Genomic DNA, 50,542 nt, shown 5'->3' with positions numbered 1-50,542 from the left:
CCCCGCGGAGCGGGTATCCATGCGCTGCGCGCATGGCAGCGAAAGAATTCGCTCCGCGAATTCATAAAGGCGCTGCGCGCCTTTATGGAAAGCGCTTTGCGCTTTCTTGAATTCACGCTTCGCGTGAATTCGAATTACCGCAAGCGGTAATCCTTTGGTCTCTGCGCTTCGCTCCGAGACCGGGCGTCCGCTTCGCTCCCGCCTACCGGCTCCGCCGGGCAGCAACGGGGAAGGGTGACGGTGCATCATGCCGTCTGCCGGGTAGGATCACGGATGGGGTGTCACCACTGGATTGAGGCCGGCCCCAGTTGACGCACCGCCAGGAGATGACCTCGGGGCCAGTCGAGGAAACCACCGATCCCCGCCCAGAAGCGGTACTGATCAGCGCGCAATCGATGCACTACCTGCCCTAGTTGGGCAGAGTGTAGCACGACAATCGGCCGTCGTGGGCTGCAATGAGACAACCTTCATTCGATGTGATGCATCTTGCTGTATCAGCATCGTGCATCAAGTGATGCACGGGTAGCATCACGAACGAACGAGCACTCCTCCCCTGGAACTGGAGACGATCAGTCATGGCCGATGGAATTACGCTTCGTCCGCATCAGGCGGAGGCAGTGGACGCGATCGTCGCCGGTCTGGAAATCCGGCCTGGCCAGCGTATCCCGGCAAGGGGATTGCGCGGTCAGGTGCACGCGGCATGCGGAACGGGAAAAACGTTCATTGCTGCTGGTGCGGCGCAGCAGATTTCACCGCATGGCCGGGTTCTCGTTCTCCTTCCGACGCTGGAATTGCTGGCGCAGACGGTGCGTGAGTGGCGGGCTTTCGGGCGGTCGGGGCCGATGGTGGCGGTGTGCTCGATGGAGGATGATCCGCGCTTGTACGAGCTGCGGGTGCCTTCGACGACGAGCGCCCCGCAGCTGGCTCTGCACTACGGCAGCGGACCGGTGACGGTGTTCGCGACGTACGCGTCGCTGCCGGTGCTGATCGAGGCTCACAAGGGCTCCTACGGCCTCCCGATGGACGTGTTCGACCTGGTGTGTGTGGACGAGGCGCACCGTACGTCGGGGTCGCTGGGGAAGGCGTGGGCGGCGGTGCACGACCAGGAGCTGATTCCGGCGATGCGGCGGTTGTATCTGACCGCGACGCCGCGGATCTGGATGGAGCGGCCGCCCAGGCGGTGGGAGCGTGGGGCGGGGCCGGCGGCTGTCGATCCGCTGCCGGAGGAAATGGCCTGTTCCATGGCAGATGAGGCGATTTTTGGGCCGGTTCTGTGGTCGATGTCCTTGTCGGATGCGATCACCCGTGGACTGCTCGCGCGGTATCAGATCGTGGTGGTGGAGCTGCGGGACGAGCGGCTGACTCTGGAGCGGTTGTACGGGGAGGAGCGGAACGAGGAGCACGTGCGCGGTGAGCGTCTGGCGGTGCTCCAGGCGGCGCTGCTGGAGACGATGGCCGAGCACGGGCTTCAGCGGTGCATCACGTTCCATCACCGCACGATTGAGGCCCGGGCGTTCTCCGATGGGCTGGGGCGGATCGCGGGCCGGCTGCACGCGACCGACCCGGAGCGGCATCCGAAACGGGTGTGGTCGGGGTGGCTGTCGGGTGAGCACGAGCCGGAGATGCGGGGGGATGGGCTGCGGCGGTTCGGCGGTTGGGCCGGGCGTGCGGTGATGTCGAACTGCCGGGTTCTGGGTGAGGGTGTCGATTGTCCCAGCGTGGACAGTGTTGCCCTGATCGATCCCAAGGGATCGGCGGTGGATATCGTCCAGGCTATCGGGCGGGCATTGCGTCAGAAGCCGGGTCAGGACAAATTGGCGACACTGATTGTGCCTGTTTTTCTCGGGCCGGATGAAACTCCGGAAGACATGCCGTATTCCGGTTCGTATCGGCCTTTGATGAAGGTGCTTTCCGGGCTTCGGGCGCATGATGAGCGTGCCGTGGAAATGCTGGCTATTCCACAGGAGGACTCGAAACGTACTCAGCTGACGTCGTCGTGGCTCGGTAACGCCCCGGAGGGTGACGACGAGGAGGAGCAGCGGTTGCTGCTCCGGTTCGGGGCGCATCGTGATCCGGTTCTGGTGGCGCGGATGGTGCAGTACAACCTGATCGAGCCGGAGCATGCGAACTGGAAGGCGGGGCACCGGGCGGCTGTCGCGTACTGGAAGCGGGAGGGGGATCTCGCAGTGCCGTACAACCACGTCGAAGGGGCGGACAGCCGGGGTGAGGGTGGGTTTCCGCTGGGGCGGTGGCTGTCGGATCAGCGGCGGGCGATGCGGGCGGGGACGATGCTGCCGGAGCGGGCGGAGGACCTGGAGGCGCTGGACATCGTGTGGGACCCGGCGGACGCGGCGTGGGAGGAGAATCTGGGTGCCGCTCGTGCGTATTTCGAGGCGTACGGGACGCTGGCCGCTCCGGTGACAGCCGCGATGATGGACCGGCCGATCGGGCAGTGGCTGGCGAACGCCCGCAAGACGGGCGGGCTTGGGAAGGACCCGGAGCGGGCGCAGCGGCGTGCGGCACAGTTGGCCGCGATCGATCCGGATTGGAACCCCGACTGGCCGGTGGACTGGCAGCGTCACTACGCCGCCCTGAGCGGCCTTGTGGCGCCTGGCAGCGTGCTTGGGTACGTGGAGCCCGGGTCGATGGTGCACGGGATGGACGTGGGCCGGTGGGTGGCCGCGCAGCGGGAAGGCTGGGACCGGCTCGTTGAAGGGCAGCGCGAGCGCCTGGCCCAGCTCGGCATCAAGCCGGCGGAACGGGCTCCGGGCCCGGCCCGCAAGGCGCGGTCGGGGCGGGGAGCGTCGGGCGGGGCGTTCCAGCGTGGCATCGCCGCGCTCACCCAGTACGCGGAGCGGGAGGGGAAGGTCGTCGTACCGAGGGCTCACGTCGAAGATCTCCCCGACGGACCGGTCAAACTGGGGGTGTGGGTCAGTAACACCCGTTCCAGGCGCGGGGGGCTGAGCGAGGAGCAGTGCGAGCAGCTGGCCGCGCTCGGGGTGGACTGGGCGGTGGGGTGAGCATCACGGTGCTTGCCGGGTAGCGTCCCGAACGGACGCTACCCCCGGCCGGGGTGCTCGTTGATCGGGAATGAGCCGATCACCACTCCGCGCCCTGGCCGTGGGCATCACCGCCGCCGCACTACTCACCTCGATGCAGGCGCCCGCAGAGGCCGCCGCTTCCGCGTGCACGCACCACGTGTCCGGCCCTCAGGTCTGCATCTCCACCACCGGGGAGTCGGGCAGCGCCAACCCCGGCAAGGTATGGACGTCCTGGACCAACCCGCCCAGGGACCGTACGCGTGCGACGGTGCACATCACCGAGCCCGGCGGCCTGACCTACACGATCATCGCCCACCGCCGCAACGGTCAGCTCGTCGCCTCCGTCGTCCCCGGCCGGCTCATGGACAACGGCAAGCTCTGCGCCCGCTACCAGGGCAGCTCACGCACGGCCTGTGTGCAGATCATCAACCGCAACTGACCCGTTGGTCGCGCCAGTTGGCGAGTTGAGCAGCATGGCCCCCGCCCATGGGTGGGGGCCATGCTGTGCCGCGGATATTGATGACCCTCAGCCCGGCGTGGGGTGGCACGGACAGCGGTCCCGGGATGGCTGCCTCAGCTCCTGGTCGGACCGTTCGGTGGCTCGACGTCCTCAAGGCTCATTCAGCGCCTTGTCACTCCTGCCCACTGCCTCGTCCAGCCCGGGCGCGGCACCTCATGCCTCCTGGGGGCTGAGCAGGTATGCCTGGGCGTGTGCTGCGGACGGCCTGGTGGACCACGGCGCGCACCGCTGCCGGATTGAGGTCCTCCAGGCCGCTGTGGGCGCGTCCGGCGAGGCGGTGGGTGATCATCTCCGCGACGTCGTCCCCCTCGCCGTGCGGATCGGTCCGGGCTGCGTGAGGATCGGAGTGCGGGTGGTGGCACAGCCGCGCTCGCTTCTCGCGCGCTGCCGGTCCGTCTTCCGGCTCGCACCGCCAGGAGGTAAAAAAAAATGCCGAGGCCCCTGTGGAGCGGTGCGATCAGCTTCGGGCTGGTCACGATCCCGATCAAGGTCGTCTCCGCGACCGAGGACCACACGATCCACTTCCACCAGGTGCACCTGGAGGACATGGGCCGCGTCCGTACGCGCAAGGTCTGCCAGGTGGACGACGAGGTCGTGCCGCAGGAGGAGATCGGCAAGGGCTACGAGATCTCCAAGGACCAGACGGTCCCGGTGAGCGATGACGAGCTCGACCAGATGCCGCTGCCGACCGCGAAGGCGATTGAGATCGTCGCGTTCGTCGACGCCGGCACGATCGACCCGATCCGGATCAGCGACTCCTACTACCTCGCGATCGACGGCCAGGTCGCCGCCAAGCCCTACACGCTGCTGCGGAAGGCGCTGGAGCGCTCGGACAAGGTCGCGGTCGCGAAATTCGCCTGGCACAACCGTGAGCGTCTCGGTCTCCTGCGCGTGCGGGAAGGGGCGATCGTCCTGCACAGCATGAAGTGGCCGGACGAGATCCGCAGTCCCGAGTCGCTCGCCCCGAAGCAGGTGGACCTGGACGAGGAGGAGATCGAGCGGGCCGTCCAGCTGACCGACACCATGGCGCTGGACGACATCAGCGGCTTCCGCGACGCGTACCGCGATGCCCTGGAGGAGCTGATCGAGGCCAAGTCGCAGGGCAAGCCCCTCCCCGAGCCTGCCGAGGGTGAGGAAGCGACGTCCGGGAAGGTCGTAGACCTGATGGCCGCGCTGAACGCGTCGGTGGCCGCGGCGAAGGAGTCCCGCGGCGAGGACGAGAAAGATGGCGGGCACGCGACGGTCCACGCGATGCGGCCCAGCAAGAAGAAGGCGCCCGCGAAGAAGACCACCGCCGCCAAGCCGGCGGCGAAGAAGACGTCCGGGACGGCGAAGAAGGCCTCGGGCAGGAAGACGGCGGCGAAGAAGCGCAGTGCCTCCTGACCCCGTGACGGTCCTCCCCCGGATTGCCCCGATGCTCGCCACCCCGGGCCCCCTCCCGCCCCCGGCGCTCCAGGAACGGTTCGGGTTCGAGGTCAAGCAGGACGGCCAGCGGGCCATGATCTACCTGCCCGGCGACGGGAGCGTGATCCTGCGCTCGCGGTCCGGAGCGGACATCACCGCGGCGTACCCCGAACTCGAAGCCCTCGGCTCCGCCCTTGGCCGGCCCGCTGTCCTGGACGGTGAGATCGTCGCCTTCGACGACCAGGGGCGCAGTGACTTCGAGCGATTGCAGTCCCGGATGGGGCTCGCCGGCTCACCCGCGAAAGCGGCCCGGATGGCACAGCAGGTACCCGCCCACCTGATCCTCTTCGACGTGGTCGTCCTCGACGCGAGCCCCGTCACGATGCTGCCGTACGCCGAGCGGCGCGGTGTCCTCGAAGGGCTCGGGCTCACGGGGGCGCACTGGTCGACTCCCGCCTCGGTCGTCGGCCACGGGACCCAGGCTCTGGAGATGACGAAAACCGCAGGCCTCGAAGGGCTCGTGGCAAAGCGGCTCGGGTCGGTGTACGAGCCGGGTGTCCGCTCCCGATCAAGATCCGTCACGTCCGGACCCTGGACGTCATCGTCGGTGGATGGGTGCCCGGCCGCGGCCGCCTCGCCGGCCTGCCCGGCGCCCTGCTCCTCGGAGAGCACGGCCAGGACGGACTGCGGTACGCGGGAAGCGTCGGCACCGGCTGGAGCGACACCGAACGCGTCACCCTGGCCGGGCTGCTCCAGGCCGCCGCGACCGGCCACTGCCCCTTCACCGATGCGCCGGCGGTGGCAGGAGCCCAATGGGTGCTGCCACGCCTCGTCGGCGAGGTCCGCTACGCGACCCGGACCCGGGCCGGGCGCCTGCGCCACCCCTCCTGGCACCGACTACGCCCCGACCTCACCCCCGACGACATCACCTGACCCACTCCCCTGACCGGACACGGGCCGGAGCCGTACCGCCAAGCCCTGCGTGCAGGCCGCAGACGATCAGGTCATGATCGATCGATAATCTGCACACAGGCCGTGCGTGAGCTGCCCTGGTAGCGGGCGCAGAGCTTGCCGTTGTCCATCAGCCGTCCGGGAACGACCGACGCGACAAGCTGACCCTCGCGACGGCGGGCCGTGATCGCGTAGCTGAACCCGCCAGGCTCCGTGATGTGCACCGTCGCGCTCGTGCGGCCCCGGGGCGGGTTGGTCCAGGCAGTCGACACCTTGCCCGGGTTGGCGCTGCCCGACTCCCCGGTGGTGGAAATGCAGATCTGCGGGCCGGAGAAGTGATGCGTACAGGCAGAAGCGGCAGCCTGAGCAGGCACCTCCAAAGAGGTGACCAGCGCCGTAGCGGTAACGGCCACGGCAAGGGCACGAAGTGATCGGCTCATACAGATCAAACGACCCCGAAGAGCAACAGTCGCGGGCTGGCGGCACGAACCGGGATTTACTCGTGCCCTCGCCCTTCCCTCAACTGGCGGCGCACCATATACATCGACATGTGCCTCTTTCCTACTATCGAAGCATGACGAGCTATGCCACAGCCCTGGATTTGAAACCTCAGCGCAAGCCGTCGTTTAGCGACGACAACGTTCCCGGACTCGTCGCCGCCCAAGACGTTCATGCCGTGGAGTGGCCTGATCCCCCGACCCCCGGCGATGAACGTCCGGTCCGGCTTCGGCTTGGGGGTTGTGAGCGTTCACGTTTTTCCCCACCACGGGTGGTTTGAGCGTCACGTAATTCCCCATCCCGAATTCTCCTAATTCCCCAGGGGTACGACGGAGTTCGGGATCGAGGGACCTGGTCATCGCGAAGGCGCATGGTCGGCCCTGGGCCTGTGGTTCGGATGGCCGATGGGCAGCCCGGATGGCGAGGAGAACGTTCGTCGTGGTCGACATCACCGAGATCTATGTCCACTGGTACGCGGGCCGCTCGAAGAGCGAGCTGGCCGCGTCGCTGGGGGTGGACCGCAAGACGATCAGGAAGTATTTGGAGCCGGCGGAGGCGTCCGGGATCATCCCGGGCGGGCCGCCGATGCGGGAGGCCGACTGGGGCAAGCTGATCAAGAGCTGGTTCCCGGAACTGTCCGACCGGCGGCTGCGGCAGATTACGTGGCCCGATATCGATCAGCACCGCGATTACATCAAGAATCTGCTGGGGACGGTGACCGTCTCCACGATCCACCAGCGGCTGCGGGACGAGCACAAGCTGGACGTGTCGATCTCCTCGTTCCGCCGGTGGGTACATGCCACGTTGCCCGATGAGTCGACAAGGTCGCAGGTCACGGTCTTGCGCGATGATGTCGAGCCTGGCTCGGAGGCTCAGATCGACTACGGCCACCTGGGCCAGTGGACCAATCCGAAGACCGGCAAGCGGCACCGGATCTGGGCTTTCGTGATGGTGCTGCCGTGCTCGCGGCACATGTTCGTCCGCCCGGTTCTCTACCTGCACCAGCACGCCTGGACCGAAGCTCATGTCGCTGCCTTCCGCTACTTCGGTGGCGTCCCGCGCCGGCTGGTCCCGGACAACCTGCGGACCGGGGTCGACAAGCCTGATCTCTACGATCCGAAGATCAACAAGGCGTATGCCGAACTCGCCACCCATTACGGGGCACTGGTGGATCCGGCCCGAGCGGCAAGGCCCAAGGACAAGCCGCGGGTCGAGCGGCCGATGCCCTACATCCGGGACTCGTTCTGGCGGGGGCGGGAGTTCACCTCTATCGAGCACATGCAGGCCGAGGCCATCACCTGGAGTCAGAAGGTGGCGGGCCGACGGCAGTGCCGGCCGTTGCAGGGCGCCGCGCCGATGGCGGTATTCGAGGCCGTCGAAGCCGAGACATTGCTGCCCCTGCCGCCCACTCCGTTCGTCCTGGCCCGCTAGTCAACGGCGGTCGTCGGGCCGGACATCCACATCAAGGCCGGCCGCACCCTCTACTCGGTGCCCTGGAAACTGATCGGCCGACGAGTCGACGTCCGCTCGACCGCAACGATGGTGCAGGTCTTCCTCGACGGCGACCTGGTCAAGACCCACGCCGCCCTTGCCCAGGGCAAACGCACCGACAGGAGCGACTACCCGCCGGAGAAGATCGCCTTCCAGATGCGCACGCCGATCTGGTGCCGGACCCAGGCATCCGAGGTCGGGGACGCCTGCCGGACCGTGGTCGACCAACTGCTGGAGGTCAACGCGCTCTACCGGCTCCGCGCCGCCCAAGGGATCGTCGGGCTGAGGAGGAAGTACGGCGAGACCCGACTGGAGGCCGCCTGCGCGAGGGCGATCGCGGTCGGGGATCCGTCCTACCGCACCATCAAGGGCATCCTGATCGCCGGCACCGAGACCGATCCGGAGCCCGAATCGAGCGGGGACGCGGGAGCCGCGGCCTTCCTCCACGGGCCCCAGCGGCTGTTCGCCTCCGTCGCCCCGTTCGAGACGGCGGACGAGATCCACGACGACCAGGTCCACGGCGAAGCTGAGGAAAGCATCTGATGAGCGTGATGGACACCGCCCTGCGCGAGTCGCTGAAATCCCTGCGACTCTCGGGAATGCTCGAAACCCTCGATGCCCGCCTGGCCCAGGCCCACGGCGGCGAACTCGGACACCTGGACTTTCTGCAGGTCCTCTGCCAAGACGAGATCACCCGCCGCGAGACCGTTGCCTTCCAACGGCGCCTGGCACGGGCAAAGTTCGAGCAGCAGGTCACCCTGGAGGAGTTCGACTTCACCGCCTCCTCGAAGCTCCCCGCCGCCCAGATCCGAGATCTCGGAGCCCTGCGCTGGCTCCACTCCGGGGAGTCGGTCATCCTCTTCGGGCCGGTCGGGGTCGGAAAAACACACGTCGCCCAGGCCCTCGGCCACCTCGCCGTCCGCCAGGGCGCCCACGTCCGCTTCGCCAAGACCAGCAGGATCCTCGCGGAGCTCGCCGGCGGCCACGCGGACCGCACCTGGGACAAGCGGATCCGCGAACTGGTACGGCCCGACGTGCTCATCCTGGACGACTTCGCCATGCGCCAGCTCAGCGCGGCCCAGGCTGACGACCTCTACGAACTGGTCAGCGAACGGCAGGGCCGATGCCTGATCATCACCAGCAACCGGGCGCCCAGCGACTGGTATCCGCTCTTCCCCAACCCCGTCGTCGCCGAGTCGCTGCTGGACCGACTGATCAACACCAGCCACCAGGTCATCATGAACGGCCCCAGCTACCGCCCCAACAAGCGGCCGAAGAACCCGACCGCCAAGCCTTAAGCAACCAGAGTCCGTCTTCTAAAGACCGCTTTTGCTGTCCCCACGAGTGAGCCAGGCTTCGAAGAGAGCGTCAGCAAGCCAGTGCCTGCTGACGAAGGCCAGATGATGGGCTGACACTCCGGTCCCGCCATGCGAACGACGTGTGGGATCTGCACCTTGGGACAGCAGGAAGCACGTGGCATCCACGTGGAGGGGCTCCCCGGTCTGGATGTGTCCGTCGATCTCTCCGTCGACAGCCCGGTGCAGGAGTGTGAACCCGTTGTACTCCTCGTGGATGTCAGCGCCTGCCGCCAAGAGGTCGCGAAGATCCTCCAGCCGGTCCTGTTCGACAGCCAGGTGCGTCGGTGGCATCTCCATTACTGCCCCCCCCTTCAGCGGAGATCATCTCAGGCCATGGCCATGGAACGAGATGAGAGTAACCGACCACTTCCGCGGACCTGTTGCGCCCTCATCAGGCAGCGGAGTCTGGGGAATTACGTGAACTTACCCCTGGGGAATTACGCGATCGTCCACAATCAAGACAGTGCGCCGACGGGTTTTCCCCGTCGGCGCACTGCTGTCTACAGCTCTTCGTCACGCCAGCGCTCGTACTCGTCGTCGAGCTGCTGCAGGTCTATCTGGCGGCCACGCAAACATCGACCCACTCAGTGACCAGGGAGTGGAACGTTTCGAGCTGGCCGGGCCGAAGCGTTTCGTGGACGGCGACGAAGGCGAGGAGCCTGTCCGCTGACTAGCAGCCCTGCCGGACTCCGGCTGACAAGCAACTCCGACCGTCCCGACGAACCACAGCAACATCCCGGAGGTGTGGAACCCCCGGCGCCCACCCGACGCGACAGCCGGGCCGCCAACCTGCCCCAGCCCACGCAATTCCGCACCTCGCAAAGACAGAGCCCCCGTCAGCGAACCGACGAAGACTCATGAACTATCGAGGCTAACGGGGTAACCGGTCACCTCTCCGGACAGAATCACCACCGAGGAATCAAGGCTAACGGGCAGTAGAGTCCATTATCATTACGTTCCCTTCATTATCCTCAATCTCGCCCCACAAAACAATGCGGCCCTCATATTTTCCCACCGAAAGCGTAGTGTAACATCGGTCGGAAAAATCAAGGAATACCACACTCGCACCCAGGCTTTCCCTGCTATGCCAGACGCCCTTGCCGGATTTTTCGCCGACCCCTTGAGAATCGACATCGAGACACTCGAAGTATTCCGCAAAAACACCATGTGCCACAAAATTCCCACCTGCATTCAAAGTCAGGCGAGATTCCTGAAAACGCCAATCCCCAGTAAGGGATTTCGCATCAATAATTTGCGCTCGCGGAATCCTGTCGCTGGAGTCCTGGAGGGTCGTACACGCTGCACTAGAAAGCACAAGACCTAGGATCCAAAATTTACGCCACATCACACCACTAGGATACTTCACTCTATTTCACACTCCACAACAATTTCTGTGAGGCCAGTAGGCGCCTGATGTCGGGGGCCGAGTTACTCGACCCCCGACCCCCGCATGCGTCAGTGGAATTCTATGACCGTACGGAATGTGATGGTCATATCATGAACTCGACCCGCACCGCCAGCGGTGATTATTCCATCGTTATCGATCCACCTCTGCACGAAGCGCTCGGATGGCGTTCCGTAGCCGGTTGCTATGTGAGCAAAAGAGGATGCAGTCATCGAATTCCTGATTGTCATCCGTGCCTGAATTCCGTGCTGGTTCGCCCTCAGGATCTCATACTTGGCCGTATAGGACCCCATGGCTGCCGTTGCGACGTTTGCGTCACCCGTGGCCATCGACTTCGCATCACGGGCAAATTGCCCATTCGCGTCACCGTTCGCCGCTATAGAATTAGATGGCAAACGACCACTAGTTTTCCCCTCTTCCTTGTATCTCTTTTCAATTTCATCTCTTTGGGAGGCTGTCACATCCGACATCATCACTTGTCGGGCAACTTTACTGTCTTCCCCGTAGGTCGCGTCCCTATCCAATAGTCCGAGAGCCCACTTGAGACCAATCTGCACGAGTCCGTCGCCACCGCCACCGAGAACTGCGTCTTCAGGATTACAGCTCGTCGAGATCGGATTCATGGAGCATGCGCGCAGATCCTCGTAACCAGGAGCCGCAATCATCGGCGGCACGTACGGGAGGACGACCGGAGCTGGCCCGACAATGGATCCATTACCTAGAAAGGCTGTCCCGCCGGTGAAGCCTGTCCCACTGGCTCCGCTACCGCTGCCACTGCCACTGCCACTGCCACCGCTACCTGTGCCGCTGCTCGGTGGGGAGCTGCTGGGCTCATCCGGCCTCCCGGTGGTGTTGCCCGGCCGGCACTGGCCGCTGCCGTCATCTTGGCAGGTCCCTGTGGGGTCGGAGTTGGTGACAGGACTCTGGCTCGCGTAGCTGTATCCGTTGAGCGTCTGGTGTTTGTCGACTTCGAGGATGGGGTCGACGCTGATGAATTGCCCGATGGTGGGGTCGTATTCGCGGGCGCCGATGTGGGTGAGTCCGGTGGTTTTGTCGTCGGTCTTGCCGAGGAAGGACTTGTCGTCGGGCCAGGTGCCGGTGGTGGTGCCTCGGGCGGAGCCGAAGGGGGTGGTGTAGCGCTTGGTGAGGGTTTGCGCGGTGTCCGCGGTGATGGCGATGGAGCCGGTGCTGTGGCGATCGGCGGTGAGGAAGCTGAGCTTCTCGGTGCCGGTCTCGTTGGAGCGGATGGCGATGGTGGAGCCGGCCGCGCTGTAGTAGCGGTTGGCCCACTTCTTGCCGGACTTGAGGTGTACCTCGGTGTCACCGAGGTACAGGACGGTTTCCCCGGAGGTCGCGTTGTCGCGGCGGATGAGGAGTTCACCGTCGGCGTCGTAGACGTAGTCGGTGGCGGTGGTGCCTTCGGTGAGCTTGACCGGCTTGCCTTCGGCGTTCCACTGCAGGGACTGGGTAGTGCTTGAGCCGGCCTTCTCCACGCGGGTGGTGGTGTTGCCCGTCTTGTCGTAGCTGTACTGGGCGGCGACTCCGGTGCAGGTGGAGCCGGTGGTGGTGGCGGTCAGCCCGTGGGGGTGGGCCGGGTCGTTGTAGCAGTAGGTGCGGGTGACCGGGGTGCCGGTGTTCTGCTTCTCGGTCTGGCGCTGTCCTGCGCGGTTGTAGGTGTAGGAGGTCCAGTAGGGGGCCGGACCGCCAAGGTTGGCGGTGGTGCGGCCTGTGCCGGCGCAGTCTGCGGTCTTGGGGGTCCAGGCTTCGGTGACGCGGCTGTAGCCGTCGTAGGCGAAGCACTGGTTGTCGGTGCCGGTGCCGATATCTGCCCGGTCGGTGATGGCGGTGACGTTGCCCGCCTGGTCATAGCTGTAGTTGAGGTCCTGGACAGAGCCCCGGGTCTGGTCGTCGGTCGCCGCGGTGAGCAGGCGTCCGGTGCCGGCCTCGTAGGTGTTGCGCTGGAAGACCCGCTTGGTTCCGGCGGCGGTGGAGGTGCCGAGCTGGAGCTCGGAGACCTGGCCGAGGGACGTGTAGCTGGCTCCCAGGAGATACCCGGAGGCGCCGGACAGGCCGGTGATCAGGCCGCTGTCGGCGTTGTAGTCGGCGGTGACGGTCTCTGCGGCAAGGCCGCCGCCAGCTGCCGTCTTGAGACTCTTGAGCGTTCCGTCGAGACGGTAGGCGACCTCGGTGGTGCTGGTTGCCGTGACCGCGCCGGAGGTGACCAGGGCATCAGTGGACGGCAAGGCCACCGTGGTAGCGGTGGCGCGGCCCAGGGTGTCGTAGGCGGTGACCTGCTTGGTGTAGGCCTTATTGCCGGGCTGTCCCTTGCCTCCCTCGTAGCGGGTGGAGGCGACAAGGAGCCCCTTGGCTCCTGTGATGCTGTCGAAGGCCCACTCGGCCTGGAGGTTCGCGTCCGTGCGGCTGGTCTGCCACTGCTTCGTCTTGCGGCCGAGCTCGTCGTACTCGTAGAGGAGGACCTTGTTCTCGGAGTCGGAGGTGGAGTCGATCTGGTCGAGCTCGGTGTAGCCGGTGGTCGCCTTACCCTTGTCAGGGTCGGTGGCTGTGCGCTGACGGCCGAAGAGGTCGTAGGTGTAGGACCACTTGGTGTCGTCGATGCCGGTGATCGTTTCCTGCTTGCCGTCCCGGGTGTAGGTGTGGGCGACACGGCTGTACGGGGTGCCGAGGGTGGCGCCGTACTGGGTGTCGTCCGGTTGGGTGCCGGCGTAGGTGCGGGTCTCCTTCAGCCGTCCCAGGACGTCGGTGATGGTGCGGGTGGCGTTGCCTCCGGCCGGCGCCGTGGTGGCGGTGGAGTCGCCGGTGTACGTGGTGGTGGTGTCCCACTTCTTGACACCGTCGACCATGAAGGTGGACTTGGCGGCGCGACCGGCCCCGTCGTAGTCGGTCAGAGTCTGGGAGCCGCTGCCGTAGGGCACCTTGGCGTAGGTGCTTGAGGGGGCGTTGTCCTTGTCGTAGACATCGGCGTACGTCTCGTAGGCGAGGCCTCGGGAGTCGTAGCGGGTGTCGGTGAGGATGCGGCCGCCGTTCGGTGAGGGGCTCTGGGACTGGACGGGACGCAGCATCGAGTCGAGGAGTGCGTAGACGGTCTTGTAACTGGTGCCGTCAGCTTTGAGGGTGGCGACCGAGGTCCAGGGGGCCTTGTTGCGCTCCAGGCCGTAGGCGTACTTGGCACTGGGGCTGTCGCCGCCGGACTTGGAGCGGTTGGGCATCCAGGTAGCAGTGATCCGGCCCAGCGCGTCGTAGGTGTTCTCGGTGCGCTTGAGGTTGGCGTCGAGGCTGTAGTTGACGGTTGCCCGGGAGGGGTCGAAGTAGGTGCTGCTCTGGTGGGCCTGGTTGTTGGAGGCCAGCTTGGGCTTGGTGACCACCAGCGTGGCCAGCGGGCCGGCGGCGGCCGGGTAGTAGGCGGTCGTGGTGGTGCGGCCCTTGGCGTCGGTCACCTTGAGCGGACGGCCGAGCTTGGCAGTGGCGGTGTCGTACTCGGTGGTGGCAACGGTCTGCCAGCCGTCGGAGACGGCGGGGTCACGGTCGGCGGTGCCGTTGGCGGCCGGGTAGGCCTGGGCCCGTCCGGTCCAGGTGGGCAGACCCAGAGTGGGCTTCTGACCCGGGGCCCAGCCGGTGACGGTGGAGCCGGCGGTGTCGTAGACGACGGCAGTGTCGGACAGGACGTCGCCGTTCTTGTCCTTGCTTTCCACGAGGGTCGGCAGGGTGAGCTTGTCGTCGGTGTCGGCGCATGCCTTGGCGACCGTGCGGGTCCGGGAGACCAGATTGGTCAGACCGACATCGGTATTGCGGGCGTACCAGGTGCGGGTGCAGGTCTCGTCACCGGTCGCCGACCAGTTGCCGTGGTCCTCGGTCTTGGTGACCATGCCATACGTGTCGTCGAACGTGTTTGAGACGGCGGTGACACGCCAGCTGTTGCTCGCGGTGAGCCAGGTGCGGCTGTAGGTGCGGGCTGTGCGGATGTAGTGCGCCTTGACGTGGGCGTACGACTTCTGCTGGCTGGCGGTCTGCTTGGCCCACAGGTTGTTGAAGTCGAAGGCGATCGGGGTGCTGCCGTTGTAGGTGATCCGCTGGCGGAGCTGGCCGGCCCAGTAGTCGGTGTCGGTGGCATCAGGCATGTCGGCCGACGGCAGGTCGATGCCGGCGACCGTGGCGGTGCGGGTGGTGCCGTCCTTCTTCTTGTCGCCGTGCATGCCCTGCATGTAGAGGCTGGCGGTCTTGGACTGGGTGCCGCCGACTTCACCGCTGGTGGTGGTGACCTTCTGGTATCCGCGCCAGGAGGACCAGGTGCGTTCCTTCTCCTTGGTGAAGGGGTCGTCGTTGTAGTGCCAGCCGGGCGTAGCGTAGGAGTACTGGGACTCGGTGCCGGGGTTGCCGGTGGCGGGGTCGTTGGTGGTGACGGCGAGGACGCGGTACTTGTGGAACCAGTCCAGTGCGGGGTCACCGCCGTTGATCGGCCAGTAGACCGGGTAGCAGGACTTGTTGTTGTTGTCCTCGGCGGCCGGCATGTTGCTGCCGCGCACGCACTCGGTCGGCGAGATCGAGACGGTGGTGAGCGCGCCGGTCTCGGAGGTGATGTGCTCGATGCGCGGACGCGTCAGCGGCAGGACGTCATCACCGGTGGAGTCGACACGGTTGGGACGCTGCTGGTAGGTGAATTCCACCGGCGGCGCGCTGACGGCCGGGGTGGCGGTCCTGCCGGTGCGGACCAGCTTGGTCAGGACCAAGCTCTGGTCGGAGCTGTTGTCGATGTCCTGGCCGTCCCAGAACTCCTGGGTAAGGGCGTAGGAGTCGACCGGCACGTAGGCGTCCGGTTCGGCGGCACGCGACCACGAGTAGGTGTCGATGTCCGTGAGCCGCTTACGGGTGAAGAACGCTGGTCCGGTGCCCTTGCAGTCCGTCTCCGAGGAGGAGCAGATGGTATCGAAAGGGACGTCGGGCCAGTTGTCGGCGGTGTCCTTGGTCAGCGAGGAGCAGTCACTGGCGGTGCAGCGCTCCTTGTAGGTGTAAGTCACCTTGCCGGAGGGCTGGCCAGTGAACAGGGTGTCGGCGCGCTGGCCGTAGCGGATCTCGTTGAGGTAGCCGCCCCGCGTGTAGGAGGCGAGCTTGGTCTTGTCGCCGTTCTTCGCGTAGTGGTTGGTCTCGGCGGTGTACCAGTAGGTCGCGGCGTTGCCGTGGATGTCCTGGACCAGGTCGAGGTTCCAGCGCCAGGCCTGGGTCTTGGACCGGTCGGCGAAGGTACTGCCGGCGCTGTAGCCGGGCTCACCGCTGTCGTCGCCGTAGACCGGGGCAGTCCACACCGAGTTGGTGCGCTCACTGCCGGCGCCCGGCAGCTTGTTCAGGCCGAAGGTATAGACAGTGCCGTCACTGGTGGTCACCTGCCAGTACTCGCCGGTGCCGTCGACGGAGTCGCCCTCGTCGGCGTTGTCCGCGCCGGTCTTGTGGACGACCTGGGAAGCGTCGTCGTTCTTCAGCCTCCATACGCCGCTGGTGTCGTCCTTGACCAGCTCGGAGGCCTTGCCGTTCAGGACGAGGGAGGCGTTCTCGAACTTCCAGCACTGGTCGAACTTGTCACTCTGGCCGTCGTCCTCGCAGGAGCCGTACTTGCGCTCGATGTAGGAGGAGGTCAGATCGAAACCCTCACCGACCTGGGAGCTCTGGTTGTTGGTGTTCGCGGTGCGGCCGTCGATGCTGCCGGAGTCGTACGACAGGGACAGCGACGGGACGGGGCCCGCGGCAACCGGGGGAACGGTCAGCGGATATGACCAGGAGAAGGCACCCGAGGAGGCCCCCGCCTCCCAGGAGGAGGAGGCCGACAGCGCGGTCGCCTTGAAGTCCCCCAGGCCGGAAGCCGAGGTCTCGGCTGCGGCCGTCAGGGCGAAGACAGTGGGGGCAGAGGTGACCGCCGCCTTGTGGGTCATGGTGCGCGCACCGTCGGTGTCGGCGATGGCGATGGTGGTGCGAGCGGTAACCGTCTGGGCCTCGGGGTCGTTGACCGACTCCATCGAAGTGGCAGTGCGGCACTCGTCCTTGTCCGGGGTGGTCAAGACACACGAGGGCAACTGGACGAGTCCGAGACGACCGGCCCAGTCACCACCGATGGCGGAGGCGAACCCGGAGTAGTCCACCGTGACTTTGGCCGTGCCGGGCTGCTCGGCGGCGGCGGTGAACAGGACACCGGTGATGCCGGCCCTATCCGCGGCCTTCTGGTCAAGGACGGTGATGTTCGCGGTGCCACCCGCCCTGGACCGGGCCTGGCGGGAGGACTTGTCGGATACGACGGCGTCGACGGTCACTGGGCCGACCGGCTTCGCACCGGCGGCATCCAGGTCGGTCTCAGCAGACGACTGCTTTGGCCATGCGGCGGCGGCACGTTCGGCCTCGGCACGCTCGAAGCTGCGGCGATCGTCCCGCTTCGCCGATGCCACCTTGGCACGGGCCTTGGCCGCGCCCGGAGTGGTGGTGTTCTTAACCCTGGTGGACTTCACGTCGGACACACCGGGGCGGCCAGGGCGTTCGGCCGCCACGGCGAGAGGAGTCAGGGATGTGGGCACCGACAGCGCCGCCGCGAGAAAGACAAGCAGTGCTGCTCGTCCGGCCCGGTGGCGGGACGGTAGTGAGGAACTTTTGAACATGCGCTCTCTCCGGGAGAAAAGGGCAGGAAATACCCCGCGCCGGCCGGCACGGGGATGAGGAGAAACAAGACCGCGATGTTTGACCGTCGGGGCAGACAACTGCTTCGGCGCATCGCGGCGACAGGTGGGGGCCCTCCCTCTCCCGCTGTTGAGCCGGAACCGGCAGGGCAAGGGCGCCACAGCAGGAGAGGTGTGTGTTCCCCGGGCCGCGGGCCCGGGGAACACACGTCGGTCGGTCAGTAACCGACGACTTCCGCGACCTGGGTTTCGTCGGTGACAGCACCGGCCCACAGGCGGATATCGGTGATGCGGCCGGGCAGGTAGTTGCCCCAGACGCTGCTCAGCCAGCCCTTGCCGACCGCGAGTTCACCGGTACCGGCCTCGGCGGTGTAGGCGAGCCGGTCACCGTGGATCTCGCTTCCGACGTAGAGCGTGATCTGCCCTGTCCTGGAGTCGTAGGTGCCGACCAGGCCGACGGGGGTGTCCAGCGCAGCCGGAGTTTCGCTGGCCACAGAGGTTCCGGTGCCGTCCGCAGTCAGACGGCCGAAGTACCAATGGCCAACCGGAACGATCTTCGGGGGAACTGGACTCCCGTTCTCGTCCAGGACGGGGTTTTCGTCCTCGTCGAGGACGGGCTCGCTGTTAGTGCCGGTCTTCTCGAACCACAGCCCCCAAGAGGAACCGCTGGCGGTGCGCTGCCCCAGGATCTGGACGCGGTATCCGATGGGCTTGGAGGCCAGCGCCGAGGTGGTCACCGCGACCTCGGTGGCGACGGTGAACGAACCGGTGTCGTCCACTGGCCGTCGCGGAGCTGTGGCCGAACCGGTGCTGCCGTTCAGGAGAAGCCCGGTCCCGTCCAGGGACGCCCCGGAGCTCAGCGTCATCGTGTTGCCGTAGTCGGTCAGATCGGTCAGTGAGGTGGCTCCCGAAGGGGCGGCCTCGGGGTTGTAGTGGGCGACAAGCTCGGCATAGGCCTTGCCGTTGATGTCCACTGGGTTGGCGTCCCTGGCGATGTCGCCGTCCGTCTTCGCCTCCTGCCACACCGTGACCTCGTCGACCTCCCCGGGGAAGTGGTCGACGTAGCCGCCCTTGTACTTCACCCTGCCGATCTGGAGCGGACCGGAAGACGACCATGCCCCGGTAGTGAGGTCATCAGAGTTCTGCAGGACGCCGTTGACGTACAGACGCAACTTCTTGCTCTGGGTGTCGACGACGCCGGCCAAATGCGTCCAGACCTTGGCCGAGACCGCCTGCTTGCCGTCGGCCCGCTGGTTGTCCAGCGAAGTCGAGGCCGCGTCGGCATCGGCAAGCCGGAAGCACCAGCGGTTGACGCTCTCGCAGTAGCCGAGGAAGAAGGGACTGTAGTACGTGCCGTCCTGGCCGAGCACGGTGACGTTGTGCCCTGTGTTGTCCAACCACACCCAGGCCGCCACGGTGTAGGACGCCTGCGTCTCCAGTACCTTTCCGGAGGTGGAACCGTAGGCGGAGTTCGCCAGCCACAGCCCCTTGTCCTGACCGGTGGCCGTGGTCTCTCCCATCACGCCGTTGGTGATGGTTTTCTCGGTGACCACCCCACGACGACCGTTCGAGGTGCGGGAGGCTCCGGTCAGGGTCACATCGTCACGCAGAGCGGCGCTCGTGGCGGAGAGGTCGTAGCCGACACCGGAGGTCTCGTTGAACGACCACTTACCCACCGGACTGGCGCCCTCACCGACCAGGAAACGGACCGTGTTCTGCCCGGGACGGTTGAGAGAGTCCTTAGTCAGCACGTCGAGGACGACCGTACCCGAGTCCGTAGGGACGATGTCCTCGGTGACCGTCGCACCCGACTTCCAAGGCCGCCAGGCAGTGTCACCGGTCAGCTTGTAGGCGTAGGCCACGTTCACATCACTACTGCCGGCAGCCGGGCCGAAGGTCACCCGCCCCGCAGTACCGGGCTTACCACCAGGTACACAAGAACCGGGAAGGCAGGCGGTGTAGACGGAGTTGAAGGTGATCGACGGCGGCTTGGGTGCCGCGCTGTCGATAGTGAAGTAGCAGTAGGGCGAGGCATTGCTCCCGAGATAATTCTCATACGAGGTGTCATAGTAGGAGCGGGTGTACGCGGAGTAGCGGTACTGCTTCCCGTCTGTAAGAGCCTTGTCCCAGACCTTGTTCTGGTCAGCTCCGTCACCGACGTGGCCGCTGGTGGGCTTAAGTGAACCGGTAGGGGGCTCAGGGGAGTCCGACCAGGTGCCGTCGGTGTTCTTCACATCGATGTCGAAGTAGGCGCGGAGCATCGCGCCGCTCTCGCCGCCGGAGGCGGTCTGCGGAGTGGCCGCCAGATTCGGTGTCGGGTCGGACCAGACGGTCGGCTTGGCGGGGTCTTTGCTGCAGACCTGTCCCGTGCCTGTCTCGAAGCCATACTCGGTGGGAACGGCGGCCCTGCTGACGTAGATGACCCTCAGCACGGCGTCGTCGTCGAACCGCTTCCAGGCCACGGAGTCAGACTCGTCCTTGGCTTTGAGCATCAGAGTGAGCGTCGAGAACTTGCCCTCGGCGAAGTCCTTCACCGTCGGGGTGAGGTTCTCGTCCGGCTCGGGGGCATAGTCGCTGAAAGTGACGGGAGCACGAGGCTGGGAAGGGTCGCAGGCGCTACCGCGGCCGTGCGACACGTTGCGGTCGCCCATCTGGTCCCAGGAATTGTCCGACTTCGGACCGCCCGGTCCCGGCCACTTCGTGGACGCGGAGATGCCGTCGGTGCGCTCCAGGTCCACCCAACGGGCATCACAGGAGAAGGACCACGTCTCCGTCACGGTGAACTCGGCGTCCAGGACATGCTTGCCCTTGAGGTTGCCGGCGGTGAACTCGTAGTACATCCGGTTGGTGTAGTGCGTGCCGGTGGTGCAGTAGTACGACGCACCGCCGATCACGGCGGAACCGCAACGTCCAACACTCATCCCGTTGTCGCCACCGGAGAAGTTGTAGAACACATCGCCGTCGGAGGACAGCACGGTCCGTTCCGACTTGGTCGCATTGACCGCAGGGTCGATGTACACAGGGAACTCAGCCGGAGCGGTCTGCTCGATCAGTTCGGCATCGGGGGTAACGGTCAGCGAATCCCGGGAGACAGCAACGCCCATCACCGCTGCCTCGTCACCGTCGCCAGGGCCCGCCAGCGGGTCGCCTTCCTCGGCCGGTGCCACCAGGGTGGATCCGGCAGATGTAGAGGCTGTGGGGGTGGCCGACGCAGTCAGCGGACGGACCGCGAGGGACTGCGTGCTGACGCCCTCCTCCGCCGTGTCACCGGCGGAGTTCCACATCTGGGCCGTGGGAGACCGGAAGACCACCTGACCGTTGCCGTCCAGGGCCTCCATGGTGCCCACCGCACCCGTACGGATGGTCAGGCCTTCGGCGTCCATGGAGTACTCGATGGACTTCAGCTCCGGATTGGCCGCCGCCTCGGGCGTCTCTACCTCCAGCACCTGCCGGAAGCCCTCCACCGTGGCCGTCATGATCAGGTTCACATCGGGCAGCACGTTCTCGTAGACCGCGCGTTCACCATCGAGCCTCGGCGCGGGAAGCGTTCCGGGCCACCCCAGGGAGACCGTCTGACCGTCCTCACCGATGGTGACAAGACCGGCCCCCTCGCCACCAGGAGAGAAGGTGAGGTCAACGGTCGCAGCCTTCGGGCCGATCGAACCGTCGGACCGCTTCACCAACGTCGCGTCCGGCTCCTGCCAACCACCGCCGGGCGTCTCCACGCGGACCGGAGCGATCGACTTCTCCAGCGTGAACGTCGCACCGTCCGGGTTGGCATAGGTCGTCTCGTACTCGGTCCGCTCCTCTACGACCTCAACCTGCTGCCCTGAATCAGAGGCCTGCGCCAGGGCGCTCTGGCCAGGGTCCTCCGCCGAAACAGCTTCAAAGGCCGATGCCTGCGCGGAGGGCGCCGCTATGAGCACCGGAGTGCCCGCGAGGAGGGCCAGGGCTGTCAGCGAGGTGAGGATTCGGCGTTTCCCCCCACCATGACCCCTTTGACCGTAACGCAACGTTCTCACAGAATCCCCATGCTTGCTTCAAAGGATCAATCAACGTGCCACATGCAACAGTCACGATTTCCCCAGGTCAATGGCCGTTACGGAACCGGAACTTCGCATCCCGCCAAAGTGCATGCCGGGCAAGTGTGAGGAGAATGCGAGAGATTGTCGGGCAAGGCGGCCTAGTTCTGGGACAAACCCGGCCGGGAGCCGCACAATGCCCGCTACGTTCACACCCGTTACAGGTTCGACGGCTGAAAGGGCTCCGGATTGACAGACAACCCCGGGGTGACCGGGCAATGCGCATGGTCCCCCTGCACTGCACGGGTGCTTCGTTTCTGCTGGCCGCGCGATACGTTGAGCCGTACATGCAAGGCGCGCAGCAGGATGTCGAGCGGTGGGATGGGTGGTTCAAGGACTTCACGCGGGGTTGTGGTTCCGGGTGGAGCCACGGCTGACGCCGCGGGCGGATCTGCAGGCCCTGCTGGGCCCGGTGGAGCAGACGTACACCTGACAAATCGCCGCGAATCTGGGACGCACCGTGAGGGGCCGAAAACAGCCGCGAGCTACCTGCTGACGCCTCAGATGAGCCAGGGAGAACAGGGTGCGACGGCTGACTAGTCCCGCCATCGAGACCCCACCCCACGCTTTCGGACGCCAAGCCGCCCGGTCAGATGCTGGTGCGCGCGGTTGGTTGGCGGGAACGCGAAACGGTTGGCGGACACGGGCGATCTGACCGTCCCATCCAGGGAAGCGCGCTCACCCGACGCGAACCCGAATCACCGGCTCGCAATACGCCCTCCAGACGGTGACAGGCGATCAGGTGGCTGGTGGCTGGTGGACGGAGTCCTCTCAACCGGGCTGCCCGTCGGGGTGATCGTTGATCCAGGCCAGGCCGCCGATGTCGAGGTGGTTGCGGGCGCGAGTGGTGGCGACGTAGGCGAGGCGGGCTTCTGCGTCGCTGATGGGTCCGGGGACGGGGGTGCCGTTGCTGTTCACTTGGTCGCTGTCGCGTGGCGGGGTGAAGTCCTTGGCGATTCGGATGCATGGCCATTCGCGGCCTTTTGCTTTGTGTGCGGTCGAGATGGTCACGGTGGCGGCAGATTCGTCTTCGAGCCGGTCGACCGCGGCGAGGATGGCGTCGGTGCCGTGGGTGTCAACGAGGTCGATCAGTGGCTGGAGGTCTCGTCCGGCCGGGTCATGTTCGGCATAGTCCTGCACAAGACCCCAGGTGGGGAAGAGGACGAGTTCGGGGTGGTAGGTCCGGCGGCCTTCCTTGAGGTCGTTGGCCGCGTGGGCCAGGGCGCGCAAGGCTTGCCCTCCACCGACCAGCGCGACGCGATGTCCTGCTGCCAGCTGTTGCATGACTTCGTTCATGGCTCCGGCGTTGGTCCGGCACAGGATTGCATCTGGGTGCTGCGTGGGTCCGAGTTCGGTGCTGATCGCTTCGCTTCCCCGAAGGCGCAGGGGCGCTTGGGCAATGGTGAGCCAGCGGTTGGCTTCGGCCGCAAGGTGGGGTCCGAAGCGGAAGGATTTCGACAGGGCCAGTTGTGTGCCGTCGAAGGTGGTCATCACGTCGCGCGCTCCGCGCCATTGATAGATGGCCTGGGCTGAGTCGCCGACCATCACGAGCTGGGCATGGCTGCGCTGGTTGAGGAACACCTCTTCGACCACGGGGTTGGTGTCCTGCGCTTCGTCCAGGAGCAGGAAATCGGTGTTGATCTTCGGTTGAGTGAGGGCCCAGATTTTGAGGTAGTGGTCGTGGTCGAAGCGGACGACCCCGTCGTCGGTGTGCTGGAGGTCCGTCCAGGCTTTACGGGCGAACGGTACGACGTGGCAGGCCAGTTGGGTGTGCAGGTCGGGGTCTTCGAGGCCGCGCAGGCGCGGGACGTGGCGGTGGGTGATGGCGGGGTCGGCGGACTGGCAGAAGCTGGTCACAGTACGCAGGGTGGCGTTAGAGAGGGTGGTGGGTGACAGGTCGCGTTCGCCGATGCGGATGGGTTTGGTGATGCCGAGGGCTCGTCCGGTCTGCCAGGCGGGGCGTCGGGGGGCGTTCAGGCGGCGGGCGTAGTGGCGGCCGGTGGCCGCGAAGGCCAGGGCGTGGGCGGTTTTGCAGAGGATTGTTGAGGGGAAGCGGGTGGTTGCGTCCTGGGCGATGGCTTTGTTGTAGGCGAGGTATTGGCCGCGTCGTGGGGTGTGGTGGGCGAGGTAGGCCAGTGTGCTGGTCTTGCCGGTTCCGGCGCCTGCTTGGAGGGCAAGGTGGTGGCCAGCGTGGAAGGCATCGGCGGCGGTCGTCTGTTCGTCGGTAGGGTTCAGTTTCAGCACCCGGGGCTCCGTGAATGTGTGGGGATGGGGGTGAGCTCGCGGGTTCCCGCGGCCAGTAACTGTGGTGAGGCGACGCGACCAATAAAGTGATCCGGGACGCTGTCGAGCCGTTCGGCGCCTTGGAACGCGCTATTCGCCCCTGCGCCGGGCCCGGTGGCGGACGGTGGTGGGCAGGCGGCTGTGGACGTGCTGGTGGTGGAGCAGCGGGTCGAAGGTTTCCCAGTCGGGGAGTGCGAGGTCGGCCGCGTTCGGTGTGGCGGCGTGCCGGGGGCAGCGTTGTTGGTGCCAGCGCAGTTGTTCGGTGTGGGTGAGGTGGGTGAGGTCGTAGACCGCCATCAAGCCTGCGGGGTGGGCCCGTTGTCTGGGGTCGGCGGCGGTGGGGATGAGGGTCCAGGTGCCGGCCGGTGCGCTGGGGCTGAGGACGGGGCGGGTGCAGCGATGGCGTCGTCGGGTCTGGGTGACGCACTGGATGGTTTCCAGGGGGCGGGCGCCGAGGTAGCGGGTGCGCAGGGTCAGGACGATGGGCCGGGCTGGCCGGCAGGGTTCCGGGTCGGCCGCGGGTGGGGACGGTTCTGGTGAGGGTGGGGTGAGGGTGCCGGTGTCGATTAGGCGTCGGGTGTGCAGGGCGAGGTGGCGTCGCAGGGCGGTGATCTGAGGTGTGAGGAGTGCGGGTGCGGGCTGTGCGGGGCACAGGGCGCGGTGCGGGATGCGGCACCAGGGGGTGCCGTCGTCGGCGGGGTGGGCGATGCCGGAGCTGAGGTGCCATCTGCTGGCGGCCGGGACGGTGGTCGCGTCGAGTTCGTGTGGGTGGAGGCTGACGGGGCGGTCGTCAGGGCGGGTGTACCAGTCGATGCGGTTGCCGCAGTCGTGGCAGCGGCTGTGTTGGGCGCTGCGTACGAGGTGTGTGGGGCTGTCGGAGGCGACGCGCAGGGCCCGTCGGCGGTGGGGGCGGGCTGGGGTTCCGTCCCATCGGCGGCCGGATGAGGCAGTGGTGGAGAACATGGCCGTGAAAGTGGCAGGTGACACGCCACAGGCGTGGTGAGCGTGCCGGGTTGTCCTGCGGATGGCCCAACCAGCCGGGGCTGGTGTGCTATTTCCCGTACGAAAGTTCGTGCCGCTGACTGGATCGGGTGATCTTCCGCGACCCCAGGCGTGGGTACTGTCAGGCGGGTTCGGCGGGAGGCGTGTGACCTTCGCAGAGGGTGGCGAAGAGGTGATCGACGGGGACTTCGAGGGCGTGGGCGAGAGCGTGCCAGGTCTTGAGGGATCCGATGCTGCGGCCCTGCTCGATCTCGATGAGGGTGCGTCTGGCCAGGCCGGTGCGGTGGGCGAGTTCGTCGTAGGTCCAGCCGCGCTCGCTCCTCAGCCGTGCAAGTTCTAGGCGCAGGGCGGTGAGGTTCGGGTCGGGCGGGAAGATCGTCACTCCACCATCCGAAGGTGCAGACCCCTGCCCTGTCAGTGCAGACTTCTGCCCTATTTCCGCAGGTCGCCGCTCCGCGCATGGGGCAGAGGTCTGCACTACGGTGTGCGGCCAGCAGCCCACTCCCCCGCCCCATGCAGGAGGAGTGGGCCGGCACTGGACGAAGGCAGGAGGAATACGCGCGTCATGAGGCTGTGCACGACGCATCCAGTGGTGCAGCGGGCTTGGACGGTGGAGGTCCGTCCCGAGCGCGGTGGACCTTCGCTCTACTGCCCCCAGTGCCCGTCGGTACGGGTGGCGGCGCCCGAAGTGCTGGCGCACCTGGCCCAGCACGCCCGCCGCAACGTGTTGGCTGCGCATCTGCGTACCTGCCAGTGCCACACGCGCGGTTGCCGTTGGCACCGGCGCCACCGCGGCTGCTCCGGACCGGTCCTGCTCGTTCTGACTCGAGAGCTAGGCGGCCGCCTCTGGCGCCTGGCCGACGTCTGCGCAGCTTGCGCTGGAGCTACGCCACATGCGGCAGTCGTTCCGGACGCGGCGCTCGTGCCCCCTGCCACCGGAGCGCGCAACCGCAGCGGGGCAGGGCGTGCGCGATCGTTGCGTGGTCCGTCCGAGCAACTGCGGGTGCGCGAGATGCTGAGCTACCTCGGCGTCGCCCTTCCTGCCGGAGCCAGCGCGTCAGCCCGCCTGCTCGCGCTCCAGTGCGCCTTGAGGTCCACCGCCGCAGGCCACGTGCGCATCCCTGCTGGCCTGGTCCGCGGAATGCGGTTGCGTCCTGAAGGTACTCCGCATCATGAGCTGGAGGAATCCGGCTGGCTTCGCTTCCTCACCGCACGGCCGAGCATGGAGCGGCCTGCCTTCGCAGCTCAGTTGCTGGATGCCACGGTGTGCTCGCAAGCCCCGGGTCGGCGCGCGCGGGCGCGCGCCGCGGACTGGGCTCTGCGTGTGTGCGGTGCGCCACAGCTCAGTGCGCTGGGTGTGGTGCCGCGGCTGCTGGGGTTGGCACTTGCTTCCCATTCGAGGGATGAAGGCGGCCGGACCTGTGCCGAGGAGGATCTGCTGGCCCGGATGTGCGGTATGGCCCTCGCAGATCAAGGTCCCGCGTTCGATCTGCTCGCCTCTAGGCGCTTCGTCCGTTCTTGGGCGCACGATCCGCGCTCGGGAGATGTGGAGTGGGAGAGGTGAAGTGTGTGAGCCGCGATGGTGGCCGCAGCGCCGCAAGCAGGGTGGCACACCGACGGGTTCGCAGCAGGCCGCCACAGTCGAACTGGCCCCGGTGAACACGGCTGGGCCGAAGGACCCGTATCGGCTCTCCCGAGCGCCGCCGAACAGGCGCCCGGGGTGGGCGGATCATACGTATCCACCATCCATGCTGGAGAACTTTTGCGCAGGTGTCGAATCCCGGGCAGACGGCATTCATCTGCGACCGTTTTTGACCTTCTGCTATTGAGCGATGAACGCTTCGCGAAATTGCATGAATCCATGATTCCGCTTGAGTTCAGGTTTCGCGCTCAGGGGGATGGAATGTTTGCAACCACCAGGAAATAAGGGTCACTTGGCGCGGTGGGGCGCTACGGTCATCACACATGTCCGTCGGACATGGCGAGAGACTCCGGCAGGAGCTTTGGGAAACCGAGCCGGAGTCTCTCAACGATCGAACCAAGGAACGAGTCCCCATGATTGACCTTTTCTCTGCCCTCGGCCGCTATGGGCCTCAGACAGTTCCTGACGTTAACATTCCGATGTTTCGGTCTGCAGAAACATCGGGTGTCAATTCCTGGGCTGGAACGGCGGATGCGGCAGCCTTCCTGGCGCTGCTCGTTGGCCCGCTGATCTTGATCCAAGGAGGTTGGCAGACGCCGTCGGGTGGGGCGTTGCTGTTCGCAGCGTTCGCGGCGGCAAGTCGGACCCGTGTCGTCTACCGCCGGGCACGTCTGATCTGAGTCCTCTTGGCCCCGCGGCATCGCAACGAACTCCGTCGTTTCGGTGACGCGGGGCCTGGCGAACTGTCGGTCTCGGAGAAATGACGTGGGAGGGGAGGGCCCGTGATGCACGGTCCTCAGTACCGGGTGTGTGACTACTGCGGTCAGGAGTTCGTCCTGAGTACGACGCCGGGTCGGAAGAAGCTGTACTGCACTGAGGCCTGTCGAAGGCAGATCCAGCGGGAGCGGGAGGGGCGGGGTCCGGCGCGCCCGCCGCACAGCCCGGTGGGGCGCCCGATTGCGGAGGATCTCCAGGCGTTGGCCGCTTCTCTGCTCGCTGCCGAGTACGGCGGGCAGAGCCTTGAGGAACTCCTGCGGCGGGCCGGCGCCCTGGCGAGGGAGGTTGAGCACTATGCGGCGGCTGCCGTGAGTGATGCGCGAGCGGCCGGCGTTCCATGGGAGCAGGTGGCGCGGGCTGCGCGGGTGAGTGTTCCCACGGCGCGGACCCGGTGGAACCAGGACGAGGTTAAGCGTCGTATGCAGCGGCGCAGTCTGGATCGGGCCGCCTCCGCGAACCCTGAGGTTCCAGGTGAGGACGTCTCTCCAGACGAGGGTCCGTCGGCGGAGCGGGCCAGTAAGCGTCTGGCGACTGCGCTCTCGCACTTGCACAGGTCGAGCGGGCTGACGATCCGGGATCTGGCGGAGCTCATCGAGGTGACCCCTTCCTATGTGTCTCGGATTCTGTCGGGTTCACGCAAGCCGGGTTGGCCGGTCACCGAGGCTCTTGCGCGCGCTTGTGGCAGCGACCCGGCGCAACTGCTGCTGTTGTGGGAGAACGCACACGCGATGCCGCCCCCTGTGCGGCTGGATTTCACGGCGCATCTGCATCAGTTGCGGTCCGCGCTGTCGGGCATGTATCTCGCGGCTGATCGTCCACTCCCGGCGCATCTGTGTCGGATCGCGGCCGGCGTCCTGACCCCTGAGGTCATCACCGACCTTCTGGAGGGGGACTTGATGCCTGACTGGCCGACGACCGGCGCGTTCGTGTCCGCCCTGGGGCAGCAGCCGGCGGACGTTCGCCGGTTGTGGGAGCAGGCGCACTATGCGTTCCTGGTTTGCCTTCACCCTGGGCTGCCGCCCACGGAACAGCACGCCGAGGTCAGCGATGCCTAGGACCGGATGGACAACTATGGCTCGCAGGTCGGCTGACGGGAGAAGCAGGGAACTTACGGGGAGGGAGCGACCTCGGTGCCCTCTGGGTGTCGGGCCGGCGGCGTTGCAGATCAGTTTGCCGTTGGACTACGCCGCGTTCTGCTCCCTGTATCAAGACGCCTACCTGCGGTACAGCGAGGCTCGGCTGTGCGGGACGGAGGCGGGCAGAGAGGCTGTGCAGGATGCACTGGGTGGGCTGCTGCTGGTGTGGACCTCGGCGCTGGGCAGTTCCTGTCCGGCGGCGATGGCGTGGGACCTGCTGGGGCAGGCGGTACTGGAGACCCAACGGCACCTGCCTTCCGCGGCGCCGCCGGTCCACAAGGCGGCGCACCAGCAGTTGCCGACGGAAGTGGCTGACGTGGTGGTCCTGTGCGGGGACTTGTCTTTGAGTGTAGAGATGGCGGCTGAGGTGATGGGGGTGGAGGAGCCCGTGGTCCGTAGCAGGCTCCGCATCGCCGAGCGGACTATGCCCACAGGGTGACCCGCTGTCAGGAATAAAGTGGCCTCTACGCACGGGTAATGCCAGAGGCATATGCCAAGTGCCGTCGACAGTCGGTTCACTCCCGCGAGCACTGTCGTACAGCAGCAGCCTTACCTAGCATGGGTTTCTCACCGGTCGAAGGTGCTTGTGGCACAAACGTGGTGGGGGACGCATGGATCACGAGACGCGCCCGCAGTCGGTCACCGTGGATATCACGGTGCCGAGTGTGGCCCGAATGTATGACTGGTTTCTGGGCGGGAAGGACAGTTACCCCGCGGACCGCGAGGCGTGCGAGGCGTTACTGGAGAAGGTTCCCAGCACCCGCGAACTCGCCATCAATAACCGGCTGTTCTTACGCCGCGTAGTAAAGACGCTCGCCGCCGAATACGGCGTGCGGCAGTTCATCGATCACGGGTCCGGCCTGCCCACTCGGGACAACGTGCATGAGGTGGCCCAGCGTGTCGATCCGGAGACTCGGGCTGTCTACATCGACAACGACCCCGCCGTGCTGGCCCACGGCCGGGCGCTGCTGGCAGAGAACGCCTCCACCGCGGTGATCCAGGCTGACATGCGCGACACGGATGCGATCTTCGGGCACCGCGACACCCTCCGCCTGATCGACTTCCAGAAGCCAGTGGCCGCGCTCTTCGTGTCGGTGATGCACTGCCTGCCCGACGAGGACGATCCCGCTGCCCTCATCCGCAGGGTCGCGGAGCGGCTTGCCCCGGGGAGTTTCCTGGTGGTGTGCCAGCTCGTCAGCCCTCACCAGGAAGTGCGGGATTTCGTCACCTCGTTCATGCACGACAGTACGCACGGCAACTGGGGTCGGGTGCGTGAGGAACACGATGTCGCAGGGTTTCTCGACGGAATGGACATCCTCCCCCCAGGGCTGGTGGAAGTGTCGACGTGGCGGCCCGACTCCGACCTCGCTCCGCGGCAGCGGACCGCGGAGTGGACGGAGTTCGGGGGCGTCGCGCAGCTCCCGCAGTAGGCCGCCGCCGACAGAGTCAATCCAGGAGAGCTTCCAGGACCTCTTTCAGCCTGGTCCTGGAGTCTTGAGGAGTCAGTGCGGCGGCAGCCATCTGGTCCAGCAGCGCGCGGTAGACCACCGTGGGGTCCTGATCGTCGACACTGCCCTCAGCGGGTGCTTCGTAGAACTCCGCTTTCCTTTGGTCCTCCACGTAGACGACATCAGGAAACTCGGCAAGGTCGAAGCGCAGATGGGTGAAGCCGCCCATCGCCGACACCGAGACGGGCGCCGACATCGGCACGATCTGCAGGGAGATGTGCGAGGGCCTGCCGGAGGAGAGGTCGGTGAGGTCCAGGAGATGCTGAATCTGCTCGCGCATCACCTCCGGGCCCCCGGGGGACCGGAGGAGGACGGATTCGTCGATGACCGCCCACAACTTCGGTGCGTTCAGGCGCCCCAGCAGTTCCTGGCGCGCCATCTTCAGCCGGGTGCGGGTGTTCACCTCGTGCTCGCCGGCCAGGGGCAGCCCGTTGCGCACCACGGCGTGTGCGTAGCGCTCGGTCTGCATCAAGCCTGGAACACGCTGTACCTCGTAGCAGCGGATGAGGGCAGCCTCTTCCTGCAGGGCGATGAGGCGCTCCAGGTGCTCGGGCAGGTACGCACCCGAGAAGCTCTGCCACCAGCCGTGCGAGCCGGAGCGGTCCAGCAACTGGAGCATCGAGAAGACCAGTTCATCGTCAGCACCGTAGAGGTTCAGCGCTCTCTCGAGGTCCGCGGCCTTGACTGGGCTTTCGGCCTTCTCGATACGGCAGAGCTTGCTGTTGCTGAACCCCAGGAGGTCGGCAGCCTGACCTTGGGTGAGTCGCGCATCGCACCGCAGACCTTCCAGGGTTCGAGCGATGAGCTTCCTGGCCAGGCCGCTCCCCCCGCGCTTGGCAAGGTAGTTCTGAATCGATGTCGTGCGGACGTGCTGGGGTACAGCGGACATGGAGGCTCCAGTAGACGGCGACTTCTCAGCGCGAGTCTTGCAGCCTCACTCTTCCATCAGAACCAAAACGGATTATGTCCACTTCATCACTTCATACGAGGTGATCGAATTCCCCGCTCCGTGCCCCGTCCAGGAACGCGGCGATCTCCGCCTGGGTGTAGACGAGGGAGGGCCCTTCGGGGTCGCGCGAGTTCCGCATCGCGATTTCACCGTGGGGCAGAGCGGCAAGCTCGACGCAATCCCCTGACGCACTGCTCGCAAGGCTCTTCACCCACCGCACATCCTGCAGAGACGCAGCAGGGGTGCCGTTGTTGTGCTTCACAACTTCCTTCTTCCGCTGAACTGTTCGAATTACCGCACGTACTTTCGGGCGCACGGAGCACCCGCTCGGGAACTAGCGGGGATCTGTGCAATTCCTCTTGCAATTGCATGGCCGGACCGGCACAGCGTGGATACTAAGCACACCAACCGTCCTCCCAGGCCCTATCCGGCCTCGATGTTTTTCGGAAGGTCATGTGCTGTCACATGCGAAGACGGTGCTGTCGCAGGCCCAGCACAGCGACAGCCCACCACTACAGCCCGGAGGTGTCTCACCCGAAAGAGTGCCGCCCGCCGGACAAATGGGGTCCTGGGACTGGCCGGTTGAGATGCGCATCAGCGCAGCCGGCTTCACCGCGCGGCGCATCACGCCCAACGGAGCAGCATCCGCTCGGAGTCGGGCCTTCATTCGCCGTACCCTCGACCAGTGGGGCCTCGCCGAGCAGAGCGACAATGCCCTCATCATCAGCGGTGAACTCATCAACAACGCCATTCAGCATGCGTTGCCGCCAAGGTGGGACGAGTGCCGGGCAACAGGCTGGATCGCGCTGCTCCAGAACCCAGAACACCTCGTCATCGCCGTCACCGACCCCAGTTCCGAGCCGCCCGTACGCCTGCGCGGGGACGATCTGTTCGAAGAGAGCGGCCGCGGACTGACCATCATCGATGGCCTGGCCGAAACGTGGGGCTGGATGCCATCCCAACCGGAGGGCAAGACTGTCTGGGCTTCACTGCGGACCTGGCCCGCGCGAGAGACCCCGTCCGCCGGAGGCCGTGCGTCCTGACAACTGCTACGCAACACGGCACGAACAAAGGCGGTTAACTGAGCCCGCAGCTCGCGGAGTTCAGAAGCCGTTCCGGAGTGCAGCCCAGCCATTGCCCAGCACAGCGTCCAGTCGAGTACGTCTGACTACGGCTCGGCTATCTTCGCTCTGCCCGAGGAGACACAATCGCCCTGCAGCGCCTACCACGAGCTATCCGCACCATCCGATGTCGCGTACCTCGAGGCCGTCGAGGTACGCCACCACCGACACCCAGCAGTGCCTGCCGAACCAGTCGAGACAGTCCTCTCCCCCGGGCTGCGGCCACCGGCCGGATTGCTGTGCCACCTCGGTGATCAGCGCCCCGACCTCGGATCGCGCCCTATCGTCCGGGAGGTCGTCCAGGACCTCGGCAGCCAGCCACTCCAGCTGTACTTCACGCATTGATGTCACCCCGTTTCGGCAGATCCGAACCCTACGGCCGACCACCGGGGCCGTGCTGGCCCTGTGGATAACTGCCGCTTCGCCCCTGCCGACTGGAGCGCCTCCTTGCCCCGACTCGCATGTACGCATCGAGGGCTACCTGAACAGGGCTCCGTTCTGCAATGCGCGGATACCTCGATCGGTCACCGTGACCTGCGCTACCGGACGGCAGCCGATGGGCCGCTGCGAGCATGGAGAACGCCAGATCGCAGCGATCGTGCCACTGGGCGGTCGGGGGCAGGCCGTGTTCCGGGAGGAGCGGCTGCGCGGTGAGCGGATGGGCGCGTTGCAGGCCGCGCTGCTGGAAACGATGGCGGCGCACCGGTTGCAGACGACCATCACCTTCCATCACCGGACGATCGAGGCCAGTGCGTTCGCGAAGGGGCTGGGGCGGGTGGCTGCTCGGTTGCACACCGCTGATCCGGAGCGGTACCCGAAGCGGGTGTGGGCCGACTGGCTGTGTGGTGAGCACGAGCCGGACCACCGGCGTGCGGTGCTCTCGGATTTCGGTCGCCGGGCCGGGCGGGCGGTGTTGGCGAACTGCCGGGTTTTGGGTGAGGGTGTCGATATCCGGGCGGTTGATTCCGTGGCGCTGCTGGACCCGAAAGGGTCGGCGGTGGACATCGTGCAGGCCATCGGGCGGGCGCTGCGGCAGAAGCCGAATCAGGGGAAGTTGGCGACGCTGATCGTGCCGGTGTTCTTGGCTCCGGGTGAGCAGCCGGAGGACATGTTCACCTCCGCGTCGTACCGGCCGCTGGTTAAGGTCCTGGAAGGCTTGCGGGCGCATGACGAACGGGCCGTGGAAATGCTCGCCATTCCGCAGGAGAACCAGAAACGGGTGGTCGATCCGTCGGAGAACATCGGTGAGGAGCCCGGGGAGGGTGAGGAGGAGACGCGGCTGCTGCTGCGCTTCGCCGCCCCGAGGGACCCGGTGATGGTCGCCAAGTGGGTCAAGTTCCAGATCCTCGACACCGAACGCCAGGACTGGACACGCGGCTACGACGCCGCCCGCCGCTACCACCAGCGCGTGGGCGACCTGGACGTGCCGTACGAGCACACCAAGGGTGCCTATCCGCTGGGGCGGTGGCTGTCCGACCAGCGCCGGGCCTACCGGGCCGGCACCATGCCCGCCACCCGCGCGGACGAGCTGGAGGAGCTCGGCATGATCTGGGACACCGCCGACGCCCAGTTTGCGGAGAACCTCGCCGCGGCCGGCGCCTACTACGCGGAGGCCAGCACCCTGGCCGCGCCCCGGTATGCCACCGCACTCGACAAACCGGTCGGGCAGTGGCTCACCAATCTGCGGCGGCCCGGAGGACTCGGCAAAGACCCCGAGCGCGCGGCACGGCGCGCGGCGCAGCTCGCCGCGATCGACCCGGACTGGAACCCGGGCGCGCTCGGGTGGACAGTGGACTGGCAGCGCCACTACGCGGGCCTACAATGCCTGCTGGAGTCCGGCGGGATGCTGCCCAAGATCCAGCCCGGCGTCACCCATCGCGGAGACGACATCGGCCGCTGGCTCGCCCGGCAGGCCCGCAACTGGGCACACCTCAACGCCGAGCAGCAGCGACGCCTCACGGAACTCGGGGTGGAACCCGCTGTACGGCCGCACAAGGCGCCCGTGCAAAGCGGTGCGAAGACTGGGGCGGTCAAGGGCTCCGATGCCTTCACGCGCGGCCTGGCGGCCCTGGCGCAGTACATCCAGCGCGAAGCGCGCACCGTCGTACCGCGCGGACACACCGAGCACCTCGAAGACGGCACCCTCGTGCGGCTGGGCATCTGGCTGTCCAACCAGAAAAACCGCCGCGACCGGCTGGACGAGCAGCAACTCGCCGGACTCGGATACGACTGGGCCTAGCGTCAAGGAGTGAGACCCCGGGTGCGGGGGTCCTGTGCTGTCAGCAACCGAGCGCGGAAAGCCGGGCGAGGCCGTGTCGAGCATCCACCAGCGACAACGCGATACTCAGCCCCGAGATAGCCTGGCCCTCGGCCTTCGGTAGGAGTGCTCCTCATGATCGATGCAGTCCAGGCAGGCAACGCTTCTGATGACGGGGACCTTGAGAAGGTCCTCGCCGCATGCAGCGACAGGCTGCCTGCACCTACCGAGTGGTCCGCCTTCACCAGCTACCCCAACAGCCTTGCACTCGCAGTGATCGACGCGATCTGGTCCGTCGGCACCCGCTACGCCATCACCACAGGCGTCATCAGCCGCTATACCTCCTACCTCCAACGAATGGGCGGAGATGCGACACACGATGGCCTGACGGACCTGCTCGGCCTCTATGACCGCCTCGGCGGCATCGACGGATTCATCGACGAGGTCGGCACCAGGAACCGCGTCTCCACACAGCCAGGCGCCACCTTGAAGGGCGCAGCGGTCCACCAGGCCGCCACGGCCCTGCTGGGCCTCGGCATCGACACCGCTGCCCAGTTCCTCGCCGCTGAGGCAACCGACCTAGAGGATCAGGCTCGGGTCGCATGGACGGCAGTACCCGGCCAAAGCTCAGGCACCTCCTGGAGGTACTTGCGCATGCTGCTGGGACTGCCGGATGTCAAACCGGACCGGATGCTGATCCGGTTCATCGCCTCCGCCCTCGGTGTCGACGAACGAACCCTCGGCGGCGAGCACGTCGTCCAGTTGGTGCGGGCTGCGGCCGAGCGCCTCGGCGCGGACCAGCGGGCCCTGGACCACGCGATCTGGACGTACCAGACAACAGGGCACCACACGCACGGCGGCAGCAGTGGGGCGGAACATATCAAGACCCTCGCGCACGCGTTCATCGGCAGCGCCTTTCCGGTCCTGGCGCAGCAGCACGTTATCCCGACCTCCATCTACCAGCCCTTCGTCCAGGTCGGCCACGACTACGCGGGGGACGACTTCATGCCCCGGACAGAGTTCAGGGAACTGGAGTCGGCGCTGGAACAGGCGTACCCCGGGCGATTCGCCGAACCGCTGAAACGACCTCACGCCGAATTCGCCAACGGGTACGTCTTCAGCTTCCTCGAAGCAGCCGTCGCACGCTGCGCAGTCGGCGGTGGCGTGTTCGAAGCCGACAGCGCACCCGTCGCCGAGTCCGCCGACGAGTTGATCAGTGTCCTCGACAGCGACGAGTACACCATCCACTGCTGCCGCGCCGTCTCACACATCACAACCGCGGACGAGGAGCCCGTCCAGATCGGCGACGTCACCATCTATCCGGAGACGGGCACGCGTGACCTTGTTGAGCGCGCACAGCGCCTGATCCCTGCTATCCCGACCGCCTTCGGCGGAGACCTGCCCTTCATCTACGCGCCGCCTCACGCCCTCCTCGTCTCCGTCGCGTCTTCCCCATACAGCGATGATCCGTACGCTGCCGCACAGCGGGCATCCGCAACGATCAGCCGATTCCTGCTACTGGCCCGTTTGCTGTACGCCGGCACACATCAGTCCTGCTGGGAGGTCGCCGGAGCCCCCACCCTCGTGGCCGGGATGCATCCGCAGACTCGGGCGTTCGGCGCGGTCAAGCTCTTCACCCTCAAGCGCGTCGTCCGGTTGTCCGCTGACGACGCGCCAGCGTTCGCAGCGCTGAGCGACTCCGTCAACGCGGCCGTCATCAAACGCGCGGGCATGACTGCTACGTCCTTCGACACAGCCCTGTACCGGTACAACCGCGCCCACGAAGAAGGCGACGACTTCGAACGCATCGTCGACCTCGCGACCGCACTCGAAGCCGTCCTCACCGGAGACGACAAGGGTGAGGGTCTTTCGCTACGGCTCAGGAACCGCGCCGCTGCTCTGCTGGCGACCGAGGCAGACAGCGGGACCGCGATCTTCAATGACATCACCAAGTTCTACGACCTGCGCTCCCGTCTGGTCCACGGGGGCAGCATCCCGGAGAAGGACCTACGCAAGATCGTCATGGCTGTTTCCACGGTCCCCGACGACGCCATGTTCGGCGTCGCACTCGCGCTCGCCGTTGACCGCATGCGCGATCTGGTCCGGCGCTCCTTTCTCGCCCGCCTGTGCCTGGCCTCCAGCACCGATCCCCTGTGGCCCTTCGGCAAGAGCACACCCGTAGACGCCGCACTCGCCGACGACACCACACGTGCGCAATGGCGAACACACTGGAGAGACCAACTCGCAGCCCTGCACATGGCCGCGGCAGCTGATCCAGCAAGCCAAGGGACCGATCCCCCAACGCGGCCCAACTCGTCGTGACCTCACATACGGGCCGGGCCGGTGAGTGGCACCGCCTCCTCCACGCTGTCCCCGAGTTTCGCCTGAGGTTCACTCCAAGAAGCCCCCGCTGCAGAATGCATCGTCCCGCAGCCGCGTTCCGGTGGGCACGGCACACGGGACTCATCCCGGACCCCGACGTGTCTCCTGACGGTGGTCCCGGGCCGCCGTGGGAGCACTGCACCCCCGGAGTTGGCAGACTCCGTCCGTGGTGATCAACGATTGCCGGCGGAGGACGGCACCTTCCGCCGCCTGCCCTTGACAGCGTGCCGGACTTGGTCCAGCTCGGTGTCCGGCCGCCGGAGAAGCCGGCCTCCGTTCCAGCGAAGGCGCGGCCGCGGCGGGCGTCGGGTGGGGCGCGGGCCGGGGCAGTCGAGCGGGGTCTCGCCGCGCTGGCCCAGTACGCGGCCCGGGAGGGGACGGTGGTGATGGCGAGGTCCTGGTCGGAGGAGTTGCCGGATGGGACGTCGGTCCGGCTCGGTGTGGGGCTGTCGAACGTGAAGAGCCGGCGGGCGACGCTCACCGGTGAGCAGCTGGAGCGGCTGGCCGGCCTCGGGCTGGAATGGGCGAAGACCGCATGAACGGCGACGAAGCCGAGGAGGCGCGGATCCGCACGGCGGTCGCCGGGCATGTGCGCCGGCGGGCTTGGGCGGAGGCCGAGGCGGTGCTCACCACGGTGCTGGGCGGCACGGAGGTACGGCGAATCGGGGCCCTGGTCGAGGAGGAGGAGCGCCGTGCCGGGGCGAAGCTGCGGGGCGAGCGGTGGGGGCGGATCTGCGTGCTGGACGCGGGGCACGAGGACCGGGCGCCGCCCTGAGGCACCATGCCGGAGGGTGCCTATCGCCTGGATCGGCAGCGCCCCGGACGATGACTGAACCGGCCTGATGCCAGGGGCCGCCAGCATCAGGCCGTGCGGCCTGGCCGTACTCCTGGGACCGAGCCTGCCCTCGCGCATGGGCATGGAGGGAGCGTAGGGCCTCGTGTGGCCAACTACCCGGTGCCTTCGGTTTCGCCGTCGTCTGCCCGAGCCCCGCCTGCTGTCGGCACGTTTGCGTAGTCGACGCCGGGAATGAGCCGGATGCGGCTCTCATCGACGCGGACTCTGGCTGGCCGCGGAGCGTCGTTCGAGAGACGGCACAGGACGTCCGCTTCACGGCGGCCGTCCCTGGTGGTGTGCCAGGATCGCAACTGGCCGAAGCGCCGTTTCCCGTCGGCGGTCTCCAAGAGGACGAGCGGGTCCGGTGCACGTCCCGGCCCCTTGGTGACCTGGGTGAAGAAGCCTTCCTGGCGCAGCCGGGTGCACAACTCCACCAGTGACGATGCTTGTGTGCTTCCCAATTCCATGCCGATCTCGAAGTGCTCTTGAAGACCGAGGGAGGACAGGTTCGCGCTGCCGAAGTAGCCGGTGGCACGGTCGGCGACCACGAACTTGGCGTGCATCATGCCGGGGTTGGCGCCGGTCCACCAGTACAAGGACGTTCTTCCGTAGTCAGCGCAGTCTTTGACGAGATCGTTGAGGGGTTGGGCCCGGCTGCTTGGGTCGTGGGCGTAGAAGTGGACGGCGACCTGGCGCTCGGCGACGGCGGGCAGCAGAACCTCGCGCAGTAGGTCGCAGCCGTGACGGTTCCAGAAGGGGCCGCCGATGTGGAGTTCGCTGTTGGCTCCGGCGATGACGTCCTGGACTAGCAGGTCCAGGCGTCGGACGGGGGGTGCTACCAGGTGGGCGGCGGCTCGCGGGGTGGTGAACACCAGGGGGCGCTCGGATGGTGGTGCTGCGGGCGGTGGGTCAAGGCCGTCCAGGACGTCCAGGAGCACCTGGAGTTGGGAGAGGCGGGCAGGGACGAGCTCTGTGTGCCGGCCTGGGTCCAGTAGGCCGCACTCGGCGGCGAGCTGGCGTACGGCGGTGGCGTGATCGTCTGCGACCCCGTGCTCGCGGAGGGCGTCGAGGGTGTCTGCTCTGGCGATCTGCCGTGTCCATTCGGCGGCTGCCGCGTAGCTGCCCGCGAGGCGCTCTAGTAGCTGGGCGAGCGGGACCAGCGGTCGCAGGTCGTCGGTCATGTGTGGCTCGAGGTGGCGGTGTGGCGGAGGAACTCTGCGGCGAGGCCCCGGTCGAGGTCGTCGTTGAACAGCTGGCAGCCGAAGGTGAGGTAGACGCAGCGTTCGCAGCAGCGTGGTGAGGACTGATGGCACAGCGGGTCGTTCTCGCAGCTGAGCACCGAGTCTGCGGTACTTTCCAGCCAGCTGAGCACGCGGTTGCTGAGCAGGGTCCACAGTGATCCGAGGGTGAATTCACGGACGTTGTCGGCGTAGATGGCGACGGTGAGTGCCTTCGTGACGACCCATTCGGCCAGCGTGTTTTCGGCCAGTCCTACTTGGCCGTCGTCCAGGGACCGAAGCAGGAGGTGGCCGAGGGTGTGGATGATCGTGTGTACGGTTGCTGCCGCGCGGGCGGCTTCCGGGTCGTCCTGGTCCGTGAACAGTTCCAGTAGCCGCTGGCGGGCCGCCGATTCGTCTTCGGCCGCCCCGACAGAGAGTCCTTTGGCATTCAGGAACGACAGGACGGAACGTGCGGAGAAAGTGACCAGGAGGGCTTCGGTGTCCGATGCTGCGACGTAGGCCGGATACTTTCCGTCGTGGTGGTACTTGTTGTGGAAGCCGGTCAGGACTCCCCGCTCGGGCTCGTGCTCTTCTCTGGTGTAGCCGAAGGCGACTCGGGCTACAGGGAACTCCCAGGTGACTGCGATCTCTTCGATCCCCAGCGTGCGGGCCTGCTCGCGGGCGCGTTCGGTGGTCTGCTGGGCCAGCCGGTCCTGCAGCTCGGCGAAGCGTGCACACTGGTCGTCGAGGGTGATGCGCTGAATCTGGGCGGGGTCGAAGACGGCTGCGCGTTCCACGAAGGGGCGGTCTGCACCGAGTAGTTCCCACCGCGCGTTGGCGGCGTCCGTACTGGGCAGAGCAGCCAGGCCGCTCTCCTCGGGGCCCATCACTCTTCGGAGCTGCTCGATCGCCTCCTCCCCCATGTGGATCTGGCGCAGTTGCTGTTCTTTCTGCTGCCATTCCTGCGGGGACAGGCGCGTTACTGTGACGTTCTGGGTGGCGTCGCCGAGGCCTTGGGCCAGGGAGTCGATCAAGTTCAGGTAGTGGGCGGCCGCGATCCGGCCGCGCTGGGGGTGGCGCTGGTACTGCCGGAACTCGGAGTTGTCGATGTTGACGAGTTGGAGGGCGTGGACCTGGTAGGCGCGGGTGTCGTTGAACGTCCTTGCCCGCATCATGGCGCGGCCGGCTGCGTCCTTCCATTCGCAGCCGCAGGGGGACTGCGAGGTGCCCTGGAGCTTCGCGCCGCCGCAGCCTGGGCCGACGCAGCGCCAGAGGGCGGTGACGAAGCTTCCTGTGTTCTCGAACACGATGTGTTCGTAGCCGTGCGCGGGAACACGGCACTTGGGCACGTACATGGGACGGACGCGTCCGCAGTTGTGCGCGTTGAAGTACGGAAGTTGCCGCAGCTGTGCGCCGCAGGTGCGGCACCGGGGGTCGGCCGCCAGTTGCTGGGGCTTCACGTACGTGCGCACGCGGCGGCAGGAGCGGCGGACGCATTCGAGGACGAGGGGGAATACCTCGAAGCGAACGAGGTCGGGGCTGACCAGGACGAAGTTCTGCCGGAGTCGGCCCTGCGGCAGGGGCAGGGCGGCTCTGGCGTCTTCGCTCCAGCGCTCCAGGTAGCGGGAGATCTCGTCGTAGATGACGTCTTCGTTGAGCTTCTTGACCACGTCTCCGTCGACTGCCTGGACCCTGCCGCGTAGTCGCTGTTCGTGGCGGAAGACGGCGCCGGGCAGGAAGGCGGTCATGGCCTGGCTACGGCTGCGGTTCATCCTTGCCTCCCTTATTGATGTCGGCGGTGTTGGTGGCGAGTGCTTTGAAGGCGTCCTGGCTGCTGGTCAGCGACTGGAACGATGTGCTTTTGTCGATGTCGCGGAAGCTGGTGAGCGGCTGTTGGAGGAAGAGGTATGCGGTGCGCTTTTCCTCTGCCCCCTTGTTGAGGTTGGGCCGTTCCTCCTGCCGCCAGGTTTCGATAATGCGCTCAACGAGGTCGTTCTCCAGTCCGCGCCCATTGACGCCCGCCACGCGCTCGCGGTAGCAAGCTGGGATGCGTCGTTCCAGCCAGGGGTCGAGGAGTGGTCGTTGGGCGCTCCACCAGCGCTTGAAGTCTTTGGAGTAGTCGGCTCCTTCCGGTGGTGGCTTCAGCGCGGGGTCACGGGCGGCGTCGTGGAGCAGCGCCAGCACGATGCCGGGCAGGGTGCGTCGGGCTGCGAAGTAGGCGTACTTGTTGACGGGTACGGGGGTGACCATGCGGTCGAGCAGGCGGTGGTAGCTCAGGAAGTTGGAGAACATGGAGCGTTCGCGGCGCGAAACGGGGTCGTAGACGGTGACGACGAGGCCTGCGTGGGTTCGCCCGGCCCGGGCGGTGACCTGGATGTAGTCGGCGGCGGTCGGCGGCATGCCGGCCAGGACCAGGAGGTTGAGGCGCTCGAGGTCCACCCCGTGGCTGAGCACGCTGGTGCCGACCAGTGCGCGCAGTCGCTCTCCTCGCGGGATGTCCAGGTGCTCGCGTTGGACCCGGGCGATGGCCGCGGCGAGCTCGGGGACAGGGACTTCGCCGGTGAGCACCGCGTGCTCGACGCGGTCGAGTCCGGCGTGCTGAAGGTCGTCGGAAAGTTGGCCGAGCTCCTCGTCGAGCTGGGTGCCGTGCTGCTTGCTGTTCACATAGGCCAAGGAGACCTCGTAAGGGAAGAGGAGCCGTGGGAGGTCCGAGTCGGGCAGGCCCTGCAGGGCTAGGCGCTCGCGCAGGGCCTTGGGCTCCTCCTGGAGCCGGGCGATCTCGGTGAGGAGCTCGCCCTGCACGATCGCGGCTACGTCGGCTTTTCGGCGCTTGTGCGGGAGCACTCCGATGTGAACGCGCCGGAAGTCGGGCCGGGTCGTGGTGTAGAAGCTCTCGCCGAGTGTCCATCCCGATGCGGGAAAGGCACGGGGACGGCGGCCGTAGAGCTGGCGGAGCTGGTCCTGATACTGCTCGATGGTGGCGGAGGCGCCCAGTACCTTGCTGGGCAGGCCACTGCCTGCTCCTGACTGGAGTTCGGCGATCATGCCTTCGTAGTGCGCGTTGAACGCGCCGAGCTCCTCCTTGAGGAGGTGCATCTCGTCCTGCACCGTCAGTGCCGGTACCGGGTCCTTGATCGGACGGGCCGCCGGGTAGCCGTCCTTCGGCGCAGTGCAATGGTCCGGCCCGGCCGAGCAGACTCCGAAACGCGGGAAGGAGAAGTAGCCATGCTCGGCGCAGCGGTGCCTCGGGCCGTGCTGGAAAGCGGTGAATTCGGGGAACCAGCTGTGTCCCGTGAGCTTGTCGACGGTGGAGATGACGATCGCGGGCAGTGTGCGGTAGACCTCGACGTCACTCACGTGCAGGGGCAGGATCCGCTGGCAGGCGGCGCACTCGTGATGCAGGCGGACCGCGTCGGTGTCCAGGCGCAGCCGTACGCTGTCGCGCTCGCAGTAGGGGCAGGTGATCACGAGCCGGTCGCGCAGATGGTCTTCGGCGAAGGTCCCCGCCCGGGTGGCCGCGGCCTCGGTCTCCCAACCGCGCCACCAGCCCCGCTCCCAGTGGAGGTCGTTGGGGCTGCCCGTCCCGCCGGCCAGGTAGCCGAGCGCGAACGGGTCGTCGTGGGGGGATCCGATCTGGCGTTCGGCGCGGAGCGTCTCGGCCGCGATCAGCATGCGCAGGGTGCGGTCGAGTTGCTGCACGCTGAGCATGCGCAGCGGGAAGCGCAGCCAGGCGGTGACCCCTGCGTGCTTGCCTCGCAGCCGGTCGTAGAACAGGGCCGTGAGGATCAGCCCCAGGTATGCCTCGGTCTTCCCTCCGCCGGCGGGGAACCACAGCACGTCGGTGTGGTCGAGTTCAGCGCGCAGGTCCGCCCGCTGCGGGTGCTCGCGCACGGCGAGGGCCGGCAGGTGCGAGACGATGTAGACCAGCTGGAAGAGCCGCCAACTATCGTATTTACGATTCTTGTTGACGCGGGCGAAGACCTCGTTGGCGAGCTGGAAGGCGAGTTTGAGGTCCGGGTCCAGGTCCAGGCACTCGCGGCCGAGGCCGAACCTCCTGACCTCGTCGTCGAACTGGGCGCGGTCGGCTTCGATGGCCTTGTGGTGCGGCAGCTGCTGGGCGGCACGGCAGGCGGCGGCGAACTCCCGGGAGTAGCGGGCCATCGCGACCTCGACGGAGTCCAGGATCGGGGCCGGCTCGTCGGCGAGCTCACTCCACCGCGGGTGCCGCACCCCGGCTTGGCGCGGCACGACGGTGCGTTGGACATGGACGGGCAGGGTCTCGGTCCGCAGACCGCTGCCGTGGGGAACTGCTGCGCAGCCGGTACCGCGACCGATCACCTCCGCCAGCGCCTCCAGCCGGTAGTCGCGGGGGGCGAGGTGGAAGCGCTGGGGCACGATGCTGATGCCGTCTCCGGGAAGGACCGCGAAGCGGCAGTCGTACACGGAGAGGTCCTGCCAGTCGCTCTGTGCCGTGTCGCTTTCGTTGTGCAGGGACACGCGTACGAGGTGATCGCCGCCGTCCAAGGCTTGGGCGTGCGCGGAGAGCACCAGTTGGGGCGCGCAAGGGGCTGCGTCGCGGTCCATCAGTGCCGCGACGTGGCTGTGGAATGCCTCCTCGTCGGCCATGGCCTCCGCAGGGAGCACGTTGCGCCTGCGCCGTCCCTGGCGGCTCTGCGGACCAGCGGTGAGCGGGCGACGGGCCTCGGGGCGGGTGAAGTGCGCATCCACCGCGCGGCGGACCGCCCGGTCCAGCACCTGCTGGGCCTCGCCGAGCGCATGCGGATCGCGTTCGCCTTCCCCGAGCGGCACTTCGATCACCAGGTCGGGCACGTGAATGTCCTGGCGGCGCCAGACGCCCAGCAGCTCTCCCGGCCGGGCCTGTGCACCGGAGGGGCCTTCGTCGCCGCGCAGGTACTCCATGTGTTCGGCGTAGCTGGCGATGTCCTCCAGGTACAGGGCGAATCGGCAGTGGACGGCGAGTTGCGCGGTCCTGCGGCCGGGGGCCGTGCTCACCCGGAAGTCGAGTGCCAGGACCGGGGGCGCCTGTGTGCCGCGCAGGGACTCGACGGGCCGACGGCTCGGGTCGGCCGTCGCCTCGTCTGGTGCCGTCACTTGCCGCGGCGGGACCGCGACAGCGGGCAGCACTCCGACGACGACGTGGTCGCGTGGTGTCCACGGGGGCGTGTGCGGGGCACCGCTGCGGTCGGCGAGCCTGTCGGCGAGGACCTGCGTCAGGTGTTCGATCAGCACCGTCTCCCGCTGGTTGTCGGCAGCGCTGTCGGGGTGCGGCGCTAACGGGTTGTTGCGGGCATCGTTCACGGCGCCTCCTGTGGTGAGCTGCTCGTGCCGCGGGGGCCTGGTACGCGGCCCAGGGCGGCCGCCGACATGCTCTTCTGGCCGCCGACGCGGCGGACGACGACCAGGTCGAATTCCTCGAGGATCTCCGAGACGTCGATCCCGGAGCACAATGTCTTCAGCTGGCGCAGCGCGGGGCCTTCCATGCCCCGTGCAGCCTCGGTCATCGCCGCCGCCGCGGTGTGGCCCAACGTCCGATGCAGACGGCGCAGTTCCTCCGCCATGCGGGCCAGGCGCTGCCACGTGCCTCCTGCGGTCAGGCGAGTATCCCGGGCCAGCAGGGCAACCCGGTGGATGTCTTGCGGATCCTCCGGGGCGATGACGCTGCCATCGGCCCATTTACTCACCGCCTGCCATGACGAGACCTCGCTCCCGAGGTTGTTCAGGGCTGTGAGCACGTCCGGCCACGACCCTCGCTGCTCGTACACGGCAGTGATGGCCTGGCGGAAGAAGCCGATCATCGTGTCCATGGCGGTTACCTCGGCGCTGTCATGCATCACCATGACGAGCCGGTCGTGGAGTCTGGACTGACCGTCGCCACGTGCGCGCAGCAGCCGACTGCCGGGAGTGAGCGCGGCCACGGGCACCCTGGCGTAGCGCTGGCCTATGAGGACATCGACCGGCTCGTCGCTGCGCAGCCAGAGCACCGCCCCTTCGGGTTCGGTGACCACGGCCGTAGCCGACACCGGGCCGTACGCTGCCGTCGTGGCCCTGCGGCCGGGGTCCGCCGGGGTGCCGAGGGCTCGGGCCGTGGCGTCGTAGTCCTCGAAGAGCGCGGAGAGATCGAGGGCGAGCCAGCTGTCGTGCTGGGGCGATGCCTCTGGTGCGGAGGACGGTCCGGAGAGGTCGACAGGGCCGTACGCGACGGGCAGCGAAGGGGTCGTCGGCTCCGGTACTTCGCCCAGCCTCAGCACTGCGGCCGTCTGACGTATCTGCTCGTGCCAGCCGCTCAACGCGCGGTCGGCCGAACGCTCCAGCCAGGTGTACTCGCTCTGCTCTACAACGGCGACGTGTTCATCGGCAGCACCGGAGAACAACACGCCGGTGCGTAAAGGCGAGGGGGCACCGAGGTGAAGCTCGAGCCTTGGCGAGGCGTCCCAGGCCAGGCGTTCCGTATAGGGCATCACGTGCAGAGCACCGGTTCCTCTGCCGGCGGCGGCCCCGGGCTGGGGGGCGAGCAGCAGGGAGTCGGCATCACCGCCGAGTGCGTCGGCCAGCTCCCCGGCGACAGCGGCGGCGGCGGAGCGGGAACGGGTACGGACAAGAATGGGGGTGCCTGTCCGGCTGGCCCGTGCCCAATCGATCAGCGCAAGCAGCAGGTCCCAGCGCGGGTTGTCGTCGTACAGCAGTTCATACAGGTCCAGCACGCCACGCCGGAGGTCGGGCCATTGAGTCTCGCGGAACAGCCCCCACGGCCCGCCCCGCCCCTCCAATGTCCCTCGGGACACCGACCGGGCCAGCGCCCGCGCTCCACTGCCGCGCCCCATCAGTACCTGCCAGGTGTCTTGCCTTCCGATCGAACCCCAGCTGCACCACAGCAGGTTGAGCAGACGCACGGCGTCGGCGACCGGCTGCGGCCAGGACTCCGACGCGCGCACACGCCGTGCTGCGACCACACCCACCACAACCTTCCGGTACAGCTCGGCGAGCTGCTCGTGGCGGTATACCGCCGCGCTTGGTGCGGCTGCCGGGCGGTGGGCAAGGAGGGCGTTGCTGGTCAGGAGGCCGTATGCGGGGCGGTGCCCGAGGGTGTGCCGCACGTCGGTGCGCAGCGCGGGAGTCCACGGCCACTGCGTCCAGGCCCGGCTGCTGCCCGGCTGGGTGCCCAGGTCGGCCACGGCCACGACGCGGGCGGCGTCGTGCTCGCTCGCCCAGGCCAACGCGCGCTCCCAGGACTGGTCGTTGGCCATGCTGGTGCGGTCGATGACGACGGTGCCGACGCTGGTCCCCAGCGAGGGCCTGCCGAGCGCGGTGTTGAGGTAGAACAGCCCTGAGGGCGAGTCGACGGCCCTCGTGATCTTTCCCTGGAGGTCAACAACCCGCCCGTCACCGCGGATTCTCTGCATGCGCAGGGCTCGCGAGAGGTTCTGCCTGCCGATCGCGAGCTGTGCCAGCCGTACGGTGACGTTGGTGCGCAGTCCGACGACCACCACCGGTCCGTCAGGGACCGGGCAAGGTGATCCGCCGGTCAGCTCTGCCCCGCGCCGTACGAGCTGGAGGTAGATCCCGATCAGCACGGCCATGTCGTGTCGCCCGCGCGGGAGGCCCAGGTACACGCTGCGTTGATCACTCGATAATGCGCGGGACAACAGAGTCAGGGTGGCACGGTCCAGCGGGCCGAGATCGACGGTGCGTCCGCGGTCCGTCATACGAAGGGCCTGCACGCGCTCGAAGAAGTCGGCCGGGCCTGCGTCGGGAGGGACGAGACAGTCCAGATACGTCACGCGCGCCATCACCCACCTGGTATCCCCCCACTACCTGCCGTTACAGTAACGCACGTTGACAGGCCGTCACCTGCTCCTGCCCAATCCGAGGGCGGTGGATCCGGGTTCGGACCACCGGGGGCGTACACATGAACGAGAAGCCAGGGGCGGGCCTCCCCCCGGTCTCACTCCTCGAGGCCGGGCCGGCGCCAGTGGAGTGGAGCCGGATCGCCGAGCACGAGTCGTGGCGCAAGGAGGTGCACCGGCCCGCGACCTACGTGCACAAGTGGTGGGCGAGGCGCCTGGGCAGCGTTGCACGCCACTTACTGTTGGCTGCCGTGTCCGGACCGGACGACTCCGTTGCGGACGCCGCGGCCAGGCTGCGGGGGCTCGTCGTGTATGACCCCTTCGCCGGATCGGGCACCACCCTTGTCGAGGCGGCCAAACTCGGGGCCGCCGTCGTGGGCCGCGACATCAATCCCGTCGCGACGCTCACCCAGCGGCAGGCGCTGCAGCCATGGGATCTAGAGGTGCTCGCGGACCTCTTCGGGCAGGTCGTCAGGAAGTGCGCCCGTCCCGTCCAGGAACTGCACCGCACCGTCTCCAACGAGCCGGTCCTGCAATACTTCTGGGTGGCCCTCGCGTACTGCCCGGAGTGCGGCGAGGACGTGGAGCTCTTCACCTCCCGGGTCTTCGCCCGCCATGCGTACCCGCGCCGATTCCCACGCGCACAGGCCGTATGCCCAAGCTGCCGGGGCATCTGCGTCACCGACTTGAGCAAGGACGAGAGGGGGCACTGCCCCGCCTGCGGCATGACCTTCCCGTTCCAAGGGGCCGCCCGGGGAAGATTCATGACATGTCGTCACGGGCACCGCACCCCTGTCATTGCTGCGCTGAACGGCGCCGTCCCGGAGCGGCGCATGTACGCGAAGCTGGTGCTGCGCGCCGACGGCCAGCGTGAGTACCGGGCGATCGACGACTTCGACCTCTGCCTGTACGACAAGGCGGCGAAGTCCCTCGCCGACACATCGCCCGAGGAGCTCGTCCGCCCGCTCGGCGCGCTGGAGGAAGGCGTCAGCACCATCCAGGCGCTGCGCTGGGGGTACGACTCCTGGGAGCGGTTCTTCAACGAGCGCCAGCGTTACAGCCTCGGACTGATCGGCGCGGCGCTGCGCGATCTGCCCGGGGCTTCCGCGGAACGCGAGGCGCTCATCGCATCGTTCGGCAGAACCGTCGAACACCACAACCTGTTCTGCTCCTACAAGGGGGAGGGTACCGGTCCGGTCCGCTCGGTCTTCCACAACCACGTACTGCGACCGGAGAGGTGCAGCGTCGAAGGAGACCCCTGGGGTGCCCAGGGGGGATCGGCTGGGTTCTCCGGGGTGCTCACCCGGCTGCACAAAGCGGCCCAGTACAAGAGCACCCCGCTGGACTTCAAGGCCGAGGCCGACCGGATCCTCACCGTCGACCAGTCCTCGCTGCCCGTCGCGCGCCCCCTGAGCACGACGTGGCAGCAGTTCGTGCGGAATCCCGCAACGGCCTACACCACTACCGGCGACGCCTCGCGCACGGATCTCCCCGACGACAGCGTGGACCTCATCGTCACCGACCCCCCCTACGTCGACAACGTCCACTACTCGGAACTGGCCGACTTCTTCCACGCGTGGCTCAGCGCCATGCGCCCCTACCAGGGCTACCCGGACATGCCCAGCACCCGGGCCGTCCAAGAAGTACAGAACGCCGCCCCTGATGGATTCCAAGCCACCGCAGCCCGCGTCTGGCGCGAGTGCCGACGCGTCCTCAAGCCCGGCGGCCGCCTCCTATTCAGCTTCCACCAGTCGCAGACCACGGGCTGGTGCGCTCTGATGCGGTCGCTGTCCGACGCCGGCTTCACCGTTACCACCACCCGCGCCGTGATCGCCGAAGTGGCGACCAGTCTCTCCAAGACCGCAGCAGCGGAGCCCAACCGCATCGACGTCATCGTGCTGTGCCGGGACGCTGCCGGCACGTCTGCCGGGGCAGCCCCCGACCTCGACCAGGCCGCCGCGCAGGCGCTGTCGGAAATCCAGGGCCTTAGGGGAGCCGGGCTGCGGGTAGGTCCCGGCGATGTCCGCACCGCCGTACGCGCCGCGGTCCTCGCGGCGGGAACACGCCAGGCATCCGCCGACTGGGAGACCCTGCAAGCAGAGGCAGACCAGCGAGCCACGGCGGCGGTAGCGGAATTCAACACCACCTGACTCCCCCGGTGCCGGTGCCTGCCACATCCCGGCCTGGCCCGGGCCAGCGAGGAGGACCGAGTACGGCCCCAGCACGCGGACCGCCCGCCGGCGACTGCCCTCGCACTGCTGCCAGTCGCCTGCCGAGGAACAGGGGGCCGCGTCGCACTGCTCACGACCGGCACTGTGGTCCGGCTCAGAGCCCGAGGCGGTCCTGCGGCGGCGTTGCGCGGAAGAAGGCACGCAGGGGTTCGTCGATGGCGCGTTCGCGGCCGGTGCCGGCAGCAGCGGCGTCGAGGAGGGGTGCGAGGTCTTCAGTGTCGCAGGGGGTGAGGACGAGCCAGCGCAGAACAACCTGCCGCACGATCAGCCTGAGGTCACGCAGGGCGGCCAGTTTCTCGCTCTCTTCCTGGTCCTTGAGGACGTCCCCGTGCACGTACTTGGAGCGCGCGCTGTACGCGTCCTGCACGATTGTCTCGACCTGCTGGCGCAGGGACGGGGTGAGGAACAGGGCGGCTGCGCGGGACCGGATCCTCTCGCTGACGCCCTCATGCTTGTCGTGGGGACTGGCCATCAGGGCTTCCAGCGTGATGACGTAGTCCAGGTGCAGCTCGTCGGCCTCCTGCTCCCACACGCCGTAGTCGCTGTGGGTGCGCTGGTGGGCCTGCAGCAGGTGCCGGGCCGCGCGCTCCAGGCGCAGGGCGCGCCTCCTGGGCAGCCTTCGGCTGCTGGTGGCGCCGTCCATGACGGCGTCGATCTTTGCGGTCACGGCGGAGCAGAAGGCTTGCAGACGCGGGAGTTGTTCCCAGGTGACGTGGAAGGTGCCAGTCTCGCGGACCTCGACTTCCTCCTGCCTGCCGTCATGGTCCTCGTAGATCTGGAGGGTGGTGGGCACGTGGTTTGGGTGCAGCCCGAACTCGCGACCGCGCTCGACGTCGAACACCGCGTCGACATGCAGGAGTTCGGGGCTCCACAGGATCAGCGGCAGCAGCGCCCTCCAGTGCCGGGCCTCCGGCCGCGGGCCGGTGAAATCGAACCAGGGCGCGCCACTGCGGTCCGATGTACGGTCCAGATCGGGGACGTGGATGAACGGTGCGCCGGACAGGAGACGGAGGTCGAGCCCGCCCGGCTGAAGGCCGTGGAGGGCGGGCATCGGGCCCAACTTCCTCAGTTCGTCGGCGGTGAAGGTCTGCAGGGTGTACCGGCCCAGCGGGATCCGTGCCCCCTCGGGGAGGTCGCCAGTCAGCAACAGCCAGTCCTCCACTGCCGGCGCGGGCGCCGTGCAGAAAGCGACGAAGCTGTCCGCAACCTCTTCCACCGGCACCGTCGCCCCCTGGGCAACCAGACGGGTTGCATCCCCCAGCCCCGATCCGCTCAGGAGCGTGGACCATCGGGGCACCCAGTCGTCATCGGCCTTGCCGTACAGGTCGCGGTGTTCGGATTTCGGCGCGGCGCCCACCACCGCGTTGATCACAGCATCGAACTCCGGCTGCGTCGACAGTGCTACATCGGTGATCGCCTGGGGTATCGAGGGCAGGTCCCGTGCCTGTTCAAGCCAGGCGAGGACGGCCTGACGCAGTGGGGCGGTGTCTTCCATACGGCACGAAAATAGCGCACCCTCGCCGCCCGCCAGACCCAACACCAGGCCACAGCTCCCGGCCTGAGCGGCCGTTCCCACGTTGTTCTGCAACTCGGACCGCTGCGCTGATCGGTGGCTGGCCCGCTGCGATCAGTTGATCTTCTCGAATGGGTGACCTGCGGAGAACGGGTCTGGCACCGGGCGGGGCCGGCATCCGCTCGACCTTCCAACGGCATCGAGCTCCGGGGCACCCGTCCGCCAGTGGCACTACCCGCAGTACGCCCTCACTCAGCAGTCGTAGCTCTTGAGCGTCTTCGAGGCACCGGTGGCCGACTTCAGGTAGTCGTTCTCCGACTTCAGGCTCTCGTTCTCCGCCGTCGACTCCGCCAACTGCACGACCAGTCCCGCAGCCATGGACAAGAGCCCCTGGTGCTTC

31 protein-coding genes and 2 pseudogenes (1 of these 33 running past the window's edge) are annotated in these 50,542 nt (G+C 67.1%); 16 read left to right on the top strand and 17 right to left on the bottom strand.

Annotation, left to right across the window (positions count from 1 at the left end; all coding sequences use genetic code 11):
* Positions 1–575 precede the first annotated feature (575 nt).
* The 4 genes and pseudogenes from AC07FA_RS18315 to AC07FA_RS18300 all read left to right on the top strand — a co-directional run bounded on the left by AC07FA_RS18315 (position 576) and on the right by AC07FA_RS18300 (position 5,898).
* On the top strand, positions 576–3,020 hold the full coding sequence (locus AC07FA_RS18315; RefSeq protein ID WP_479076588.1) for a helicase associated domain-containing protein: 2,445 nt from the start codon (positions 576–578) through the stop codon (positions 3,018–3,020).
* Between the two features lie 70 nt (positions 3,021–3,090).
* Positions 3,091–3,480 (top strand): hypothetical protein, encoded by a 390-nt coding sequence (locus AC07FA_RS18310; RefSeq protein WP_479076586.1) that lies wholly within the window; start codon positions 3,091–3,093, stop codon positions 3,478–3,480.
* A 510-nt stretch (positions 3,481–3,990) separates the two neighbouring features.
* Positions 3,991–4,944 (top strand): non-homologous end joining protein Ku, encoded by a 954-nt coding sequence (gene ku / locus AC07FA_RS18305; RefSeq protein ID WP_479076585.1) that lies wholly within the window; start codon positions 3,991–3,993, stop codon positions 4,942–4,944.
* A gap of 4 nt (positions 4,945–4,948) precedes the next feature.
* A pseudogene (locus tag AC07FA_RS18300) lies at positions 4,949–5,898 on the top strand (ATP-dependent DNA ligase).
* Positions 5,899–5,969: 71 nt separating this feature from the next.
* On the opposite strand, the gene AC07FA_RS18295 reads toward AC07FA_RS18300, so the two are convergent.
* The gene (locus tag AC07FA_RS18295; RefSeq protein WP_479076584.1) at positions 5,970–6,356 is read right to left on the bottom strand and encodes a hypothetical protein; all 387 of its coding nucleotides are present in this window, start codon (positions 6,354–6,356) and stop codon (positions 5,970–5,972) included.
* Between the two features lie 496 nt (positions 6,357–6,852).
* On the opposite strand from AC07FA_RS18295, the pseudogene istA reads away from it, so the two are divergent.
* Both istA and istB read left to right on the top strand, forming a co-directional pair.
* Positions 6,853–8,448: pseudogene (istA, locus tag AC07FA_RS18290) on the top strand (IS21 family transposase).
* Positions 8,448–9,203: an IS21-like element helper ATPase IstB gene (istB, locus tag AC07FA_RS18285; RefSeq protein WP_479076583.1), complete on the top strand. Its 756-nt coding sequence runs from the start codon at positions 8,448–8,450 to the stop codon at positions 9,201–9,203. The pseudogene istA and the gene istB overlap by 1 nt, the downstream one beginning before the upstream one ends.
* An 18-nt stretch (positions 9,204–9,221) precedes the next feature.
* Here the strand turns inward: istB and AC07FA_RS18280 are convergent, their stop codons facing one another.
* From AC07FA_RS18280 to AC07FA_RS18250, 7 genes are all read right to left on the bottom strand, one after another.
* On the bottom strand, positions 9,222–9,554 hold the full coding sequence (locus AC07FA_RS18280; protein ID WP_479076620.1) for an ankyrin repeat domain-containing protein: 333 nt from the start codon (positions 9,552–9,554) through the stop codon (positions 9,222–9,224).
* 634 nt (positions 9,555–10,188) lie between these two features.
* Positions 10,189–10,611, bottom strand: a complete 423-nt coding sequence (locus AC07FA_RS18275) for a hypothetical protein (protein ID WP_479076581.1) — start codon at positions 10,609–10,611, stop codon at positions 10,189–10,191.
* A 107-nt stretch (positions 10,612–10,718) separates the two neighbouring features.
* On the bottom strand, positions 10,719–17,321 hold the full coding sequence (locus AC07FA_RS18270; protein ID WP_479076580.1) for an RHS repeat domain-containing protein: 6,603 nt from the start codon (positions 17,319–17,321) through the stop codon (positions 10,719–10,721).
* Between the two features lie 236 nt (positions 17,322–17,557).
* Complete coding sequence (locus tag AC07FA_RS18265; protein WP_479076579.1) at positions 17,558–21,265, bottom strand: laminin G domain-containing protein; 3,708 nt, start codon at positions 21,263–21,265, stop codon at positions 17,558–17,560.
* A gap of 927 nt (positions 21,266–22,192) precedes the next feature.
* Positions 22,193–23,656, bottom strand: a complete 1,464-nt coding sequence (locus tag AC07FA_RS18260; protein ID WP_479076618.1) for a UvrD-helicase domain-containing protein — start codon at positions 23,654–23,656, stop codon at positions 22,193–22,195.
* 138 nt (positions 23,657–23,794) lie between these two features.
* The gene (locus tag AC07FA_RS18255; RefSeq protein ID WP_479076578.1) at positions 23,795–24,667 is read right to left on the bottom strand and encodes a DUF6083 domain-containing protein; all 873 of its coding nucleotides are present in this window, start codon (positions 24,665–24,667) and stop codon (positions 23,795–23,797) included.
* Between the two features lie 160 nt (positions 24,668–24,827).
* Positions 24,828–25,088, bottom strand: coding sequence for a helix-turn-helix transcriptional regulator (locus AC07FA_RS18250; protein ID WP_479076577.1), 261 nt, complete (start codon positions 25,086–25,088; stop codon positions 24,828–24,830).
* 1,673 nt (positions 25,089–26,761) lie between these two features.
* On the opposite strand from AC07FA_RS18250, the gene AC07FA_RS18245 reads away from it, so the two are divergent.
* The 4 genes from AC07FA_RS18245 to AC07FA_RS18230 all read left to right on the top strand — a co-directional run bounded on the left by AC07FA_RS18245 (position 26,762) and on the right by AC07FA_RS18230 (position 29,691).
* On the top strand, positions 26,762–27,028 hold the full coding sequence (locus AC07FA_RS18245; protein WP_479076576.1) for a hypothetical protein: 267 nt from the start codon (positions 26,762–26,764) through the stop codon (positions 27,026–27,028).
* Positions 27,029–27,325: 297 nt separating this feature from the next.
* Positions 27,326–28,180, top strand: coding sequence for a helix-turn-helix domain-containing protein (locus AC07FA_RS18240; RefSeq protein ID WP_479076575.1), 855 nt, complete (start codon positions 27,326–27,328; stop codon positions 28,178–28,180).
* Positions 28,181–28,301: 121 nt separating this feature from the next.
* A complete protein-coding gene (locus AC07FA_RS18235; protein ID WP_479076574.1) occupies positions 28,302–28,700 on the top strand; it encodes a hypothetical protein in 399 nt (132 codons plus the stop codon).
* Positions 28,701–28,872: 172 nt separating this feature from the next.
* Entirely contained in the window at positions 28,873–29,691 is an 819-nt protein-coding gene (locus AC07FA_RS18230; RefSeq protein WP_479076573.1) for an SAM-dependent methyltransferase, read from the top strand.
* Between the two features lie 16 nt (positions 29,692–29,707).
* On the opposite strand, the gene AC07FA_RS18225 is transcribed toward AC07FA_RS18230, so the two are convergent.
* Positions 29,708–30,658, bottom strand: a complete 951-nt coding sequence (locus tag AC07FA_RS18225; protein WP_479076572.1) for a helix-turn-helix domain-containing protein — start codon at positions 30,656–30,658, stop codon at positions 29,708–29,710.
* A gap of 91 nt (positions 30,659–30,749) precedes the next feature.
* Positions 30,750–30,980 carry a DUF397 domain-containing protein gene (locus AC07FA_RS18220; protein WP_479076571.1) on the bottom strand — a complete coding sequence of 77 codons (231 nt, stop codon included), beginning with the start codon at positions 30,978–30,980 and terminating at the stop codon, positions 30,750–30,752.
* A gap of 325 nt (positions 30,981–31,305) precedes the next feature.
* Here AC07FA_RS18220 and AC07FA_RS18215 point away from each other — a divergent pair, with 325 nt between their 5' ends.
* A complete protein-coding gene (locus AC07FA_RS18215) occupies positions 31,306–31,761 on the top strand; it encodes an ATP-binding protein (RefSeq protein WP_479076570.1) in 456 nt (151 codons plus the stop codon).
* Between the two features lie 189 nt (positions 31,762–31,950).
* Here AC07FA_RS18215 and AC07FA_RS18210 read toward each other — a convergent pair whose 3' ends face one another.
* The gene (locus tag AC07FA_RS18210) at positions 31,951–32,181 is read right to left on the bottom strand and encodes a hypothetical protein (protein WP_479076569.1); all 231 of its coding nucleotides are present in this window, start codon (positions 32,179–32,181) and stop codon (positions 31,951–31,953) included.
* A gap of 214 nt (positions 32,182–32,395) precedes the next feature.
* On the opposite strand from AC07FA_RS18210, the gene AC07FA_RS18205 reads away from it, so the two are divergent.
* The 4 genes from AC07FA_RS18205 (at position 32,396) to AC07FA_RS18190 (ending at position 37,253) form a co-directional block, all read left to right on the top strand.
* A complete protein-coding gene (locus tag AC07FA_RS18205) occupies positions 32,396–34,078 on the top strand; it encodes a helicase associated domain-containing protein (protein WP_479076568.1) in 1,683 nt (560 codons plus the stop codon).
* A gap of 153 nt (positions 34,079–34,231) precedes the next feature.
* Positions 34,232–36,418 (top strand): hypothetical protein, encoded by a 2,187-nt coding sequence (locus AC07FA_RS18200; protein WP_479076567.1) that lies wholly within the window; start codon positions 34,232–34,234, stop codon positions 36,416–36,418.
* 284 nt (positions 36,419–36,702) lie between these two features.
* Entirely contained in the window at positions 36,703–37,017 is a 315-nt protein-coding gene (locus AC07FA_RS18195) for a hypothetical protein (RefSeq protein WP_479076566.1), read from the top strand.
* Positions 37,014–37,253: a hypothetical protein gene (locus AC07FA_RS18190; RefSeq protein WP_479076565.1), complete on the top strand. Its 240-nt coding sequence runs from the start codon at positions 37,014–37,016 to the stop codon at positions 37,251–37,253. Before AC07FA_RS18195 ends, AC07FA_RS18190 begins: the two co-directional genes overlap by 4 nt.
* 173 nt (positions 37,254–37,426) lie before the next feature.
* Here the strand turns inward: AC07FA_RS18190 and AC07FA_RS18185 are convergent, their stop codons facing one another.
* The 4 genes from AC07FA_RS18185 to AC07FA_RS18170 are packed head-to-tail and all read right to left on the bottom strand — an operon-like array spanning position 37,427 to position 46,341.
* Positions 37,427–38,494 (bottom strand): phospholipase D-like domain-containing protein, encoded by a 1,068-nt coding sequence (locus tag AC07FA_RS18185; RefSeq protein ID WP_479076564.1) that lies wholly within the window; start codon positions 38,492–38,494, stop codon positions 37,427–37,429.
* On the bottom strand, positions 38,491–40,305 hold the full coding sequence (locus AC07FA_RS18180; protein ID WP_479076562.1) for a hypothetical protein: 1,815 nt from the start codon (positions 40,303–40,305) through the stop codon (positions 38,491–38,493). The genes AC07FA_RS18185 and AC07FA_RS18180 overlap by 4 nt, the downstream gene beginning before the upstream one ends.
* Positions 40,289–43,852: a helicase-related protein gene (locus AC07FA_RS18175; protein WP_479076561.1), complete on the bottom strand. Its 3,564-nt coding sequence runs from the start codon at positions 43,850–43,852 to the stop codon at positions 40,289–40,291. The genes AC07FA_RS18180 and AC07FA_RS18175 overlap by 17 nt, the downstream gene beginning before the upstream one ends.
* On the bottom strand, positions 43,849–46,341 hold the full coding sequence (locus AC07FA_RS18170; RefSeq protein ID WP_479076559.1) for a DISARM anti-phage system protein DrmE domain-containing protein: 2,493 nt from the start codon (positions 46,339–46,341) through the stop codon (positions 43,849–43,851). The genes AC07FA_RS18175 and AC07FA_RS18170 overlap by 4 nt, the downstream gene beginning before the upstream one ends.
* Positions 46,342–46,649: 308 nt before the next feature.
* On the opposite strand from AC07FA_RS18170, the gene AC07FA_RS18165 reads away from it, so the two are divergent.
* Complete coding sequence (locus AC07FA_RS18165; protein WP_479076558.1) at positions 46,650–48,548, top strand: DNA methyltransferase; 1,899 nt, start codon at positions 46,650–46,652, stop codon at positions 48,546–48,548.
* A 175-nt stretch (positions 48,549–48,723) separates the two neighbouring features.
* On the opposite strand, the gene AC07FA_RS18160 is transcribed toward AC07FA_RS18165, so the two are convergent.
* Positions 48,724–50,217 carry a hypothetical protein gene (locus tag AC07FA_RS18160; protein ID WP_479076557.1) on the bottom strand — a complete coding sequence of 498 codons (1,494 nt, stop codon included), beginning with the start codon at positions 50,215–50,217 and terminating at the stop codon, positions 48,724–48,726.
* A 177-nt stretch (positions 50,218–50,394) separates the two neighbouring features.
* On the bottom strand, positions 50,395–50,542 hold the end of the coding sequence (locus AC07FA_RS18155) for a hypothetical protein (RefSeq protein WP_362433804.1). The gene runs 242 nt beyond the window's last position; 148 of the gene's 390 nt are visible here — the last part of the coding sequence; the start codon falls outside the window, past its right edge — the gene reads right to left on this strand; its stop codon occupies positions 50,395–50,397.

Source organism: Streptomyces sp. NPDC045968, from assembly GCF_056430475.1.
Note: the sequence above shows the minus strand (reverse complement) of the source record. Positions and strands in the feature narration are given on the sequence as shown.

What these genes read in the sequence shown, in the direction of transcription:
- AC07FA_RS18315 (WP_479076588.1), top strand. Translation starts at nt 576, where the DNA reads ATGGCCGATGGAATTACGCTTCGTCCGCATCAGGCGGAGGCAGTGGAC.
- AC07FA_RS18310 (WP_479076586.1), top strand. Translation starts at nt 3,091, where the DNA reads ATGAGCCGATCACCACTCCGCGCCCTGGCCGTGGGCATCACCGCCGCC.
- ku (WP_479076585.1), top strand. Translation starts at nt 3,991, where the DNA reads ATGCCGAGGCCCCTGTGGAGCGGTGCGATCAGCTTCGGGCTGGTCACG.
- AC07FA_RS18295 (WP_479076584.1), bottom strand. Translation starts at nt 6,356, where the DNA reads ATGAGCCGATCACTTCGTGCCCTTGCCGTGGCCGTTACCGCTACGGCG.
- istB (WP_479076583.1), top strand. Translation starts at nt 8,448, where the DNA reads ATGAGCGTGATGGACACCGCCCTGCGCGAGTCGCTGAAATCCCTGCGA.
- AC07FA_RS18280 (WP_479076620.1), bottom strand. Translation starts at nt 9,554, where the DNA reads ATGCCACCGACGCACCTGGCTGTCGAACAGGACCGGCTGGAGGATCTT.
- AC07FA_RS18270 (WP_479076580.1), bottom strand. Translation starts at nt 17,321, where the DNA reads ATGTTCAAAAGTTCCTCACTACCGTCCCGCCACCGGGCCGGACGAGCA.
- AC07FA_RS18255 (WP_479076578.1), bottom strand. Translation starts at nt 24,667, where the DNA reads ATGTTCTCCACCACTGCCTCATCCGGCCGCCGATGGGACGGAACCCCA.
- AC07FA_RS18245 (WP_479076576.1), top strand. Translation starts at nt 26,762, where the DNA reads ATGATTGACCTTTTCTCTGCCCTCGGCCGCTATGGGCCTCAGACAGTT.
- AC07FA_RS18230 (WP_479076573.1), top strand. Translation starts at nt 28,873, where the DNA reads ATGGATCACGAGACGCGCCCGCAGTCGGTCACCGTGGATATCACGGTG.
- AC07FA_RS18225 (WP_479076572.1), bottom strand. Translation starts at nt 30,658, where the DNA reads ATGTCCGCTGTACCCCAGCACGTCCGCACGACATCGATTCAGAACTAC.
- AC07FA_RS18215 (WP_479076570.1), top strand. Translation starts at nt 31,306, where the DNA reads ATGCGCATCAGCGCAGCCGGCTTCACCGCGCGGCGCATCACGCCCAAC.
- AC07FA_RS18210 (WP_479076569.1), bottom strand. Translation starts at nt 32,181, where the DNA reads ATGCGTGAAGTACAGCTGGAGTGGCTGGCTGCCGAGGTCCTGGACGAC.
- AC07FA_RS18205 (WP_479076568.1), top strand. Translation starts at nt 32,396, where the DNA reads ATGGGCCGCTGCGAGCATGGAGAACGCCAGATCGCAGCGATCGTGCCA.
- AC07FA_RS18200 (WP_479076567.1), top strand. Translation starts at nt 34,232, where the DNA reads ATGATCGATGCAGTCCAGGCAGGCAACGCTTCTGATGACGGGGACCTT.
- AC07FA_RS18190 (WP_479076565.1), top strand. Translation starts at nt 37,014, where the DNA reads ATGAACGGCGACGAAGCCGAGGAGGCGCGGATCCGCACGGCGGTCGCC.
- AC07FA_RS18185 (WP_479076564.1), bottom strand. Translation starts at nt 38,494, where the DNA reads ATGACCGACGACCTGCGACCGCTGGTCCCGCTCGCCCAGCTACTAGAG.
- AC07FA_RS18180 (WP_479076562.1), bottom strand. Translation starts at nt 40,305, where the DNA reads ATGAACCGCAGCCGTAGCCAGGCCATGACCGCCTTCCTGCCCGGCGCC.
- AC07FA_RS18170 (WP_479076559.1), bottom strand. Translation starts at nt 46,341, where the DNA reads ATGGCGCGCGTGACGTATCTGGACTGTCTCGTCCCTCCCGACGCAGGC.